The sequence below is a fragment of the Winogradskyella ursingii genome, assembly GCF_013403975.1.
Taxonomy (GTDB): domain Bacteria; phylum Bacteroidota; class Bacteroidia; order Flavobacteriales; family Flavobacteriaceae; genus Winogradskyella; species Winogradskyella ursingii.
This window is the reverse complement of record NZ_JABFDH010000002.1, coordinates 230,686-288,356: the sequence shown is the minus strand read 5'-3', so window position 1 is coordinate 288,356 and position 57,671 is coordinate 230,686. Positions and strand designations below refer to the sequence as shown.

Here is a 57,671-nt window from a genome sequence, read left to right as displayed (position 1 = left end):
AGCAATTGACAATGTCAAAAGACTAAGAAACCACGCTTCAATTGCACTTTGGTGTGGCAATAACGAAAACTCAGAAGGTTGGCATCGTTGGGGCTGGCAAGCTGGTAGAAGTGAAGCCGAAAAAGAAGAGATTTGGAACAACTATTTAAAGGTCTTTGATTCTATTCTACCAAATACGGTTTCGCAATTAACCGATACGGATTATTGGGAAAGCTCGCCTAAATACGGCAGAGGAAATCCAAAATACAAAACCGAAGGTGATGCACACGATTGGTGGATTTGGCACGATGGCTATCCTTTTGAGCATCTCGAAGAAAACGTTCCTCGTTTTATGAGCGAGTTTGGGTTTCAGTCGTTTCCGAGTTATGAAACGATACGATATATTAATCAAAGTGATTCGATTGAAATAAGTTCTGAAGGTTTTAAAAACCATCAAAAACATTCCAGAGGATTTCAAATTATAGAAGACTATATGCAACGCGATTTTCCAGTTCCTGAAAATCCTGAGGATTATGTTTACGTGAGTCAGCTGTTGCAAGCTTACGGCATCACAAAAGGTATTGAAGCGCAACGTAGAGCAAAGCCTTATAATATGGGAACACTATATTGGCAACTCAACGATTGCTGGCCAGCAGTATCATGGAGTAGTATTGATTTTTTAGGCCATTGGAAAGCGTTACATTACAAAGCTAAACGTAGTTTTGAGAATGTTTTGATTTCTTCAAAAGTTGAAAATAATACTTTGAAAACATGGATTGTAAATGATGATTTAGAATCAAAACAAGGAACACTTTCACTACAATTATTGGATTTTAATGGTAACGTGATTTGGGAAGATTCAAAAGAAGTTACGGCAAATCCCACTTCAAGCGAAATAATGTATCAACTTGATTTAAATACGGTTCAAATCAACAAAAGCGAAACGGTCTTAATTTCAAATTTCAATAATCAATCTTCCAGATTCTACTTTGTAAAACCAAAGGACTTAAAACTGAAACAAGGAGAAATTCAAAAGAAAGTCACCAAAACTGATGATGGTTTTAATATAGAATTTTCAAGTAAAACCCTTCAAAAAGATGTGTTTCTTTTCACAACAACAAATGGTCGTTTTTCGGATAATTTTTTCGACTTGTTGCCTAACCAATCAAAAGCTATTGAATTTTATACAGAAATTAAGGATTCGGTTAATTTTAGAATCAAGAGCATTAACAATTTAATAAGATAGTTTGTAGTTTCGTTCACTAAATTTGCACCTTAAATTCCATTTATGACACGCTGGATAATTTTTGCAATCGTTTATATTTTGCTTACGCTTTATGGTTTTCAAGCTATAAAAACGATAACAAAACACTCTTGGATACACTATTTTTATATAGGTGTGGCCATAATTGTTGCGGGTAATTTTATCTATCAATTTACTGGAGCATCAGAAGGACGTGTGTTGAGTCCGATTAAAAGTTATGCTTTTGGTTTTCTACTGTCGTTTATGGCACTTAATTTGGTTTTGGTTCCCATACTATTTTTAGAAGATATCATTCGAGGTGTGTTTGGTGTTTATGATAGGTTTATAGCAAAACGCGAGGTATTTTATATACCAGAAAGACGAAAATTTGTAAGTCAGATTGCTTTGGGCTTAGCCGCCATTCCGTTTACATCTTTGTTATACGGTATGTATAAAGGAAAATACAATTTTAGAGTATTAAAATATACGCTTCATTTTGAAGATCTGCCACAAGCTTTCGACGGTTACCGAATCACACAAATCAGTGATATACATTCAGGAAGTTTTGATAATAAAGCGAAAATTGAATATGCTGTTGATTTGGTGAACGAGCAACAATCCGATGTACTATTGTTTACAGGTGATATGGTAAATAATAAGGCTACGGAAATGCTACCTTGGAAGAAAACTTTTGAAAGGTTAAAAGCCAAAGACGGAAAATTTTCCGTGCTCGGTAATCACGATTATGGCGATTATGTAGATTGGCCTTCAAAAGAAGAAAAAGCTCAAAATCTTGAAGATTTAAAATTGATTCAAAAAGAAATTGGTTTCGATTTGTTGTTGAATGAAAGTCGCTATCTAGAAAAAAATGGAGAGCGCATCGCTTTGGTAGGTGTTGAAAACTGGGGAAAAGGTGGTTTCAAAAAATCAGGTGACTTAAAGAAAGCGGCAGAAAATATTGATCCTAAGGATTTTAAAATATTAATGAGCCACGACCCAAGCCATTGGGATGAGGTGGTGATACAAGATGACTATCATTACCATTTGACATTAAGCGGTCATACACACGGTATGCAATTCGGCATAGAAATTCCGGGTTGGATCAAATGGAGTCCGGTAAAATGGCGTTATAAACATTGGGCAGGTATTTATGAGGAATTGGGACAAACTATTAACGTTAACAGAGGATTTGGCTATTTAGGTTATCCTGGACGTGTGGGTATTTGGCCAGAAATTACGGTCATAGAACTCAAAAGAGGTAAAAAAGAAGCATAATTACTTACAATTGCTTATTTTTATAATGGTAGTTACAAACCAGATAGGTTTTTAATAAAAAAATTTACATGGATTTGTAAAACACGTTTGATTAAAAATACAACGTATGTCAAAATTTGGGGAATTAATAGATGTCGATATTCCTGTACTATTAGACTTCTACACGGAATCGAATGATCAATCCATAGCTATGCATCCCGTACTTAGAGATGTTGCAGCCGCCCTAGGCGATAAAGCAAAAGTTATAAAAATAGATGTAGATAAAAATAAGGATTTGGCCGAAGCACTTCGAGTGAAGGGTCTGCCAACACTAATTATCTACAAAAATGGTGAAATGAAATGGAGACATAGTGGTGAGCAGGATGCTGATACGCTTATTGACATTATTCAAGAGTATGTCTAATTCCTGCGGTAGCAGGAATCCTATAAATTGTTTTTAAAATGATGAGCATTTAAACTTTTGAACTCAAATCCTCTTTCATTATAATATTCTAAAACTTTCGGTAAAGTATATTTTAAACTTCGTGATGCTTTTAAACTATCATGAAACACAACGATACTACCCTCCTTGGCAGCTGAGGTTACGTTTTCCAGACAAGATTTTTCACTAACTGTTTTATCCCAATCGTAGGAAAGTACATCCCATAATATGATGCGATATCCCAACTCCATTATTTTTTTACTCTGGTTGCTTTTAAATTTGCCATAGGGAGGACGAAAAAGGTTTGTGATTGAAGAATTACGATTAATGAATAGGGAATTCATCAAATCTTGCGATTTAACAACATCTTCAACATAATTTTTGGTCTTATGTTTCCAACCTTTTAAATGGTTGTAGGTATGATTACCAACCGTATGTCCTTCATCTATGATTTTTTGAAAAATAGCGGGATGCTTTTCGATATTATTACCAATACAGAAAAAAGTGGCTTTAGCATTATAACTTTTTAAATTGTCTAAAACCCATTCAGTAATTTCAGGTGTTGGACCATCGTCAAAGGTCAGATATAGTTCTTTTTTATCTGTGTTGATGTTCCATACAAAGTTAGGGAAGAGTGTCTTTACAAACCCAGGTGTCTTTGCCGGAATAATTTGCATCTATGTCTATTGTTCAGGTGAAATGTTAGCACTATCATTAATAAAATCGTTGATATCCAAATCATCTGGTACTATCGTTTCCTCTGGTTCTGGCTGACCCAATAATCGATCGAACAAACTTAAATAGTCATTGAATTTTTTGGTTTCTTCTAAGGCAAATTCCTTGTCGTCATAAATCACTAATACATCAACTAGAGCACGATAGCGTTGAATGTCTAGATAAATTTCCTCAATATATTCATTCTGATTTTTCAAAGACATACTGCTGAAGTAAACCAGGTTTTCTTGATATTTCTTGGACACATCCTTAAAAAGTTGGCGACCTTTTTCAACTTTACCTATTTCATAATATGCACTGATGTATGGCTCTAATAATGTGTAATATCCAAACTTATCCACAGGCATTTTTTCCATTGCTAGGTCAGCGATTTCTTCAGCTTTATCTAATTGGTCGTTGTTAATAAGTTGCTCAATTAATCGTGCTAAATTACCTCTGTAAGTAATGCCATTGCGTCTAGTTTCAATATCGTGATAGATATCTTCATCAGTTCCGCCCCAATCCCATTCAATTACTTTTTCGTACATCAAATCTGCATCAACACGTCCCATATCGTAAGGGTTAGCTCTATCTACAGGTGTTTTTATAGGTACTAATTTATAGCACATACCGTCTAACTGTAAATAGTCTTTGAGCCAAATATAATCCTCATTTCCAAATGCTCCACCTGTGAAGTAAATTGGACGTTCCCAATTATTATTAGCAAGGATATCTAGCATTAATAAGCGGTTTTTATATATGTAATTGCTAGTAATTGTAGCATAAATGTTATCCTCAATTTTATCCGCATCCTCTGGTTTAACAATACCATTTTGTAACACTTTTTCTTTATTAACTGGAATGCTTATGTTTTTTGTAGGAAAGTAATTAGAATTTAACAGTCCACTTGGATAACCTCTTGGATCCTCTCCACTTTTTTCAACTACAAATTTAAATTTGGTGTTAGGCTTATCGCTCGTGATAAAATCCATAAACGACCCGATATCTAAGGTGTCATTGGCGATTTTCTCATTTATTTCACGATAAATAATAAAATCTCTTGTGCCATCTCTGTATTGCTCATGTGTAAGTTGAGATGGAATAGGGTCGCTCTCATAAGCTTTACGCTTCATTTGGTCAATATACCAAGCTGTTTGAAATAAGCTAGTGTTCACCACGCGGACATCGGTTCTTACACCTTCAATTTCTTGTAAATACCACAAAGGAAAAGAGTCGTTGTCTCCAATAGTAAACAATATGGCATTAGGTGCACAAGACTCTAAATATTTACGGGCCATGGCATTTGCCGTGTATTTTCCTGAACGATCGTGGTCGTCCCAATTGTTTGCTGCCAAAACACCAGGCACAATTATTATGCAGGCCAGTGTAATGGCTGGTGCTAATAATTTTGATTTTATATTAGATTTGAGAAGGTCGTAAATGGCATACACTCCAAAACCAATAAATATTGAGAATACATAAAATGAACCCACTACGGAATAGTCACGCTCACGAGGTTCAAAAGGCCTGACATTGGTGTAAAACTGAATAGCTAAACCCGTTAGTAAAAAGAAAACCACTAGTACCCAAAAGCGTTTTTTATCGGCTTTTAGTAAAAAGAAAAATCCAACAAGCCCCAATAGTAATGGCAGAAAATAATAAGTATTGCGAGCTTTGTTTTCCTTTGCGTCTGTTGGAAGGTTATCTTGGGTTACTCCTATGTGTAATTCATCTATAAAATTAATTCCTGAAATCCAATTGCCATTAAAATCGTCATACTTACCTTGGATGTCATTTTGTCTTCCGGCGAAATTCCACATAAAATAACGCCAATACATATACCCAAATTGATACTGAAACATATAGGCCAAATTGTCTATAAATGAAGGTTTTTCTACCTCAAAATATTGCTGTCCATAACGTCTCAAAAATTGGTCGTAGTCTTCGTAATCAATTTCGCCATTGGCAACACGCATTCTAAAATCAGAGATTATTTTATCGAATCTCCTTTTTTCTTGAACAGAATATTGACTGGCCTGCTCTTCAGTGAGTCCAGCGTTAAGGGCCTCTCTATAGGCATTGTTTTGAAAATTTGGATCTAGTTTAAAATCTATAAGACCAGTAAACATCATATAATTTTCGGCATGCTCAGTACTCCACATTCTAGGCAACAGGGAAGCATGCTCGTGGTTGTAATTTTGCTTACTGTTTTCCCAATCGTTTAGAATAACGTATTTCCCTAATTCTTCGTCTCTTTCGTAGTTTTTCTTATCGTCAACATAGGGATTGTCCTCGTCTTGACCCGAATAGACTTCGGTAAACTGTGGGCCGTAAAACAAATGGGTTTCTGGATATTGTTCTAAGTTGTAATAAGCCAAAAGTTCACGTGCATCAGAAGGATCATTTTCATTAATAATCACATGTGCGTTAGCTCTTATTGGCAACATCATCCATGATGAAAAACCAATAAAAATAAACATTAAACTAAGGACTAAAGTGTTGATATGTTTATAGTTCTTCTTACGTGTATAATTAAGGCCAAAATAAAACAAAGCAATTACTAACAAGCCTGCTATGATTGTTCCGGAATTAAACGGCAACCCGATGGAATTTACAAAAAACACTTCTAAATAACCAAATAGTTTTAAGGTAGATGGCAATAAAAGTTTAAATATGAAAAGTAGAATAGCAGCTGAAGCTATGTTGGCAATTATAAAGTTCTTAACCGTGATTTCTTTGTAGTTCTTAAAATAATAAATGAGACCAATTGCAGGAATTGTTAGCAGTCCCATAAAGTGAACACCAAAAGATAAACCAATAACAAAAGCAATTAAAATAAGCCATCGATTGCCTCGTGGCTTATGCATATCTTGTTCCCAACGCAACGCGAGATAGAACATAATCGCCATAATTAATGTTGCCATGGCATAAACTTCGGTTTCGACCGCATTAAACCAAAATGAGTCTGTAAATGTAAATGCTAAACAGCCAACCAACGCACTTCCTAGAATAGCGTACGCTTTATTTACATTTGAATCTTTTTTGTACTTCACCATTTTAATAAGTAGTAAGGTGATGGTCCAAAACATAAACAGAATGGTAAATGCACTGGCTACGGCACTCATCATGTTCATCATCATGCCAATATATTCCTTGTTGCCAAAAGTAAAGATTGAAAAGAAAGCACCTAACATCTGAAAAAGTGGAGCTCCAGGTGGGTGGCCAACTTGTAATTTTGAAGATGTTAGAATATATTCCCCAGCATCCCAGTAACTTACAGTTGGTTCAACTGTTAGCGCATATGTGATTAGTGCTATCACAAAAACAAACCATCCCAAGATGGTATTCCACTTCTTAAAGTTAAAATCTGCCATGAAAACCTTGTATAATAATGCTGGCGAATTTACTAATTATTACGATAACGCCTAAGTTTTTAAGTTAACGTTAAGTAATTTCAATTATTTTGCTATTTTTTTTTGTCGAAATAAAAGTTTGTTCTAAATTTGCACTCTCAATTTTTAGAGATTGGCCTATGGTGTAACTGGTAACACGTTGGTTTTTGGTACCAAAGAGTCTAGGTTCGAGACCTAGTGGGCCAACAAAAAAAATCCCTTTCATTAACTTGATTGGGATTTTTAATTTTAATATTTTGATGGTTGTGTCAATACGATCATGTTGAGCGAAGTCAACGTGATGCCTAATGCGCCAATAGAATTTGTAATCCTTGTTTTTTAAGAATGAGGATTTTTTTATGCATAGGATATAAGTTTAAATTTTAAAGGTAATAACTGGGCGGGACGCATGGTTCACAAGGTCTTCACTGATACTACTGTTAAAAAAGTGGGCAATTCCTTGTCGTCCATGTGTGCTTATACCAATTAAATCTGCATCAATTTCCGAAGAAAAATTAAGGATACCTTGCTCCACACTTAGATCGTTGTGGATGGTAATGGTATAATTTTTAAAATCCTGTCCTGAAATAAAATCGTTAATCCTCGCCATTGCATCGTAACTTGTGAGAAAGTTATTGGCAGTGTTCACCATAAGTAAGTGAATTTTTGAACCAAACATTTTAGCAAATTTCACCGCTTGCAAATAGGTTTCTTTATTATCATTTTGAAAATCCGAGGCAAATACAAATTTTGAAATATCAAAAGTCTTATGCTCATTTTTAATAACTAGAACTGGTACATCTGATGTCCGTACGACCTTTTCAGCATTAGAACCAATAAACATTTCCTTTAATCCAGAAGCACCGTGTGAGCCCATCACAATTAAATCAATATCAAATTCCTTGCAAGTTTCTTTGATCTCATTAAAAGTGATATCTGCTTTTACGGTTTCGTGAACTGTAATGCCTTCGAGAAAATCACTAGACATTAAATCCTCAAATCTTTTGTGTGCCAATTTCATAAAAAATAAAGCTTCGGGCACGTCGCTATGCGCATTTATCGGGTCTATCTGCTGCATTGGTATTTCCATCATGTGCAACAAATAGATTTCTGCATTATGCTTTTTAGCGAGCATTGCGGCAACTTTTAAGGCGTTGTCTGCTTGTTCTGAGAAATCAGTCGGGACTAAAATTTTATGCATGTTTATAGATTTTGAGATTGCCTATTAAAGTTAATAAAATAATTCCACTTTAGTAAGCTTGGGAGAATAAATTAAAATGTTGTATATTTGCACCGTTGTTTACGAAAATTAAATAGACGAGGGGACTAAAAGTCCCCTCTTTTTATACTAAAAAATGTTAAGGAATACAGTAGAGGATTTATTGCAGAAAGCACTGGATGAAAGACCAGATTTGTTTCTTATAGATTTTAGCTTTTCACCAGATAATGCTATCAAAATTATAATCGACGGAGATAAAGGAGTTTTGGTAGAAGATTGCATTTTTATAAGCAGAGCCATTGAGCATAATATCGATCGGGATGAGCATGATTTTTCTCTCGAAGTTTTGTCCTCAGGTGCCACTACACCATTGGTTTTGCCAAGGCAGTATAACAAGCACATTGGTAGAGATATGGAGGTAAAAACCAATGATGGAGAAAATTTAGAAGGAAAGCTTGGCGAGGTAACAGAAGATGGTGTTGTTTTAAAGTGGAAAACTAGAGAGCCAAAACCAGTAGGTAAGGGAAAAGTAACAGTAAATAAGGAAGTCGCAGTGGCTTTTAACAATATTAAAGAAGCAAAAGTTAAAATTAAATTTTAATTCATATCAATTATGGAAAATGTAGCGTTAATTGAGTCATTTTCGGAATTTAAAGACGATAAGTTAATAGATAGAGTCACCCTAATGGCGATTCTCGAAGATGTGTTGCGTAGTGCATTAAAGAAAAAATACGGTGATGATGATAACTTTGATATTATCATCAATCCAGATAAAGGTGATTTGGAGATTTGGAGAAACAGAATCGTTGTTGCAGACGGTGAGGTGGAAGAACCGAACCAAGAGATAGCGTTATCTGAAGCACAAAAAATTGAACCAGATTTTGAGGTAGGAGAAGACGTTGCAGAAGAAGTAAAATTGATAGATTTAGGAAGGCGTTCAATTTTAGCATTGAGACAAAACCTAATTTCTAAAATTCATGAACACGACAATACAAACATATACAAGCACTTTAAGGAATTAGAAGGCGAAATTTATACGGCCGAAGTTCATCATATTCGTCATAGAGCAATCATTCTTTTGGACGATGATGGTAATGAAATCATCCTCCCGAAGGACAGGCAAATTCCTTCAGATTTTTTCCGTAAAGGTGAAAATGTAAGAGGTATTATTGAAAGTGTAGAATTAAAAGGAAGTAAGCCGGCAATCATCATGTCCAGAACATCACCTTTATTCTTGGAAAAATTATTTGAACAGGAAATTCCCGAGGTTTTTGATGGGTTAATTACTGTTAAGAAGGTAGTGCGTATACCGGGAGAAAAAGCAAAAGTAGCAGTAGATTCTTACGATGATAGAATTGACCCTGTTGGAGCTTGTGTTGGTATGAAGGGATCGCGTATCCACGGAATAGTTCGTGAGTTAGGTAATGAAAATATTGATGTGATTAATTACACCAATAATATTCAACTATTTGTAACTAGAGCATTAAGTCCAGCACGTGTCACTTCGTTAAAATTAGATGAAGAGAATATGCGTGCAGAGGTACTGCTAAAACCAGAAGAAGTTTCAAAAGCCATTGGTAGAGGAGGTCACAATATTCGTTTGGCTGGTCAACTAACAGGTTATGAAATTGATGTCTTTAGAGAAGGTGCAGAGGAAGATGTAGAATTAAAGGAATTCTCAGATGAGATTGAAGGTTGGGTAATTGAAGAATTTAGCAAAGCTGGTCTTGACACTGCAAAAAGTATCTTGGAGCAGGATGTTGTAGATTTGGTGAAACGTACTGATTTAGAAGAAGAAACAATTTTAGATGTTATAAGAATTCTTAGAGAAGAATTTGAAGAATAATAATACCTAAATCAAATTTTCAATATGATTTTCAGTCATCATTTTGAAGTTGAATAGGTATCACATATATTTAAGTTATATTACAGGCAATTTATGGCTCAAACAAGAATAAATAAAGTATTAAGGGAATTAAATATTTCTCTCGATCGTGCAGTAGATTTTTTAGAATCCAAAGGCATAGAGATAGAGAAAAGTCCCAATACAAAAATTTCGCAAGACGTTTACGATACGCTATCTGATGAATTTCAGACAGATGCATCTAAGCGTGAAAAAGCGCAAGAAGTCAGCGAGGCGAAACTCAAGGAAAAAGAAGAACTTCGTGAGCAGCGTGAACGTGAAATTGAAGAGAAGCAAAAAAGAGACGCTAAAAGAGAAGCAGTTGTTAAGGCTAAAGCTGAATTAAGTGGACCTAAACAGGTTGGTAAAATTGAGCTTGATAAAGAAAAGCCAAAAGCTGAAGAAAAAGAAGTCACCAAGCCAGTAGTAGAAGACAAAAAAGAAGCTAAGACTGAACCTAAAGCTGAAACGCCCGTAAAAAAGAAGCCAGAAACCAAAATTGAAGAAGAAACAAAAAAGGTTGAAAGCAGAAAAGAAAAATTAGCTAAGGAAGATGACGATGGAGGGCCAGCAGAAGCAACTTTAAAAACTCAGTACAAAAAACTTTCTGGTCCAAAACCAGTTGGTGAAAAAATCGATCTTTCAAAATTTAAGAAACCTAAGAAAAAGAAAGACGAAAAAACTGACACAGATAATAAGAACAAGCGTAAAAGACGTCGTATTAGTAAAGGTGGTGCCGACGCAGGAAAATCTGGATCAGGTAACGATAATAGACGTGGTGGCGGAAATAGAGGACGAGGTCCTGCTCGAGGTCGTACAGTAAAAGAAGAACCAAGCGAGGAAGATGTTCAAAAGCAAATCCGCGAAACTTTAGAAAAGCTTCAAGGTAAATCTAATAAAGGTAAAGGCGCGAAGTATCGTAGAGAAAAGCGAGACCAACATCGTCAGCAAACAGAAATTGATCAAGAGATTGCAGCGGCAGAAAGTAAAACGCTTAAGGTTACAGAATTTGTAACAGTTAGTGAGGTGGCTACCTTAATGGATGTTGGTGTAACTCAAGTTATATCGGCATGTATGTCTTTGGGTATGATGGTAACTATGAATCAGCGTCTCGATGCAGAAACCTTAGCTATTGTTGCAGAAGAATTTGGATATGACGTGGAATTTATTAAAGCAGATATCGAAGAGTCATTCGAAGAAGCTGATGACGATCCAAAAGATTTAGAACCACGTGCTCCAATTGTAACAGTGATGGGTCACGTAGACCATGGTAAAACTTCATTACTGGATTATATTCGTGAAGAAAACGTTATTGCTGGTGAATCAGGAGGTATTACTCAGCACATTGGTGCTTATGGAGTGGAATTAGAGAACGGTCAAAAAATTGCATTCTTAGATACACCTGGTCACGAGGCCTTTACGGCAATGCGTGCACGTGGTGCGCAAGTTACGGATATTGCTATTATTGTTGTGGCCGCAGATGATGCTATAATGCCACAAACTAAGGAGGCCATATCGCATGCTCAAGCAGCAGGAGTACCTATTGTATTCGCTATTAATAAAATAGATAAGCCAGATGCCAACCCAGAAAAGGTAAAAGAGGGGCTGGCAGGCATGAACCTTTTAGTAGAAGATTGGGGAGGTAAAATTCAATCCCATGATATTTCTGCAAAAGTTGGAACTGGCATTAAAGAATTATTAGAAAAAGTATTGCTAGAAGCAGAATTATTAGAACTGAAAGCAAATCCAAATAAAGCAGCAAGCGGAACGGTTGTCGAGGCTTATTTAGATAAAGGTAGAGGTTACGTTTCTACTATTTTAGTTCAAGCAGGTACATTAAAAGTAGGTGATTACGTTTTGGCCGGGAAAAATAGCGGTAAGGTAAAAGCCATGCAAGATGAGCGAGGAAACGATGTAAAATCAGCTGGTCCAGCTACACCAGTATCTATTCTTGGTTTGGATGGTGCACCTCAAGCTGGTGATAAGTTCAATGTATTTGAAGACGAACGTGAAGCTAAACAAATTGCGACTAAACGTACACAATTACAACGTGAGCAATCGGTTAGAACGCAAAGACATATTACACTTGATGAGATTGGAAGACGTATCGCCTTAGGTGACTTCCAAGAATTGAATATTATTCTTAAAGGTGATGTGGATGGTTCTGTGGAGGCATTAACAGATTCTTTCCAGAAATTATCTACGGAAGAAATTCAAGTAAACATCATTCATAAAGGTGTTGGTGCAATTACTGAAAGCGACGTGTTATTAGCGACAGCTTCAGATGCAATTATCGTAGGATTTAATGTAAGACCAGTTGGTAATGCAAGAATGATTGCTGATAAAGAGGAAATTGATATCAGAACTTATTCAATTATCTATGCAGCTATCAACGATCTTAAAGACGCGATGGAAGGCATGTTATCTCCAGAAGTTAAGGAAGAGGTAACGGGTACAGCCGAAATCAGGGAAATATTTAAAGTTTCAAAAATCGGTAATATTGCAGGATGTATGGTAATGAGTGGTAAAATCTTTAGGAATTCGGGAATACGAATTATTAGAGACGGTGTAGTGGTGCATACAGGAGAACTTGCTGCATTAAAGCGCTTTAAAGACGATGTGAAAGAGGTTTCTAAAGGCTACGATTGTGGTATGCAAATTAAAGGTTACAATGATATCGCAATAGGTGATGTGATTGAAGCATTCCAAGAAGTTGAGGTAAAGAAAAAATTAAAATAGAAATGTTTTAAAATTATAATAGACCTGCTAGATGTTCACTGAATTCTAGCAGGTTTTTTTTGTGTTTTGATCAATAGAAAAGTGGTGTCGCAAAACCCGAAATATTTATATTATCAATCTGCCAAACGATTTGGAGAGGGGCTTCTCGATAGACGCTCTTGTCTAATGATTTTATTGGCTGAAGCAAAATTAAGCGGAAGGACTGCGGTTTTACCTAAATTTGTATTAGGTGCTCAACACAACCAAGGTAGTTTGGTAGAAAGCTACCTTATTGATGAGTATCTCAGCATCGATAATTTAAATGTCCCTTATATTTTAGAAGAAAACTTTTTTAAAATTTATAATGATGTTGATACAAATGATGTTCTAAAAATAAACGACCATCCATTCAACTACGATTCTCCCGTAAAAATAGTGATACGAATTTTAGCCACTGATAACTTCTGGAATCTTAAGAAAACTTATGATACCTTTAAGCTAGCGAAACTCTATCATGGTGTTGGGGTTAAGTTCGTCATACCTATGGTCGAAGCTCCGGTTAAAGTAAAACGCATTGGTGATGAGATATTAAATAGTTTAGAAAGGCCAACTATAGGCTTGCATTTGAGAAGGGGTGATAGGCTTAATAAGAAACTCCGAGAGAGTATGAGTCAAAGTATCATCATAAAAAAAATGAAAGATTTCGATTACAATTCTGTTTTTTACTGCACCAACGATAAAAATTATAAAATTGATCAAACAAAGTTTCATTCACACCATGAGTTTAGTCATTTACTAGAATCCATTACAGATAATTATTTACTTTTTGCTATAGAAATGTATGTGGTAGATAACTGTGATATATCAATAAGAACTTTTAATGACTCATCTCCATTTTATAATATAAAAGATACAACTGAAAAAAACTATGCCATTTCTAACTATAGCATGCATAGCTCAAGCAACAGGTTCAAAAAAATCCCTTTACGATTCGTTAAATGTTATTATGAAGATATTACAACAGATAAAAGAAAAGCATTTGTAAGACGTCGACCTTTCTTGCCGTTATTGATCAAAGTAATTAAGTGGAAACTAAAACTAATGTAGCACTTTTAATGTTACTAATTATGCGATTTAGGCTGAAAGATTATCGCATTCATATATTTCCTTTTTATTTTGGCCCAAGCTCTATCAGCTTCTAAACGTGTGGCAAAATTTCCTACCCAAACCTTATAATTCGGTGTATTCCAAACAATATCCACTGGCCACTCACTATAAGAATCCAAAAAATTCGCTTTAGCACTTTGCGCCTTATCGGGATCGATGCTTTGATAAACTTGAATTTTATAAATATCAGACGTTTTTATGTCTTTCTTAAATTCTAATAATTTATCAATATCGCTATCTTGGATAATTTTAACTTCACCTTTCTGTGCGTTTAGAGTTAAGCTGAAAAAGAAAACTACTAAGGCTAAATATGTGGTTTTTAAGGTCATGTTTCTGAGTTTAATTACAAAGGTATGTTATTCAACGATATTGTGCGAAAAATGTTATTTAGAATTGGTATAAATTAGTTATTAACAGTTCTGTAACATTTCTAAAATCGACTTTATATCTTACTTTTGCATGAGTTTTTACAAACATCTTTTTTTACATTTTTAATGAAAAAATCGTACCAAAGTTTAGAAGATAATTCAACTCATAATATGAAACAGGTGATCTACCGAAAATTAGCCTCAAATATTCTTCATTTAGGTCTTATTTTATTATTCGCGTTTTCAACCTCACTTACAGCTCAAGAAGGCGATCCAACTAACGGAAAGTCGCTTTTTAACACTAATTGTGCTTCTTGTCATAAGTTAGATAACAAAATGACTGGTCCTGCATTGCGTAATGTAGAATCTAGGCTTGCTGAAGAAGAGGGATTGGATAGAGAGTGGCTGAATTCTTGGATTAGAAATAGTGCTGCCATGATTAAATCTGGTGATGCTTATGCTAATAAAATTTACGAAGAGTACAACCAGACTGCCATGACGGCATTCCCAACGTTGACCGATCAGGATATTACTGATATTTTGGCCTACACGGCTCAGCCAAAAGCTGAACCTGTTGTTGCTGAAGGACCTGCTGTTAATGGTGGAGGTGGCACAGGTGGTGCTTCAAATAATCTAATCTTAGGCGCATTGGCACTTTTGTTTGCCTTGTTAGCTGGAGCCTTAATTTTGGTAAATCGCACATTAAATCGATTTGCGGAAGAAAAAGGTGTCGATAGACCAATTAAAGAAAAAGGAACTCCGATATGGAAAGCGTTTGTACAGAACCAATTCTTGGTTTTAGTGACTTCAATTTTCCTTTTATTGGCAAGTGCTTATTTTGTATATGGTTATTTAATGCAGGTTGGGGTCGACCAAGGTTACGAGCCTGTACAACCAATTCATTACTCACATAGAATTCATGCGGGCACAAATGCAATAGATTGTAAATACTGCCACTCATCAGCTAGAGTTAGTAAGCATTCCGGGATTCCATCACTCAATATTTGTATGAATTGCCATAAGTCAATCGGTCAAGTAGCAGATGAGGTGCAAGCAGAGGGACTTAATGAATATGGTGTAGATTACAACGCAGAGATTCAAAAATTATATAAAGCAGTGGGCTGGGATGTTGCAGAACAACAATATACTGGAAAAACACAACCAGTTGAATGGATAAGGATACACAACCTGCCTGATTTTGCATATTTCAATCATTCGCAGCATGTTTCTGTTGCAGGTGTAGAGTGTCAAACCTGTCACGGACCAGTTGAGGAAATGGAAATAATGTATCAACATTCATCTTTGACTATGGGTTGGTGTATCAATTGCCATAGGGAAACAAATGTTAAAGTACAGGATAACGAATATTATACTAAAATTCACGAAGAGCTATCCAAAAAATATGGTGTAGATCAGTTAACGGCTGCACAGATGGGTGGATTAGAATGTGGAAAATGTCATTATTAAAAATTAAAGAATTAAGATAGACGGATTGCGACAGTTTAAGGCAAACGAAATCGTAAAACGTAAATCAAAAATCATAAATTAACACTATGTCATCAAACAAGAAATACTGGAAAAGTGTTGAAGAGCTAAACGAAACTAGCTCTATTGTTGAGACGCTTCAACAGAATGAGTTTGTACAGGAAATTCCGACAGACGAATTTTTAGGAGATAAGGAGTCTTTAGAGTCTTCATCTACCACGCGTCGTGATTTCTTAAAGTACGTTGGTTTTAGTACGGCGGCTGCATCGTTGGCTGCTTGCGAAGGACCAGTGACTAAATCTATTCCTTACGTAGTTCAGCCGACAGAAATTATTCCAGGTGTTGCAAATTACTACGCAACAACTATTGCAGATGGCTATGACTTTGCAAGTGTACTTGTAAAAACACGAGAAGGACGACCGATTAAAATTGAGCATAATTCCGATTCTAAAACAAGCGGAATGGCAAATGCAAGAGTAAATGCTTCAGTTTTAGGTTTATACGACAATCTTAGAGTCAAGGGTCCAATGAAAGGCGAAGACGTCATTTCATGGGATACTTTTATGTCTGAAACCACCTCAAAATTAAATGGACTTAATGGAAAGCAGATTGTACTTCTAACGGCTTCAATGCCAAGTCCATCAACAGATCGATTAATAGCAGATTTCAAATCCAAATTTGGTAATGTACGTCACGTTGCCTACGATGCGATCTCAGAATCTGCTACTTTAGATGCCTACCAAGCCAAGTATGGTGTTAGAGGCATGGCAAACTATGATTTTTCAAAAGCCATGACCATTGTTTCCGTCGGTGCAGATTTCTTAGGAGATTGGCAAAGTGGTGGCTATGATTCAGGTTATTCAAAAAATCGTATACCGGCAAACGGAAAAATGTCCAAGCATATCCAGTTTGAATCTAATATGTCCTTAACAGGTGCTAATGCAGATCAACGTGTGCCAATGACACCTAGTCAGCAACGTTTGGCTTTGGCTAAGCTATACAGCTATGTTGTTGGTGTTGCCTTACCTGGTGATTTGCCAGAAGGATTGGACAAAATGGTTAGAGATGCGGCGAAAGCATTGAGTAAGGCGGGTAGTAATGGTGTTGTGGTATCTGGTATTCAAGACGTAAATGCACAAACTACGGTTTTAGAAATCAATGAACATTTAAAAAGTAAGGCATTTGATCCTAAAACCACTGTAAAAACAAGACAAGGTAATGATCAAGCAGTAATGCAATTAGTTGCCGATATGAAAGCTGGTCGTGTTGGTGCGCTGATAATGAATGGTGTGAACCCGATGTATACTTTGCCAAATGCTTCAGATTTTGAAGAAGGTTTAAAGAAAACAGAATTGTCAGTTGCGTTTTCGATGAAGCAAGATGAAACATCAACCAATTGCCAATATATTGCAGCAACTCCTCATAATTTAGAATCTTGGGGTGATTTCGAATTTAAGTCGGGTCATTATTCGATGATGCAACCAACTATTCGTCCGTTGTTTAATACGAAACAATTCCAGGAAGTTCTTATGGGCTGGACAGGAAATTCTGGTACATACAGAGATTATATAAAATCTACTTGGACTCAAGGTGTTTTAGGAGGAGCTTCATTCAATAAAGCCATTCAAGATGGTGTGTTTATTTCTGGAGCTGTTAATAATTCAGCATCTACGACTAACACTAGTACTACTTCAGAAAGTGAGGATAAAACTTTTGTTGGTGGAGTTATTGATGATGTGGCTCAAGGTCTAGGTTTGAAGAATGAAGAAGAAAATACTACAGACAATCTTTATGCACAACCAACAGTATTAACTGGTGGTACTGCGGCAAGAGCTTTAGGAAATTCTGCAAAGTCTGAAGGTTTAGAACTTTCTTTATATGCTAAGGTAGGTATGGGTGATGGTCAACAAGCCAACAATCCTTGGTTGCAAGAGTTTCCAGATCCAATCACAAGAACCACTTGGGACAACTACTTAACAGTGTCACAAGCTGATGCTGATAGACTTGGTTTAACAAATGAAAATGTCGCAAATGGAGGGTTAAACGGAAGTTATGCCAACGTAACAGTAAATGGTGTAACTGTTGAAAATGTACCAGTAATAATTCAGCCAGGACAAGCAAAAGGTTCAGTAGGCATGGCATTTGGTTACGGTCGCACAGCAAAGGGTATTAAAGAAGAAATGAAAACTGGGGTTAATGCATATCCATTGTATCAGAATTTCAGTACTACCCAGAATGTAAGTGTTAGTAAGGCTTCAGGTGTACATGAATTTGCTTGCGTCCAATTGCATAATACTTTGATGGGTCGTGGAGATATCATTAAAGAAACTAGTCTAGAAATTTTCAATACAAAGGATAAACATGTTTGGAATAAAGTTCCAGAAGTTTCCTTAAATCATATAGAAACACCAGTAACCTCTCCAGAGGTAGATTTATGGGATGGGTTTGACCGTTCAGTTGGTCATCATTTCAATTTATCTATTGACTTAAATGCGTGTACAGGTTGTGGTGCTTGTGTGATTGCTTGTCATGCAGAAAATAATGTTCCTGTTGTAGGTAAGTCCGAAATGAGACGAAGTAGAGATATGCACTGGTTGCGTATTGATAGATATTATTCATCCGAGGATTCGTTTGAAGGAGATAATGAAAAGAAAGAAAACATTTCTGGTTTAGGTAGCTCATTGAGCGAGTTTGGTGAGATGGAAAATCCTGCCGATAATCCTCAAGTAGCATTTCAGCCGGTGATGTGTCAACATTGTAACCATGCACCTTGTGAAACAGTTTGTCCTGTTGCTGCGACGGCACACGGTCGTCAAGGTCAAAACCACATGGCTTACAACCGTTGTGTAGGTACAAGATATTGTGCGAACAACTGTCCTTATAAAGTACGTCGTTTCAACTGGTTCTTATACAATAAGAATGATGAATTTGATTACTTTATGAATGATGATTTAGGACGAATGGTATTAAACCCAGATGTGACAGTGCGTTCTCGTGGTGTCATGGAAAAATGTTCTATGTGTATTCAAAAAACACAAAAAACAATTCTTGATGCAAAGCGTGATGGACGTTTGGTTAAGGATGGTGAATTCCAAACAGCTTGTTCTGCAGCATGTGGAAATGGTGCTATGGTATTTGGGGATATCAATGACAAAGACAGTAAAATTGCTGAATTAAAAGAAAATGATCGTATGTATCACTTATTAGAAAGCGTCGGCACAAAACCAAACGTGATCTATCAAACAAAAGTGAGAAACACATCGAAAGCATAAATTTAAATTAAAGAATTAACTAGATAATTATGGCGTCTCATTACGAAGCACCTATTAGAAGACCTTTAGTCACTGGAGAAAAATCGTATCACGATGTTACCGTCGATGTAGCAAGGCCAGTCGAGGGCAAAGCAAATAAAGCATGGTGGATTGTGTTCAGTATTGCTTTAGTAGCATTCCTTTGGGGAATAGGGTGTATTATTTATACCATATCTACAGGTATTGGAGTTTGGGGTCTTAATAAGACTGTAAACTGGGCTTGGGATATTACTAACTTCGTTTGGTGGGTTGGTATTGGTCACGCAGGAACTTTGATTTCTGCAGTACTGTTACTTTTCCGTCAAAAATGGAGAATGGCAATTAACCGTTCTGCTGAGGCGATGACCATTTTCTCGGTAGTGCAAGCAGGTTTATTCCCGATTATTCACATGGGTCGTCCGTGGTTGGCATACTGGGTATTACCAATTCCAAACCAATTTGGGTCTTTATGGGTAAACTTTAATTCACCATTACTTTGGGATGTTTTCGCGATTTCAACATATTTATCGGTTTCATTAGTATTCTGGTGGACAGGTTTATTGCCAGATTTTGCAATGATTAGAGATAGAGCAGTAAGACCATTTCAAAAGAAAATTTATTCATTAATTAGTTTTGGTTGGTCAGGTAGAGCAAAGGATTGGCAACGTTTTGAAGAGGTATCTTTAGTACTTGCAGGTTTAGCGACTCCGCTTGTATTATCTGTACATACTATTGTATCCTTTGACTTCGCAACGTCTGTTATTCCAGGTTGGCATACCACGATTTTCCCACCTTACTTTGTTGCAGGTGCGATTTTCTCGGGATTTGCAATGGTAAACACTCTTCTTATCATTATGAGAAAAGTGTGTAATTTAGAAGATTATATTACTGTACAACACATAGAATTAATGAACATTGTAATTATGATTACTGGTTCTATTGTTGGTGTAGCTTATATCACTGAGCTATTTATTGCATGGTACTCTGGTGTGGAATATGAACAATACGCATTCTTAAATAGAGCTACGGGTCCTTATTGGTGGGCATATTGGGCAATGATGACATGTAATGTGTTCTCCCCACAATTTATGTGGTTCAAAAAACTAAGAACAAGTATTATGTTTTCATTCTTTATTTCAATAGTTGTAAACATTGGAATGTGGTTTGAGCGTTTTGTAATTATTGTGACTTCTTTGCATAGAGATTATTTACCATCATCGTGGACAATGTTTTCACCAACATTTGTAGATATTGGAATTTTTATCGGAACTATCGGTTTCTTCTTTGTATTATTCTTATTGTATTCGCGTACATTCCCAGTAATAGCACAAGCAGAGGTGAAAACGATTTTGAAATCATCAGGTGAGCGTTACAAGCGTATTAGAGAAAGTGGTGAAACACTTGTAGGCACAGGTGCAGATGCAAGAACCTCTAACCTAAAATTGGTTGAAGATACTACAGAGCCAAAACCGCTTCAAGATGATCAAGAAAAATTAGGTAATTTGTTAGAAGGTATTGGAAGATTTGATCCCGAAATGCAAACACCGGATGACCTAAAAGTTATAAGTGGTATTGGACCAAAAATGGAAAAGGTACTTAATACCTTAGGTATTTACACTTACGCACAAGTGAGTAAAATGACAAAGAGAGAATATGACTTGTTAGACGAAATTACAGGTTCTTTTCCAGGAAGAGCAGAGCGTGATGATTGGTCCGGACAAGCTAAAAAATTATTAAACAATTAATATAGTCTATGGAAGCTTCAAAAGTAATTCATGCTATTTATACAGACGATGATGTATTGATGTCTGCCGTTAAAAAGGTAAAGTCAGAAAAGCATCATATCGAAGAAATATATACACCTTTTCCGGTTCATGGACTAGACAAGGCAATGGGATTAGCACCAACACGTATCGCTATTACATCATTTATGTATGGTTGTGTAGGACTAACAGTAGCCATTGTAATGATGAATTTTATAATGATTAAAGACTGGCCACAAGATATTGGTGGTAAACCAAGCTTTAGTTATATAGAAAATATGCCAGCTTTTGTGCCGATTATGTTTGAGCTGACTGTATTTTTTGCGGCTCACTTAATGGTTATTACATTTTATCTAAGAAGTAGAATGTGGCCATTTAAGAAAGCTGAAAACCCAGACCCTAGAACAACAGATGATCATTTCTTAATGGAGATTGCCATTCATGACAATCAAGCCACGTTAGAAGAATTATTAAAGGAAACAGGGGCTGTAGAAATTAATATTATCGATAAAGAAGATGCACATTAACATGAAAGCGACACTAAAAATATCAGTAGTATTAGTCATACTATTATCTCTAGTAGCCTGTAATAAAAGTTCTAGTCGAAACTACCAGTACATGCCAAATATGTACGAGTCTGTAGGTTATGAGGCTTATCAAGAAGCAAATGTACAAGTGGGAGATGTAGAAATCTTTGAGAACAATATGGAAGCTCGTCTTCCTGCAGAAGGTACAATTCCAAGAGGGAATTTTATGCCTTATGAAATTGAAGATACTAATGAGGGTTATGAGTTGGCAAAATCAACTTTAACAAACCCATTGGGACCACCAATAGATTTGGATTCACCTGAAGTAGATTCTACACATGTAGATTCTGACTTAAGCACGATAAGAATAGATTACGCCAAAGGAGGACCATTGTACTCTATATATTGTGCTATCTGTCATGGTGCCAAAGGAGATGGGCAAGGTAAGTTGGTACAAGGTGAAAAAATCTTAGGAGTTCCTAGCTATGATGATGTTGGTAGAGCAATTACCACAGGGAGTATTTACCACGTTATTTATTACGGTAAAAATACTATGGGCTCTTATGCTAACCAATTGAATGAAGAAGAGCGTTGGCAAGTAGTTGCTTATGTTGAAAAACTAAAGGCAGATTTAGAAAAGAAATAGATTTAGATAAAGATTATATAAATGGAATATAAAATTTCAAATCGATTAAAAATTGGTGCTATTGTCTTAATGGTCCTCGGAGCATTAGGTATGGGTTACGGTTTTTTAGACGCTCATCATTATGAGACTGAAGAAGATGTAAGAGAATTACTCGCTAGCGAATCTCATGGTGGAGGTCACGGATCCGACGAGCATGGAGAAGAAACTCATGGTGAATCTCACGAAGAGACTTCAACTTATACAAGTGAGAGTCATGACGATGAACACGCTGAATCTACACTACATGTTGAAGAAGTCGATGGTCATGAATTAATGAGTGAGGATGACGGGACTTTAAGTCAAGGCGCTGCACATGCAGAAGAAGGACATAAAATGAGCCATGAAGAGCACGTACTACATCAAATCCATAACAGACCTTGGTCTGCGATGTATGTTGCAGCATTTTTCTTTTTTATGATTGCATTAGGAGTTTTGGCTTTTTATGCCATTCAATATGCAGCTCAAGCAGGTTGGTCGCCAGTATTGTTTAGGGTTATGGAAGGTATAACATCTTATGTGTTGCCTGGTGGAATATTAGTTTTATTGATTGCATTTTTAGCTGATAAGCACATATTTATATGGATGGATCCTGAGGTCGTGGCTCATGATGCCTTAATACAAGGAAAATCGGGTTGGTTAAATAAAACCGGATTCATGATAAGAGGTTTTATATTTTTAGGTGGCTGGTTCGCTTACAGATATTTTTCTAGAAAATTCTCTATCGCTCAAGATAATGCTGATGTTAATGACAACAGAAACTTTAAAAAGAACTTCAGAATTTCTGCGGCATTCTTAGTATTTTATATTTATACTGAATCAATGATGTCATGGGATTGGATTATGAGTGTAGATCCACACTGGTTCAGTACCTTATTTGGTTGGTATGTATTTGCTAGTATGTTTGTAAGTGGTATCACTGTTATTGCAATGGTAACTATATTCTTAAAATCAAAAGGTTTATTGGAGTTTGTTAATGATAGCCATATTCATGATTTAGCCAAATTCATGTTCGGTATTAGTATTTTCTGGACTTACCTTTGGTTCTCACAGTTTATGCTAATTTGGTACTCGAACATTCCAGAAGAAGTTACCTATTTCGTAACACGTATTGAAGATTATAAATTACCGTTTTTTGGTATGGTAGCTATGAATTTTATATTTCCATTGTTACTATTGATGAATAGTGATTATAAGCGTATTCCATGGTTTGTTGTTATGGCTGGTATTGTCATTCTTTGTGGGCATTACATAGATGTCTTTAATATGATTATGCCTGCAACTGTTGGTGATAGATGGTTTATTGGAATTCCAGAAATAGGTTCGATATTATTTTTTGGTGGATTATTTTTGCTAGTCGTATTTACGTCACTTGGCAAATATCCGCTATTGGCAAAAGGAAATCCTTTTATTAAGGAAAGTGAACATTTCCATTATTAATTATTAAAAAAGAACAGAAACGATAATGACTGCTTTATTAACGATTATAATTGTACTCTTTGTAGCAATTGCCTTATGGCAAATGGTAAAGATTTTTGATTTGGCTCAAGCTGGATCTGGCTCATCCAACAATCAAGTTGCGACGGATAAGGACAATAAGATAAATGGATATTTGATGCTAGGGTTTTTAGTGTTTATTTACGCTATAACCATCGCTAGTTTTATGTACTTGGGTGATTTACCTTTAGTATCTAATTCAGCTTCAGAACACGGTTCAGGACTAGATAATTTAATGATCATTTCTATGATTGTGATCTTTTTCGTTCAGACTGTAACTCAATTTCTACTGCATTATTTTGCATATAAGTATAGAGGAGAAAAAGGTAAAAAGGCGCTCTTTTATGCGGATAACAATACATTAGAAGCTATCTGGACAATTATTCCGGTTATTGTATTGGCTGGTTTAATAATCTATGGTCTCTTTACTTGGAACGATATTATGAATATCGATGTTGAAGAAGACGATCCTATGATTGTTGAATTATACGCACAACAATTCAACTGGAAAGCGAGATACGGAGGTGATGATAATACCTTAGGCCAAGCTAACGTTAGATTAATTGACTTAGACAAAGCCAATATTTTAGGTTTGGATGAAGAAGATCCAAACGCACAAGATGATATTATCGTAACGGAACTGCACTTACCAGCAGGAAGACCGGTATTGTTTAAGATGCGTTCACAGGATGTACTACATTCTGCTTACATGCCACATTTTAGAGCACAGATGAACTGTGTACCAGGTATGGTAACTCAATTTGGATTTACACCTACAGTAACTACTGAAGAAATGCGTCAAAATCCAGATATTCAGCAGAAGGTCATCAATATTAACGAACTGCGAAGAGAGAGAAGTGCTGAAATAATTGAATCAGGACAGGATTTGGTTTATGAATTCGATTATCTATTGCTATGTAACAAGATTTGTGGAAAGTCACATTACAACATGCAAATGAAAATTATAGTTGAAACTCAAGAAGAGTTCGACGCTTGGATGAAAGAGCAAAAGACCTTTGCTAATACATTGATTAAGTAAAAACATTGTTTTAAGAAAAGAAAAGAGATTATGTCAGCAACAGCAGAAAACCACGTTCACGACGATCACGAAGTACACCACCACAAAGAAACCTTTGTGACCAAATATATTTTTAGTCAAGATCATAAAATGATCGCTAAACAGTACTTGTTAACTGGTGTAATTTTTATGGGTATTATAGGCATCTTAATGTCTTTAATGATTAGAATGCAAATTGCATGGCCAGAACAGCCGAATGTAATTTTTGAAGCCTTATTAGGCAAATGGGCACCTGATGGTGTCATGGATGCTGATATTTATTTAGCATTAGTAACTATACACGGTACCTTAATGGTATTCTTCGTTCTTACGGCAGGATTAAGTGGTACCTTTAGTAACTTACTTATACCTTTGCAAATTGGGGCACGAGATATGGCTTCAGGATTTCTTAATATGGTTTCATATTGGTTATTCTTTATTTCGTGTGTTATAATGATAATGTCCTTTTTTGTTGAAGCGGGTCCTGCAGCAGCAGGTTGGACTATTTATCCACCACTTTCAGCGCTGCCTATGGCCCAACCAGGTTCTGGTATGGGAATGACGCTTTGGCTTGTATCAATGGCTATATTTATTGCTTCTTCATTATTGGGTTCATTAAATTATATAGTTACTGTAATAAATTTAAGAACAAAAGGTATGTCGATGACAAGATTGCCACTAACGATTTGGGCATTCTTTGTAACCGCTGTAATTGGTGTAATCTCTTTCCCTGTATTATTATCAGCTGCATTGCTTTTAATAATGGATAGAAGTTTTGGTACCTCTTTCTTCTTATCGGATATATTCATTCAAGGTGAAGTATTGCATTATCAAGGTGGTTCTCCTGTTTTATTTGAGCATTTATTTTGGTTCTTAGGACACCCTGAAGTATATATTGTATTACTGCCAGCGTTGGGTATTACCTCAGAAATTATTGCAACCAATTCGCGTAAACCAATCTTTGGTTACAGAGCAATGGTAGCTTCGATTTTAGCGATTGCATTTTTATCTACAATTGTTTGGGGACACCACATGTTTATTTCTGGTATGAATCCGTTCCTTGGCTCAGTGTTTACATTTACAACATTATTGATTGCAATACCATCTGCGGTAAAAGCCTTCAACTATATTACGACGCTTTGGAAGGGTAATCTGCAATTAAATCCAGCGATGCTATTTTCAATTGGTTTGGTTTCGACATTTATAACTGGTGGTTTAACAGGAATTATTCTTGGAGATAGCGCTTTAGATATCAACGTACACGATACATATTTCGTAGTGGCACACTTCCATTTAGTAATGGGTATATCGGCACTTTACGGAGTATTTGCTGGAATTTACCATTGGTTCCCAAGAATGTTTGGACGAATGATGAACAAAAATCTCGGTTATTTACATTTCTGGGTTACGGCAATTTGCGCCTACGGAGTATTTTTCCCAATGCACTTTATAGGTATGGCAGGTTTACCAAGACGTTATTACACCAATTCTAATTTTCCATTATTTGATGATACAACTAATGCACAAATGGTAATAACCATATTTGCTTTGGTTGGTGGACTTGTACAACTTGTCTTTTTATACAATTTCTTAAGTAGTATTTTCTACGGAAAAAAAGCAGAACAGAACCCATGGAAATCAAACACTTTAGAATGGACAGCACCTGTAAAACATATTCACGGTAACTGGCCAGGCCCTTTACCAACTGTTTACAGATGGCCATATGATTATAGTAAACCAGGACACGAAGAAGATTTTGTACCTCAAAACGTACCTTTATACGAAGGTGAAGAGGAACTACAGCATTAATACATTCCTACACACGTAAGAATCTAGTAATAATTTTATTAAAAGACCTTTGGAAGCCTTAATTCTTCTAAGGGTCTTTTTCTTTATATTTGCTTTAAACGGTACTTGTTTTAGTTTCCATTTTATAAGGTGTACATAAACTTGAGGTTTAAATAATAACAAAATACTTCCGCTTTTGCAGGAAATAAACATGAACGAAAACCTAGACCCAACAAACGAAAATTTTAGTCCTGAGGAACTAGATGTTGAAAGGAAGTTAAGGCCTCTCACTTTTGATGACTTTACAGGCCAAGACCAAGTCTTAGAAAATCTATTAGTATTTGTTCAGGCAGCCAATTTAAGAGAGGAAGCTCTGGATCATACTTTATTTCATGGCCCACCAGGATTAGGTAAGACAACATTGGCACATATTTTAGCAAATGAATTGGATGTTGGTATTAAAGTCACTTCAGGACCTGTATTGGACAAACCAGGTGATTTAGCTGGTTTACTTACCAACCTTGAAGATAGAGATGTCTTATTTATTGATGAAATCCATCGGTTAAGTCCAATTGTTGAAGAGTATCTATATTCAGCAATGGAAGACTATAAAATCGATATCATGATTGAGTCGGGACCCAATGCAAGAACGGTTCAAATCAATCTAAATCCGTTTACGCTAGTTGGTGCAACAACACGTTCAGGATTATTGACAGCACCCATGCGTGCGCGATTTGGTATCAGTAGTCGACTTCAATATTATAAAACCGATTTGTTAACAACGATTGTTCAACGTAGCTCTTCAATATTAAACGTACCGATTTCTATGGAAGCTGCTATAGAAATTGCAGGACGAAGTAGAGGTACACCGCGTATCGCTAATGCTCTCCTACGACGAGTACGTGATTTCGCCCAAATTAAAGGCGATGGTAACATTGATATTAAAATTGCAAAATTCGCGCTTGAAGCGCTAAATGTAGACGCTCACGGTTTGGACGAAATGGATAATAAAATACTATCTACAATCATAGATAAATTTAAAGGAGGACCGGTAGGTTTAACCACATTGGCAACTGCAGTTAGCGAAAGTTCAGAAACGATTGAAGAGGTGTACGAACCCTTTTTAATACAGCAAGGTTTTATAATGCGTACACCACGAGGTCGCGAAGTTACTGAACAGGCTTATAGACACTTAGGTAAGATTAAAGGCTCTACTCAAGGTGGGCTTTTTTAGATTTTAACTTTTTTTTAGGTATTTGGTCTAATTCTCAGCACTTTGTTTATGAAGATTTCTAAATTTGAATCCCAAGCAAAGCTTTTAAATCATGAAATTCCTACCAAAAACTGCAGTATTTTTTATTGCGATATTGTGTTGCACCTCTTGTAATACTGATAGAGACAACTATTCTGATATTTCTAACCAAATAGAACTCGAGAATCGATTGATTGAATTATACGGTTCAAAAACCGAATTGATTCAACCAGCTTCAGATGATTATTTTTCAATTCCCAACGATCTCAATAATCCTATTACGTCTGCAAAAGTAGACTTAGGTAAATTTTTATATCACGAAACGAGTCTTGGTTCAAATGCCCGGATGGATGAAGGTATGTATACCTATTCTTGCGCAAGTTGTCATCACGCAGATGCTGGTTTTCAGAGTGGAATTTTACAAGGAATAGGTGAAGGCGGTTTAGGCTTTGGAATTCATGGAGAAGGCAGGATTAAAAATAGTAATTATGCCGAAGCTGATTTAGATGTGCAACCTATTAGAAGTCCGAGCGTTTTAAATGTTGCGTATCAAGATGTGATGTTATGGAATGGCCAGTTTGGAGCAACAGGAACCAATCAAGGTACGGAATCTCAATGGACCGTTGGGACACCTAAGGAAGTGAATAATCTTGGTTTTGAAGGCGTTGAAATACAAGCCATTGCCGGTTTGGATGTTCACAGGCTAATTATTGATACGGATGAAATTATCAATTCAGATTACAAAGTACTTTTCGATGCAGCATTTCCAGAGGTAAATGAAGCAGAACGTTATACTAAAGTAACAGCAGGATTGGCTATTGCAGCTTATGAGCGTACGTTATTACCAAACCAAGCACCGTTTCAAAACTGGTTAAGAGGTGATGATAATGCAATGAGCGATAATGAAATAGAAGGAGCCAAAATTTTCTTTGATAAGGGAAAATGTTACACCTGCCATTCTGGTCCTGGACTCAACGGTATGGATTTTCATGCACTGGGAATGAACGATTTGGCTGGTGCAGAAGTGCTGACCATCGTAGACGAAGCCACTAAAAAAGGTCGAGGTGGATTTACAGGAAATGCTGAAGATGACTATAAATTTAAAACACCACAATTATATAATTTAAAGGATGTTGGTTTTTTTGGTCACGGTGGAAGTTTCAACACAATCAAAGATATTGTTGAATATAAAAATGAAGCCATTGCTGAAAATGGAACTGTACCACAGGATAAATTGTCCACTCAATTTTTACCACTCAATTTAACGGAAACGGAAATAAACCAATTGGTAGCATTTTTAGAAACATCTCTGTACGATAATAATTTGCAAAGATATGTACCAGAATCCTTGCCTTCTGGTTACTGTTTTCCAAACGCTGATAGTATGTCTTCTTCAGATTTGGGATGTAATTAAAAACAAAATTGTAGTTTAGTTCTTTTAAACTACAATTGAATACAGCAAAACATACACAACTTATAAAAGCCGAAGCCAAACGCCTTGGCTTTTTATCGTGTGGTATCAGCAAGGCTGAATTTTTGGAGGATGAGGCACCTCGCCTCGAAAGGTGGCTAGAAAAAAATATGCATGGAGAAATGCGTTACATGGAAAACCATTTTGATAAGCGCTTGGACCCAACTTTACTTGTCGAAGGCTCCAAAAGTGTTGTGTCGTTATTACTGAATTATTTCCCTTCAGAAACTCAAAATGAGGATTCTTATAAACTATCCAAATATGCTTACGGCACCGACTATCACTTCGTAATTAAGGACAAGCTAAAATCGCTTTTACATTTTATTCAAGACGAAATCGGTGAGGTTCATGGACGTGCATTTGTAGATTCTGCGCCAGTATTGGACAAAGCATGGGCAGCAAAATCTGGCTTAGGTTGGATAGGGAAACATTCCAACTTATTAACACAACAAGTAGGTTCATTCTACTTTATTGCTGAATTGATTATAGATTTAGAATTGGACTGCGACACACCAGTTACAGACCATTGCGGTACTTGCACAGCTTGTATAGATGCCTGCCCAACTGATGCAATCACCGAGCCTTATGTGGTTGATGGCAGCAAATGTATCTCATATTTTACTATAGAACTTAAAGAGAATATTCCAACGGAATTCAAAGGCCAATTTAACGACTGGATGTTTGGATGCGATATTTGCCAGGACGTTTGTCCATGGAACCGGTTTAGTAAACCACATTCCGAACCTCTTTTCAATCCACATCCTGAAGTTTTGAACATGTCTAAAAAGGACTGGGTGGAAATCACAGAAGACACCTTTAAAAAAGTGTTTAAAAACTCTGCAGTCAAGCGTACTAAGTACAAAGGATTAAAAAGAAATATCAAATTCTTAAAAGATTAAGATATTTTAATAATATTCAAACTGTTATTAACATTAGATTAACTCACTGTTATTGTTAAGGTTAATATATTTTTCTTTTCCGAACATACTTCCCGTTTAAATTTTTCATCTTACTAGTATAAATAAAAACTATGATGAAAACTAAAATATTATTAATGGTCATAGCCATTACCCTTTTGGCGTGTGGCCCAAAAGTCACTACTGAAAAAATGGGAATGACTGACTTAAGCAACTATCAAACATTTGCGTATTTACCTAATAGCAACTTTGATGATTTTGAGAAATTTGAAAATGACAACAGCGTTGGCATGTCGGTCATTGAAAGCGTTAATCAGAACATGAAAAATCAAGGTTATAATATAGATCGGGACAATCCAGATTTATTGGTTCTGTTGACTACAATGACAAATGTAGAAAAGGAGGTCACTCAAGAACCTGTTTATGCAACCTATCCAAGATATTATAACAGAAGATATGCCGTAAGTCCATACTACCAAAATTATTATTATAATAACTATTATGATTACAATCAATTTGTGGGTTACGAGACTGATGTCAATAGATATAAAGAAGGTATGTTAATTCTTAGACTCGTTGATACGGATACTAAGAAACTGGTTTGGGAAGGCAAGGCGTCTGACCTGATTTTTCAGCAAAATGAATCTAGAGCCATTTCGGAATTTGTAGACGATATGTTTGAAGAATTTCCTAAAACTAAATAAATAGAAAATAATTATAAAAACAATTAATAACCATAAAAACAAATATTATGAAAACAAATATGATTAAAACAATTACACTAGCTCTAACTTTATTCTTTGTAGGTAACATTGGCTATAGCCAAACGAATATGCAAGAGCCGTTAGCAGGAGTAAAAAACTCAATGCAGTACAAAACAGTTGACTTGATATATATGGATAAGGACTTATCCACATTCGCTAACTTATTAATGCTTTCTGGTTTAGATGCGTCTTTGTCTATGACTGATAAGTCGCACACCTTGTTTATTCCAACAAACGAAGCATTCAGAGAAATGAGTATAGAAGATTTTGCCGAATTAACTAATCCGACAAACAGGGCAAAATTAGTGGATTTCGTAAATCGCCATTTTAAAGGATCAAAAATCATGAGTAATCAACTCACCGAATCTAAAGTTTTAGATGCGGAAAATGGAGATGCCATTGAAATTACCAACTATGCAGGTCAAGTTGCGGTTGGTGGGGCAAGAGTTATAGCTGCAGATATTGAAACAGCAAACGGTATTGTGCACGTCGTAAACGATATTATTAAATATAATTAATAACTAGATAAAAATAAACTTGAAAAACCATCTTAATAAGAATTTATTAAGATGGTTTTTTGTTTTGAGGGTTTTTGAATTGGGTTTAATTTGCTGTATATATTTCAACATTTTTTTTAAAATTTAAGTTCTCTCATACCAAGTTTCATTACTTATCTTTGCAACTTAATCCAATCTAAAATGAGCAAACAAAGCAAACGTATAGAAGCCTTAGTATATCACGCAAAACCAATACCAGGCAAAATTAGGGTCGTACCTTCAAAAAAGCATGCTTCACAGCGCGATTTGTCTTTAGCTTATTCTCCGGGTGTTGCAGAGCCGTGTTTAGAAATTGAAAAGGACATTAATAATGTCTATAAATATACGGCCAAAGGAAACTTGGTTGCCGTTATTTCTAACGGTACAGCTGTTTTGGGTTTAGGTAATATTGGCCCTGAAGCCTCTAAACCTGTAATGGAAGGCAAAGGGTTGCTATTTAAAATATTCGCGGATATTGATGTGTTTGATATTGAAGTAGGTACTGAAAATGTCGAAGAGTTCATTCAAACCGTGAAGATGATTGCTCCAACATTTGGAGGTATAAATCTTGAAGATATTAAGGCTCCAGAAGCGTTTGAGATAGAACGTCGTCTTAAAGAAGAACTGGATATTCCGGTAATGCACGACGACCAGCACGGAACTGCCATTATATCTGCTGCTGCTTTGTTAAATGCACTTGAACTTGCAAATAAAAAAATAGATGAAGTAAGCATTGTAGTAAGTGGCGCTGGTGCAGCTGCCATATCATGCACAAGACTATATCAAGCATTTGGCGCTAGTAGAGAAAATATAGTTATGTTGGATAGTAAAGGTGTCATCAGAAAAGACAGAGAAAACCTTTCTACTGAAAAAGCTGAATTCGCAACACACAGGAAAATAGACACCTTAGATGAAGCTATGAAAGACGCAGATGTTTTTATTGGCCTGTCTATGGCAGATATTGTCTCCCCGTCTATGCTAAAATCAATGGCATCAAATCCAATTGTTTTTGCAATGGCCAATCCAAATCCAGAAATCGATTACCAATTGGCACTGGATACAAGAGACGATATTATAATGGCAACTGGTCGAAGTGACCATCCTAACCAAGTGAATAACGTACTTGGGTTTCCATTTATATTTAGAGGAGCACTCGATGTAAGAGCTACAAAAATTAATGAAGCTATGAAGATGGCTGCTGTTAAGGCACTCTCGAGATTGGCCAAAGAACCAGTTCCTGAACAGGTAAATCTGGCTTACAATGAAACTCGACTCACCTTTGGTAGAGATTATATTATTCCAAAGCCATTTGATCCTCGCTTAATTGCCGAAGTGCCTCCAGCAGTTGCAAAAGCAGCTATAGAAAGTGGTGTAGCTAAAGAACCAATAGAAGACTGGGAAAAATATAAAAACTCATTATTAGAGCGATTAGGTTCTGATAATAAGTTAGTGAGGTTACTTTTAGGAAGAGCACGCACCAATCCAAAACGTGTGGTATTTGCAGAAGCTGACCAATTAGATGTTCTAAAAGCAGCTCAAATTGCCTATGACGAAGGTATAGCTATGCCAATACTTCTGGGAAGACGAAAAACAATTCTTGATTTAATGGAAGAGATTGAGTTTGATGCGAATGTGTTAATCATCGATCCAAAATCTGACGAAGAACTAGACCGAAAAAACAAATATGCGGATGCTTATTGGAAGCTCAAAAAACGGAAAGGGATTACACTTTATGCGGCGCAAAAAGTAATGAGAGAACGCAACTATTTTGCAGCTATGATGGTTAACGAAGGTGATGCAGATGCTGTGATATCTGGCTACTCTACGAGTTACCCGCAAGTTGTAAAGCCAATGTTAGAGCTAATTGGAATGGCAAAAGGTGTAACCAGAGTTGCAACCACGAACATAATGATGACTCAAAGAGGACCAATGTTTCTAAGTGATACAGCTATCAATATTAATCCAACGGCAGAAGATTTGGCACGTATTGCATATATGACTTCGAAAGTAGCTAAGATGTTCGGGATTGAGCCTGTTATCGCTATGACATCCTATTCAAATTTCGGATCCTCAGAAAATCCAAATGCTAAAAAAGTAAGGGATGCCGTAAACTTTTTGCATGAGACCTATCCGGAAATGGTTGTGGATGGCGAGGTGCAATTAGACTTTGCCCTAAATTCTAAAATGCTTCAGGATATTTTTCCTTTTTCAAAATTAGCAGGTCGCAAGGTGAATACTTTAATATTTCCTAATCTTGATTCAGCAAATATTACTTATAAATTATTGAAAGAATTGAATAAGGCAGAGTCCATTGGTCCTATCATGATCGGTATGGCAAAACCAGTTCATATTCTTCAGTTAGGAGCAAGTGTAGACGAAATAGTTAATATGGTGACCGTTGCTGTTGTAGATGCGCAAGAACGCGAAAAACGACTTCAGAAAAAATGATTTTTTTTACTTCTTTTCAACCTTAGATAATCCACCGAGACAGTCTTTATATACAAGCGCAAAATGTAAATAATTTTATTACATTTGGCTTTTAACTTTTTCATAACATAAATGATTACACACTTAGAGGGGAAATTGGTTGAGAAAAACCCGACTGATGTTGTTTTAGATTGTAACGGTGTCGGCTACTTTGTTAATATTTCGCTTCATACGTTTTCTCAAATTCCCGATCAGGAAAATTTAAAACTTTATACTTTTTTACAGGTTAGAGAAGATGCTCATACGCTATATGGCTTTGCGTCCAAAACGGAGCGCGAAATATTTAAGTTACTAATTTCTGTTAGTGGAATTGGTGCCAATACCGCGCGTACAATGCTGTCATCATTAACACCACAACAGGTCAAGGAAGGTATTGCGAGCGAAGATGTGGCTTTAATACAAAGCGTTAAGGGAATCGGATTAAAAACAGCCCAACGAGTTATTATAGATTTAAAGGATAAAGTGTTAAAAGTTTACGGTATAGATGAAGTTTCTCTAATAGCAAACAATACGAGTAAGGATGAAGCGTTATCTGCTTTAGAAGTTTTAGGCTTTAACAAAAAATTGGCAGAAAAAGCCATTGATAGAATTGTAAAAACACAACCTGATGCACAAGTTGAGCAAATAATAAAAGAGGCTCTCAAAAACTTATAATACAATTGAATAACAGTAACTATAACCTATTACAATCTATTAATTTTAAGTGCATATTGGCGTTTGTAATGCTAATAAGTGTTACCGTTACTGCACAGGATAACGAACCAGAACAAGACTCTACTAAAACTTCTTTTGCCCTTGGGAAAATTAAAATGCCAAATCCCAATAGTATCGTTTCAAAATACACTTACGATCCTATTTTAGACCGTTACATTTATACTGAGAAAATAGGTAATTTTAATATTAATTACCCATTAATTCTCACGCCAGAAGAATTTCAGCGTCTGGTACTTCAGGAACAACTTAAGGAATATTATAAGAGAATGGCAGATGCTGCTGCCGGCCAAAAAGAAGGAACCGAAGAAGACCAAAAGAACTTATTACCAGAATTTTATGTCAATTCAGGACTTTTTGAAACGATTTTTGGTGGTAATACCATTAATATTATACCTCAAGGATCAGTTGATGTAGATTTAGGAGTATTATTTTCAAAACAAGATAACCCTTCATTTTCTCCTAGAAACCGAACTAATTTCACTTTTGATTTTGATCAGAGAATAAGTCTTAGTTTGCTGGGTAAAGTAGGTACAAGACTTCAAGTTACAGCAAATTACGATACAGAAGCAACACTTGATTTTCAAAATTTAGTAAAATTAGAATACACTCCAACGGAAGACGATATCGTTAGAAAAATTGAGGTTGGTAATGTAAATATGCCGATAAACAGCTCTCTGATCACTGGAGCGCAAAGTTTATTTGGTGTAAAGACCGAGCTACAATTTGGTAAAACGAGAGTTACAGCAGTATTTTCGGAACAACAATCAGAATCCAATTCTGTGGTGGCCGAAGGTGGAGGCACCTTAGAGGAATTTGAATTCTTTGCAAGAGACTATGATGAAAATAGACACTTCTTTTTAGCTCAATATTTTAGGGATACTTATAACCAATCATTATTACAATACCCGTTTATAGATAATCAAGGTCTGCAGATCACAAGAGTAGAAGTATGGGTTACCAATAGAAGCAATAGAACGGAAAATGTGCGTAATGTTGTGGCATTTCAGGATTTAGGAGAATCGGAGCCTGAGGATATTGGGTTAAATCCGTTACCTCCAGGTTTTATTAATGATCCTGGTGCACGACCAAAAAACAGTAATAATGATTTTGACCCAACCAATATTGGTAATCCAGGTTCGCAGCTCAATGATTTGGTTAGGGATATCACCCAAGTTGAAAACGGGGTTAACATTCCTGTTAATGAGGGTTTCGATTACGGAAAGCTAGAAGCGGCCAGAAAATTAGAAGAAGGGCGTGATTATTTTTTACAATCAGAATTAGGTTACATCTCATTAAATCAGCGATTATTAAATGATGAAGTTTTGGCCGTTGCATTTCAATATACTATTAATGGCGAAGTATTTCAAGTTGGTGAATTTGCTAATGATGGTGTGGACGCTACAGATGTTGATACGGCAGATAACGGCAATCAAATTATCAACAACCAAAGTTTAATTCTTAAAATGTTAAAGAGTGCGGTTACAGCAGTTGAGCAACCTGTTTGGGACCTTATGATGAAGAACATCTACGATACTGGAGCATTTCAATTAGATCGAGAAGATTTTAGATTAAACATTTTTTATACAGAAGCTTCACCGTTAAATTATATAAGGCCTGTTGAGGGTACAACCTTTCCGCCATTTGATAATAATACTCCGTTTACAGGTGATGATACGGAAATTCAGGAAACACCTTTAATTAGATTGTTTCATTTAGATCGTCTAAACTTTAATAATGATCCACAAGAACGAGGCGATGGTTTTTTTGATTATGTGCCTGGAATCACCGTAATAACACAAAACGGTAAAATAATTTTTACTAAAACAGAACCTTTTGGACGATATCTATTTGATGTTTTAGATGATGATGGAAACCCAAATAATAACGATTCGGATTACGAACAGGACGTTTATACCAATCCAAACCAAGAAAAGTACGTTTACGATTTACTCTACCAATCCACTAAAACTGCGGCAAGAGATGAAGCAGAAAAAAATAAATTTCAAATAAAAGGAAGGTTTAAAAGCAGTGGTGGAGGCGGTATCCCAATCCCGTTTAATGCAGCAAGAGGATCTATTCGTGTAACTGCTAATGGACAGGTTTTGGTAGAAGGAATCGATTATACCGTGAATTACGCTGCGGGAAGAGTTGAGATTTTAGATGAAGCATTGCTGGCATCAAACACACCAATTAATGTATCTTCTGAAAATAATGCATTGTTTGGTCAGCAAACAAGACGTTTTACTGGTATTAATGTAGAGCATCAATTTAATGAAAATTTTGTTTTAGGAGGAACATTGTTAAACCTAAACGAAAGACCGATAACACAAAAAGCCAACTTCGATTCTGAGCCTATTAATAATACGATTTTTGGATTTAACGGTAACTATTCTACCGAAGTTCCGTTTTTAACACGACTTGCGAATAAATTACCGAATATTGATACGGACGTGCCTTCTAACCTCTCGGTAAGAGGTGAATTTGCTTACCTTTTGCCAGGTGCACCAAAAGGCACGGATTTTAATGGCGAAGCAACAGCATATATTGATGATTTTGAAGGAACTCAAGGTTCTATTGAATTATTGAATCCTTTAGCCTGGTCACTTTCAAGTAGGCCCAGAGAATTGCCACCTAGCATTCCAGGAAACGATGACACAGGTATAGAAAATGGTTATGGTAGGGCATTACTAAACTGGTATACCATTGACCCTATTTTTTATAGTAATCAAAGACCAGATGGTATATCTGACGATGATGTTTCAAACCTGTATACGAGACGGGTTTTTATAGATGAAATTTTTCCACAATTTGATATAGCCCAAGGGCAAACTTCAGTAATCAATACCTTAGATTTGAGTTACTACCCTTCTGAAAGAGGACCATATAATTTTGATCCAAATGCGACAGACGACACATTAAATCCTGGCAACAGTTGGGCTGGTATAACAAGACAAATTACATCTACCGACTTTGAACAGGCTAATGTAGAGTACATAGAATTTTGGGTGCAAGATCCATTTTTGGATAATCCCACAAATCCTGGTGGAACCTTGACCATTAATCTAGGTAATATTTCAGAGGATGTACTTAAGGATGGTAAAAAACAATACGAAAATGGACTGCCAGAAGATGGTGATATTTCATCATTGAATCCAACTGTTTTTGGCGGTGTAGTTCCTCAAAGCCAATCTTTAATTTACACGTTTGCTACGACTGGTGAAGAGAGAGCTAATCAAGACGTGGGATTTGACGGTTATGATGATTTGGATGAACAAATGCAATTTCCAAGTGGTTTTTCAGGATTTGAAGATCCAGCTAAAGATAATTACACTTACTATTTAAATACAGACGGAAATATATTTGAGCGATATAAAAAATATAATGGTCAAGAAGGCAACACACCAGATGTATTTACAGACACCAATAGAGGTTCAACAACACAGCCAGATGTAGAGGATATTAACCGAGATAACACAATGAATACCATTGATAGTTATTTTGAGTACGAAGTACAGATTACACCAAGTAACTTAAACATAAATAATCCCCAAATTAATGATATAAAACCCAAAACGGTGACTTTGCCAAACGGTGACGAACGTGATGTGGTTTGGTACCAATTCAGGTTGCCGATTAACGAACCAACCAATGCAATTGGCGGTATATCGGATATTCGTTCTGTACGTTTTGCGAGAATGTATCTTCAGGATTTTACACAAAATACGACTTTGCGTTTTGCGACTTTAGATTTAGTTAGAAGTGATTGGAGACGCTTCACTCAAGATTTAGATAGTGATGCAACTAACAACAGTGCAGATGCAGAATTCAATGTGGCTATCGTGGGAGTACAAGAAAATGATGGTAATTATGAAATACCACCAGGTGTAAGACGTGAAGAGCTTAACAATAATAATAATATTATTAGACAGAATGAGCAATCATTGGTGTTACAGGTTTGTGATCTAGATCCAACAGATTCCAGAGGTGTGTTTAAGTATGTGAGTGTAGATATGCGTCAGTACAAAAACTTACGTATGTTTTTACATGCCGAAGCTCAAGATGGCGAAACTTTAGATGATGGTGAGTTAATAGGATTTATAAGAATGGGGAATGATTTCACTGATAACTTTTACGAAATTCAAATCCCGTTAAAAGAGTCTATTGCTAATTCTACTTCCACGCCAAGAGAAGTTTGGCCATTAGAAAATGAAATAGAAATTCCACTGGAATATCTTCAGCAAATTAAATCAAGAGGTATTGCCGATGGATCGTTAACAGGATTAGACCCAACTTATTATAATGTGATTGGTGGTGAGTTAATAGACGTTCCGCTAACTGACCCAGATACCCCTTTTGCAGATATAAATACAAGTCCTAGGCAACAACGTATTGGTATTAAAGGTAATCCGAATTTTGGTGAAATAAGGGTGTTAATGGTTGGTGTAAAGAATTCTGGTTCATCTGCTATGAACAGAACCGCTTGTGGTGAAGTCTGGTTTAACGAATTACGAATGTCTGAGTTAGATAATGAAGGTGGTTGGGCGGCCATTTTAAGTATGGATACTAACATTGCGGATTTTGCGGATGTCAGTGCTTCTGGTCAACAAAGCACTATTGGTTTTGGTGGCATTGAGCAATCACCAAACCAAAGAAGTCGTGAAGACTTAAAAGCTTATGATGTAGTTACTAATGTGCAATTGGGACAGTTGTTACCGAAAAAATGGGGCATTCAGCTACCGTTTAATTATTCTCAGAGTGAAGAAGTTATTACACCTCAATTCGACGAGTTTTATCGTGATATAGAATTAGAGACCCAGTTAGAAAATACCACTAACAGAGATTCTATTCTTAAGGTAAATGAAAATTATACCAAACGAAAAAGTATCAATTTTATTGGGGTAAAAAAACAAAGAACCGGTGAAGCTGAAAAACGATTCTACGATGTAGAAAATTTAACTTTTAACTATTCTTATAATAAAGTAGAACATCGCGATTTTGAAATTGAAAATGCATTAGATCAAAGAATAAGGGCTGGTGTTAATTACAATTATGCTTTTAATCCTATTCGTATTGAGCCTTTTAAGGAAAACGATTCATTGTTTACAGGAAAGTATGCAAAAATTTTGAAGGATTTCAATTTGAATCTCTTGCCAACTAGCTTCTCTGTAAATACGGATATCAATAGGCAATTCAGTAAACAGAAATTTAGAGAAGTAGAATTGGGTGGTAATAATATAGGAATAGAGGAACTGTTTAGAAGAAATTATACTTTTGATTTTCAATATGTTATAAATTACAATATTACTGATGCCTTAAGTCTCAACTTTACCGCGGCTAACACTAATATTGTCCGTAACTATTTTGTGGACGACCGTATAAATGGCAGGCAAGATCCAGATCTAGATGTTTGGGATGGTTTTTTTGATTTTGGTGATCCAAATTTTCAGACACAACAGATCCAGGTGAATTATGAATTACCATTGTATAAAATTCCTGCTCTTAATTTTTTAAGAACAACTTATGCATACAATGGGATGTTTCAATGGCAAAAAGGTTCGGATTTAAATGATGGTTTATTGTTGGAGGATCCAAACAATCCAGGAACTTTTAATTCTTTCAATTTAGGTAACGCGATTCAAAATTCAAACACACATAATATTAACACAACCCTTAATATGGAAACCTTTTACAAATCGATAGGTTTGACCAGAAAAGGAGACCAGAGAAACAGCAGGAGAAATACAACCAGAAGAGCTCCAACACCAAATACTCCGAGCACAGATAATGGACAGCAAAACGACCCTAACAAATCAAGTACAGGCAAAAAAGCATATAATACGGTTGTAGATATTGTTACTATGGTTAAGAGAATACAATTTGGTTATACTGAAACCAATGGTACGTACTTGCCAGGATATTTGCCTACACCTGGTTTTGTTGGTACGTTGAGGCCAACTTTGGGTTATACGTTTGGTAGCCAAAGAGATATTAGGGAATTGACAGCAGAAAATGGCTGGCTTACAACGTTCCAGAACTTTAATCAACAGTACACAAATAATACTAATACCACATTGGATTATTCGGCAGAGGTCGAACCAATGCAAGATTTAAAAATTAATTTAATCGGTAATAGAACTTACTCAGAAACGACCTCAGAAACATTTAGAGCCAACGATTTAGATGGTGATGGATTAAGTGATGAGTATGAAGATTTAATCACCAATTCTTTCGGCAACTTTAATATTTCAACAGCTCTCATAAAAACAGCTTTTTCTCAGAGTAATGAAAACGAGTCGGCAACATTTGATGATTTTAGAGCCAATAGATTGGTCATAGCAAATAGATTGGCAAGGGATTATTATGGCAACCTTCCGTTTGATAGAGATGAGGATGGTTACCCAGAAGGATTTAGCAGAAATAGTCAACGTGTGCTTTTACCAGCGTTCTTATCGGCTTATCAAGGATCAAATCCAGATAAGGTAAGTACAGGCGCATTTAGAGATGTTCCAATTCCTAATTGGACCATAAAATATACAGGGTTAATGAAAATTCCTTGGTTCAAGAAAACCTTTAGGCGTTTCTCTGTTCAACATGGTTATAGATCGCGATACACCATTAACCAGTTTAGAACTAACTTAGATTTTGTTGAAGGTGATCCAACGGATGATTATGATTCAGCTCAAAATGCAGATGCCTTAAATCAGGCAGGCGATTTTAAAAGTAGAACATTGTTCAGTAATATAAACTTAGAAGAGCAATTTAGCCCATTGGTTAAGTTAGAATTTGAATTAAAAAATTCGCTAAAAGTACTCGCAGAAATTAAGAAGGATCGATTACTCTCTTTAAGTTTTGACAACAATTTGATGACGGAGATAAAAGGGGAAGAATACACCCTTGGTTTAGGTTATCGTTTTAAGGACGTTAGAATTCGATCCCAATTAGCAGGTGCTAGACAAATTATTAAAAGTGATCTAAACATGCGATTGGATGTGTCAGTTAGGGATAACGAAACTATAATAAGATATTTGGACCTAGAGAATAATCAAGTTACAGCGGGCCAAACAATTTGGGGACTTAAATATGGTGCGGATTATGCATTTAGTAAAAATCTTACAGCCATTTTTTATTTTGATTATACCTTCTCTGATTTTGCTATTTCTACGTCCTTCCCACAAACCTCATTAAGATCGGGAATTACTTTGAGGTATAATTTTGGTAATTAATTTTGAAAACCAAAAATTAAAAAATTACATTTGTTTTCTAATTATTTACAACGTTTAAGATGAACATACCATCAGAATTAAAGTACACCAAAGACCACGAATGGATTAAGATCGATGGCGATACTGCAACAGTAGGCATCACAGATTTTGCACAAGGCGAATTAGGTGATATTGTTTACGTAGAAGTAGAAACAGTAGATGAAACTTTAGATATTGAAGAAGTTTTTGGTACAGTTGAAGCCGTTAAGACAGTGTCAGATCTATACTTGCCTCTATCTGGAGAAATCATTGAGTTTAATGAAGCTCTTGAAGACGAACCAGAGAAGGTGAATTCCGATCCATATGGCGAGGGTTGGATGATAAAACTCAAATTTTCCGACAGTTCTCAAGTTGATGATTTACTTACAGCCGAAGATTACAAAGCTTTAATCAGTGGTTAAAAAAGCATTATTACTAGTCTCAATAGTATACACTATTGCACTAGTAATAGTTAGTTTCATCAATCTATATAATCTACCAAATTTTGGATCTGATTTTGATGATAAAATATATCACATCGTTGCTTATTTAGGGTTGGCATTTTTATGGATTACTTATTTTAAAGATTCCAAAAAAACTCGTGAATTGCTTATAGTTTTTATAACTATAGTCATTTTTGGTTTTATCATAGAAACTCTACAGCATGTGCTCAATCCTAATAGAACATATGATGTATATGATATAGTGGCAAATTGCATTGGCGCAATACTTGGCACACTAATTGCATTTAGATTAAATGTATTTAAGTTAAAATAAATCAAAGCCTTGCATTTTATACATATTATTAGTTAAATTAGCAATGTTATAATAAATTAAGAACTATGGAACCTAAAAAGAATCCAAATTCAGACGTAAGCCGTAACAGCTCTATCTATTTTGCTGTTGGTCTGGCCTTAATGTTGGCGATTACGTATATGTCTATTAATTATAAGACATATGATAAAAGTGATATAGCGCTTGATTCTCTAAACTTAGATGATGAGTTAGATGAAGAAGTGCCAATTACTGAACAAATTATAACCCCTCCGCCACCACCGCCACCGCCACCACCAGCTCCGGAAATTATCGAAGTTGTTGAGGACGAAGTGGAAGTTGAGGAAACTGTTATTGAATCGACAGAAACCGAGATGGAAACAGAAATTGTTGAAGTTGAAGAGGTTGAGGTTGAAGAGGTAGAAGAAGATATAGAGGTTCCATTCTCAGTAATTGAAAACGTACCTGTTTTCCCAGGTTGTGAAAATGAAAAAGGCAATAACGCTAAGAAAAAGTGTATGTCTGATAAAGTTTCACAGTTCGTAAACAGAAAATTCAACACAGAATTAGCAAGTGATTTAGGTTTACCAGCAGGAAGACAACGTATTTTCGTTTCTTTTAAAATTGATAAAACCGGAAATATTGTTGGTGTAGGTGCACGTGGACCACATCCTGGCTTAGAAAAGGAAGCAAAACGAGTTATCGGATTGTTGCCTAAAATGAAACCTGGAAAGCAAAGAGGTAAGTCAGTAATTGTACCTTATTCTTTACCAATAGTGTTTGCAGTACAAGACTAAATAAAGTAAGTTTTACTACATATAAAAATCCCGTTCAAAATTAATTGGACGGGATTTTCGTTTTGGTATGCTTATTGTGATTTTATCATAATATTAACATTTAAACAATAAGTATTATGAAAAATTCTAAAAAGAATTTCGGTATTGCTGGTCAGAGCACTCCCGAAGTAAAAAAATCACAAAAGCATGATGCAAATTTACAAAAAAACTCCAGCCTGTATTTTCAGATCGGTTTAATTCTTTGTTTATTGGGAACCTATGCGCTATTTGAAATGCAGTTTAAAGAGCACAAACTAAGTCTCGCTCAATCAGAGCCCATTGATAATGTGATTAAGGTAGATTATGTTAAACCTTTTGCGGTTGAAGTAAAACAACCAGAAAAACAAGAGTCAAAAAACGAAAGGAGTCAAGAGGTTCTTGATGATTTGAAGGTTGTTGATGATACTAGAGAACCAATTGAAACAGCGCTTGTAACTCCAGAGGAAAAGCAACCCGAATTTAAATCGATTGGAATTGATGATATCCCGGTAGAGCCCAACGATGTGGATCCTATGGATTTAGTTCCTTTTGAAAGAATAGAGAAAGTACCAGTCTACCCTGGGTGCGAAAAGTACACAACCAATAGTGACCGTATGCAGTGCATGTCTGATAAAATCGCAAAACTTGTGGGCAATAAGTTTAATGGCAACTTAGCAGCGGATTACGGCTTGACAGGAAAACAACGTATTTCTACACAATTCACGATTGATAAAACAGGAAATGTTATAGATATAAAAATAAGGGCTCCTCATCCAGCATTAAAAAGGGAAGCTGATCGAGTGATTAATAAAATTCCAAGAATGGAACCTGGATTACAGCGTAATGTACCGGTAGGAGTAGTTTATACTCTGCCTATTGTTTTTCAAGTGAATAATTAAACAAGTAGAGTCATTAAAAGACTATATCAAAACTAAAACCGTTATTACTGCAATAGCGGTTTTTTTGTGTTTAGTGGTCACAAAAAAATAAGTATCTTTCAACCATAAAATTTAGTTTTTGATGACACGTATTTTGGTTCTGCTTTTTCTTCTTATAGTTTTAAAGATAGATGCACAAACCATTTCTACATACGAAAAACCGCCTGTATTCGAAGCTTGTGAATCAAAACCTCTAGAGCAGCTTAAATCATGCTTCAATTTTAGACTAAATAATTTTATTTCCGAAAATTTTCAAATACCTGATAATGTAAAAGAGGAGTCTTATAGTGGAGATATTCAAGTATTGTTTGAAGTAAATAGTGAAGGTGAATTTAATGTCATTTACGTTGATGCCATTTATGAAGAATTAAAGGAAGAAACCAAAAGAATATTTACTCAGCTTCCAAAAGTGCAACCAGCCACCTACAATGGAAAACCAACATTCGTTCAATATAGTATCAACATAGCAATTCCTTTAAAGCAACCAAAATTGGAATCAGCGAAGCAGCAAGAAAAGCAATTATCTGAGACAGACATTTTAAACGCTACCTTATCTAATGAATTTGATAAGATCAATGATGAGCTTCAACCTTACCAAAAATTAGAATATACGAGTCAGTTAAATGTACCGTTTACTCATTCTTATTACGCGCGGTTTGATTACGAAATGAATGTGCTTGGAACCAATAGTCATACCGCGGCAAAGCCCTTTATATATAGTGATGTTTCTAAATATTACGATATAAAAGGAGAACATGAGAGTTTAAAAAAAGAAACCGATTCTTGGATAGGTAGAAAACTCTATAACGAAAGACTTTTTGAGGTTCAAGGAAAGGACTATTGGTTTACTGTAGATCCTATTTTTGATTTGCAGGTTGGTAAGGACACTGAAGCCGATTTTAGCACAACCTTTAATAATACAAGAGGTGTTTTTATACAAGCAGGTTTAGGAAAACGTTTTAATTTAACCACTTCCATTTATGAAAGTCAAGGGCGTTTTGCAGATTATTTTAATCGATATGCTGAAAGTTTAAAAGCCTTTGGACCAGATCCAGCGGTAATTCCAGGAAGAGGTATAGGGAAGCGTTTTAAGGAAGATGCTTACGATTATCCTGTGGCAGAGGCTTATTTATCTTATACACCAGCAGATTTTTTAAATATTCAGTTTGGTCATGGCAAAAATTTTATCGGAGATGGTTACCGCTCACTATTGCAGAGCGATGTTTCAAGTCCGTATCCTTTTTTAAAACTAAACACCAGTTTCTGGAAAATAAAATATACCAGTACATGGATGTGGCTTAAAGATGTAAGGCCAGAATTTGTAGAAGATAAAGCTTTTTTTACCAAATATATGGCCAACCATTATTTGAGTTGGAATGTGTCTAAACGCCTTAATATTGGTTTTTTTGAAGCCGTGATGTGGTCCAACACAAATGATAGGGGTTTTGATGTTAACTACCTCAACCCTATTATATTTTTTAGAGCCATAGAATTTAATACAGGTCAAGGTTCAGGCAATGCTATTATTGGTTTGTCTTCTAAGTACAAATGGAACAATAATGTGAATATCTACGGACAATTTTTAATAGATGAATTTTCTCTTGGCGATATTACAGGTGGGGAAAAAAGTTGGAAAAATAAATTAGGTTTTCAATTAGGTGCAAAGTATTTCAACGCCTTTAAAGTTGATAATTTATTACTACAGGCAGAGTACAACCAAGTGCGTCCTTACACCTATTCACACAATACCGAAGTCTTAAATTACGCTCATTTTAATCAACCAATGGCACACCTGTGGGGAGCTAATTTCCGAGAATTAGTATTGATTGGTCGCTATAATTATAAGCGATGGTTTGCAGATGCAAAAATGATTGTGGGACAGCGTGGTTTTGATTTTAACACGGCTGAAGATAATTTCGCTTATGGAGGTGATATCTATTCTAATGAAAATAATCGTGTAGCAGATACAGGTATTGTCATTGGACAAGGTAACAAAACAAATAGTTTTATGACCGAATTACAGGCAGGCTACATCGTTAATCCAGCAACTAATCTTAGATTGTTCACCAATATAATTTACAGAGACTTTAATCCTGAAGCTGTCACACCAACAACAGTGAGATCTAATACGTTTTGGTTTAGTGTCGGATTGAGAACTGATTTATTCAACTGGTATAATGATTTTTAAGTTTGAATTATTTTTCCCTTAAACTATTATAAAAAGTTGAGCGGATTCTTTCGCTATTAATAAATCCACTTCCATAGTCCATATCGTCGTAAGTTTTGGTTAAGCTTCTATCTGCTTTGATTTCTTCTTCAGTTTTCCCTGCATCAATCGCAGCTTGAATATTATTCCTTAATGTTACCAACATGGTCAAAAAGTTTTTATATTCCTCCCTATTGGATAATTTTCCATGTCCAGGAATGATTTTTGTTTCATCATCAATCACCATTAAGCCATGTTTTACAGCTTCAATATAACCATCCACACTTCCGCCTGAATTTAAATCAATGTAGGGATAGCGTCCATTAAAATATGTATCTCCGGTGTGCAACACATTACTCTCGGTAAAATATAAAAGTGAGTCTCCATCGGTATGGGCATTAGCAACGTGGAAAACTGCGACATCTTCACCGTTGATAGATATGTTTAATTTATCGTTAAAAGTTATAACAGGCATTGCTGCTTTAGGTGTCGAAATTCCATCTCGTTGAGGTTCTTTAAGTCGTTTTGCAACATTGTTATGTGCAATAATAGTGGCTCCTTCATTAGCCATATTTTCGTTCCCACCAGTATGGTCGCCATGAAAATGCGTGTTGACCAAAAATTTAAGTGGTTTATCGCTAAGTCCCTCAATCGCCGATAAGATTAAATTTGAAAGTGGTGCAAACTGATTATCAATCACAAACACGCCGTCATCTCCAACAGAAACACCAATATTGCCTCCAGCACCTTCTAACATATAAGTATGGTCGGTCAGTTTTGTGATTTCAATTTGCACATCGTTAAAACGACCTTGGGCATCGATAGTTAGTGTTAGTAGAAAAAATAAAACTGAGAGCTTAAAAATAGATTTCATATTTCAATAAATTAGGAATGTATTGTCATATAAAAATAAGGAAACTTACCTGAAGATTTTGGTTTAAGTTAAAACTATGATTTTACGTTGCTCGTAATCAAATTTCAAGTTATCTTTGCACTCGCTAAGAAAAGAACTAAAAGCAGCACTTTTGAGTACTACAAAATCTTCGATATCAACACATTCTGCAGTCTCGGATTTTAAAGAAATCACTAAAATGGGATTGTCCATTAGTGTTGTGTTTTCTTCCATTGCTGGATATGTCCTTGGTGCTGAGACAATCGACTTTTTTACGCTTTTTTTACTGACCATTGGTGGTTATTTTATGGTAGGGGCTTCTAACGCCTACAATCAGATTATTGAACGCGATTTGGATGCGTTGATGGATAGAACCAAAAACAGACCAATACCTGCGGGTAGAATGTCCGTGAATACAGCTTTTGTTATAGCAACTCTATTTACGATTTTGGGTTTAATAACGTTATATATCATCAACCCGAGAACTGCCATGTATGGCGCGATATCAATCTTTTTATATACTTGTGTTTACACACCTTTAAAAACAAAAACACCATTGGCAGTTTTTGTGGGTGCGTTGCCAGGAGCAATTCCTTTTATGCTGGGTTGGGTGGCTGCGCGTAATGATTTTGGGATTGAGCCAGGCACCTTGTTTGCCATTCAGTTTTTTTGGCAGTTTCCTCATTTTTGGTCTATAGGCTGGTTTTTGCACGAGGATTATAAAAAAGGAGGTTTCTTTATGTTGCCAACAGGAAAGCCAGATAAAGGAACGGCAGTACAGATTATTATGTATACGGTATGGACAATTATTGCCTCAATAATTCCTGTCTTTGGATTTACGGGAGATTTAAAATTGTCCATTTTTGGTGCAATTTTGGTTTTTCTTTTAGGATTGGTAATGCTTTTTTACGCTTTTAAATTGTTTACCAAACGCACAGTGGAAGTTGCAAAGCAATTGATGCTTTCGAGCGTATTTTATATTACCATGCTTCAAATAATATATGTTGCAGATAAATTTTTAAGATAAAATGGATTTAACACAAGGAACACCAGAAGAAAAAAGAGCCAGGTCCAAAAAGATGATGCTTTGGTTCGGGATCATTTCTTTAATTATGTCTTTCGCGGCATGGACGAGTGCATTTATTGTGAGTAGTACGCGTGAAGACTGGTTAACAAATTTTGATTTACCTAATGCGTTCTTTATCAGCGTAGGTGTTATTTTGTTGAGTAGTGTAACCTTAATTTTGGCAAAGCGCGCACTAAAACAGAACAATAGAAAAGTGGTTACGACTATGTTGCTTGTCACTTTTGGGTTGGGAATAGCTTTTATTTATAACCAGTTTATTGGTTTTGATGAAATCATTTCAGCAGGGTACAATTTTACCGGACCAACCAGCAATATTACTATGTCTTATGTTTTTTTAATAGCAGCTGTACATATTGCTCACGTTGTTGTAGGACTCGTTTGTCTTTTGGTGGTAATTTATAACCATTTTAAACAAAAGTATAATGCAACAAACATGCTTGGTTTTGAATTGGCAGCCAATTTCTGGCATTTCGTTGATATACTGTGGATTTACCTGTTTTTCTTCCTTTACTTTTTTAAGTAAAACAAGATGATTTTTCAATGTGTTAAAACGTTTCGAAGCTCACGTGATTAATGAGTTTCAAAATTTAAAGATTGATGTTTCTTTAGATAAATAAAATGATTATTTTTGTCCAATCTTACAATTCTAAATAAATTCTATGGATTCTACAGTAGTTAGTACTGGTACAGAAGGAAAAACTTGGGGTGGAGGCAATAGGCCTTTAGGTTCAAGTTATGGTAAATTGATGATGTGGTTTTTCATTGTATCGGATGCATTGACATTTTCAGGTTTCTTGGCGGCTTATGGTTTTTCGAGATTTAAATTTATAAACGAGTGGCCAATTGCAGATGAAGTGTTTACGCACGTTCCGTTTTTGCACGGTCAAGAATTACCAATGATCTATGTGGCATTCATGACTTTTATTCTTATCATGTCGTCTGTAACTATGGTTTTGGCGGTAGATGCTGGTCACCACATGAATAAAGCTAAAGTTACATTTTATATGTTCTTGACCATTATCGGTGGTGCTATTTTTGTGGGTTCACAAGCTTGGGAATGGGCTACGTTTATACAGGGAGATTATGGAGCAGTACAAACCAAAGGTGGAAACATCCTTCAATTTGGTGAATATGTAACTGTTGATGGCCAAGAGAAATTTAAGCGAATTTCAATCGATGATTTTGCGGTCTCAATCCCAGATGCTCGAGTAGAACACGAACGTAAAAATGGATTATGGTTTAGAGAAGAGGGCACTCTTCCAGATTATACAGTAAATGAAATTTACCAAGGATTGGCTGCTAATGAAAATATCCTTGTGCGGTCGCAAATTATCAATGAGGAAGGTCAGAAAACAGTACTCTCTAGAGAAGAATCTTTAAGACAGATTGAGAAAAATGGTCAATTGGTGGTTAAAGGTGCCAACCTTCAGGTTAACGAATACGGTACATCACTTTTTGCAGATTTCTTTTTCTTTATTACAGGTTTCCATGGTTTTCACGTATTATCAGGCGTAATAATTAATATTATTATATTTTTCAATGTGATTCTAGGAACCTACGAGAGAAGGGGTAGCTACGAAATGGTGGAAAAAGTTGGACTTTACTGGCACTTTGTAGATTTGGTTTGGGTATTTGTATTTACATTCTTCTACCTAGTTTAAAACGATATTAAGATTACATTATGGCACACGAACATAAATTAGAAATTTTTAGAGGGACGGTAAAATTTAAATCCAATACACAGAAAATTTGGGGTGTATTGATTTTTTTGACTATTGTCACAGCGATTGAAGTTGTATTGGGTATCTACAAACCAGAAAGTTTAATGACACCATTAATGACGCCTTTTGAAGGTGGTTTTTTTGCAACATTGGGCAATATTCTGTTTTCACCAGTGATTTACATGAAGAGCTTAAACCTCATCTTTATCCTTTTAACCATCGTAAAAGCATACTACATCACATGGGACTTTATGCACATGCGAGATGAAAAAGCAAGTTTAAGACGTATGGTGGTATGGACGGCAGTATTTTTAATTTGTTATTTGATCTTTATCCTGCTACAGGAAGGTGGTTATGTGTTTGAAGTTTACAATGGTGAAGACGCACTTATTAAAAAAGATTTTTAAACTTGAATTTTAAGTTAAATGATAATAAAAGGTGGTTTTTCTAAACCACCTTTTTTATTTTTGCATTATGCAACAAAACAAGAAAAAACGAAACATAGTACTGGGTATTTTATTCTTTCTGCCAGTCGCTTTTTTGTTGATGCTCTATCCTGCAAAACATAATTACGAGCCCTTAAATATTGTCTACGAAGATGTTTTAGATATTAAGGAATTTGATTCGGAAGATGAAGAAGACATTATGTTTAAGGATCACATCACTGTATTAGGGTTTTTGGGTAAGAACCCACTGCAAAATGTTATTGCGGCATCCAATCTCAAGGAATTGGTCTATGATAAGTTTAAGGGTTTTAAGAAATTTCAAATTGTAATTGTTATTCCTAAAGGGACAGAAGAAGAAGTGAAAAAATTAAAATCAGAAGTCAATACATACGAAGATTTAAAATTTTGGCATTATGTCTATGGCAGTGAAGAACAGATAGTAGAACTTTATGCTAGCTTGAAGTCCCAACAACAACTAAACAGTAATTTAGCTTCAGAAAATGTGTTTATAATCGACAAAGATTTAAACCAAAGAGGTAGAATTGACGGTAGAGAGAAAAAGGAGGTTGAAGCGAATAAACCAGCGTTCGGTTTATATTCATACAACACCATACAGGTAGATGACATTAAAAATAAAATGAGCGACGATATGCGTATTTTGTTCACCGAATACCGTCAAAAACGTAAAGGTAAATTTGACGATTCCAACACAAGACGCGCTAATGATTTAAAAGAAAGTAATGAGTAAAAAGACAAATTATTCTTATATAGGCATTGCAACGGTGATTTTAGTTTTTGGAATCATATTTATTCCAAAAATCATTGATCGCGTCAGTGACAATGATATTACAAGAGATCACGAAAGTAGAAGTGGTGATATTACAATAGAAGGAAGCGTAACTGAGAACGCTTCTTCAAAAAGCGACTTAGCTTATTTAGAAATTAACGGAAAACCAAAGCAGGTTCCTAACTTCAGTTTTACAAACCAGAATGGTAAAACCATCACCAATGAAGATTATTTAGGCAAAGTGTACGTTGTAGAATTCTTTTTTACTACATGTCCGACTATTTGTCCCATAATGAATAGAAATTTAGTCGAGGTACAAAATGAATTTAAAAATTTTGAAGACTTTGGTGTGGCGTCATTCACTATTAACCCAAAAGTAGATACACCAGAAGTTCTAAAAACTTATGCGGAGAATTATAAAGTAACTAACCCTAACTGGAATTTTTTAACAGGAGATGAAGAAGCGATCTATAAATTGGCAAATGAAGGATTTAATCTTTACACCGCACAAGACCCAAGTGTGGAAGGAGGGTTTGAGCATTCGGGTAACTTTGCCTTAATTGACAAAAAGGGTTATATCAGGTCACGTACCGACAAATTTGGTAACCCATTAATTTTTTATAACGGACTTATAGCAGAGGCAGATGGTGCTGATGAGGATGGAATTCCACAAGAAATAACAATTTTGAAAGAAGATATTGCCAAGCTATTAAAGGAATAAATATGAATTCAACCAACATTGATAAAGAAAAGAAATACAACAAATGGATTGTGGTATTATCTGTTGTCATTCCATTAGCTGTAGCAGCACTTTTTGGTGTCAATTTACGAAAGCTTGGCTTTGATGTTGAGCCCTTATCATTTTTGCCACCAATCTACGCCTCTATAAATGGATTAACAGCAGTAGTTTTAATTGCAGCGTTTTTAGCAATTAAAAATAAAAACAGAAAACTTCACGAGCGTTTAATGAAATTCGCCATAATGCTTTCTGTGGCATTTTTAGTGATGTACGTTGCTTATCATATGACAAGTGATTCGACAAAATACGGAGGAGAAGGTTCAATAAGATATGTGTATTTTTTCATATTAATCACTCACATATTGTTATCTATCGTCATTATCCCATTTGTGCTTGTTACCTATGTGCGAGCAATAACCAATAATTTTGAACGTCATAAGAAAATAGCGAGATACACGTTTCCGATGTGGTTGTATGTTGCTATTACCGGAGTCATTGTGTACCTGATGATTTCGCCATATTATGCATAGCAGTTCTGACTTTGCAGGTTTTCAAAACCTAGCAAGTCTAATAATATTGAAATGAAACACAAAATCATTTTTTTACTTTTTTCTATCTTGTTCACATGGAGTACAAGTGCCCAATGTGCCATGTGCCGTGCTGTTTTAGAAAGTGAAGAAGGCCAATCTACTGCAGAGGGTATTAACGATGGAATTGTCTACCTAATGGCCATTCCCTACATTTTAGTGTTTGCGATTGGTTTTTTTATCTACAAAAAATACAGCAAAACCCTAAAACAAAATAAAACAGAATAATCACTGTAACAATTCTAGTTTTTGGAAGTCTAATGAATATGTTTTTGCAAAACAAGTCTTAACACTTTGTTGGCAGAATAAACATAGGGTTTTTAGTAAAATTGCAAGACTAAGCAAACGGCATTATGATTCAGATTAAGGATTTGCACAAATCTTACCATATGGGAAGCAATTCGCTTCACGTTCTTAAGGGTATAAATTTTGATGTAAAAGAAGGAGAACTAGTTTCAATCATGGGTTCTTCAGGTTCTGGAAAGTCGACATTACTCAACATTCTTGGTATGTTGGATGAAGCTGATACGGGACAATATATTCTTGATAATGTTCCAATAAAAAATCTTAACGAAAAAATTGCAGCACGATACAGAAATGAATTTTTGGGATTCATTTTTCAATCTTTCAATCTTATCAATTATAAATCCGCAGCAGATAACGTTGCACTACCATTATATTACAAAGGTATTCCTCGAAAAGAACGTACCGAAAAAGCAGAGCACTATCTAGAAAAGGTAGGGTTAAAAGAGTGGTCGCATCATTTGCCTAGTGAACTTTCCGGAGGACAGAAACAACGAGTCGCTATAGCAAGAGCTTTGGCAAGTGAGCCAAAGGTACTATTGGCAGATGAACCCACAGGTGCATTGGACACTAAAACCTCATATGAGGTTATGGAACTTATACAAGGCATTAATGATGAAGGAAAAACCATTTTGGTGGTAACGCATGAAGAGGACATAGCTCATATGACCAAGCGTATCGTAAATCTTAAGGACGGTATTATCATTGACGATAGTAGAGTGGAACAGGTAAGGGCAGATCAACATGTTTAATTTAGAGCGTTGGCAAGAAATATTTGAAACTTTAAGTAAGAACAAGTTGAGAACCTTCTTAACTGGTCTTTCTGTGGCTTCGGGTATTTTTATTTTGGTAATCCTGCTCGGTTTTAGTTCAGGTATCGAAAATGGGGTGACTTCAGAATTCCAGCAAGATGCCACCAATGAAATTAGTGTTAGAACAAGGCGAACTACAAAAGGTTACAAAGGTTTAAATCCGGGAAGATACATTCAACTTAAGGATGCCGATTTCTATAATGTCAATTCCAATTACGACGAATTTTTAGAATATAGGTCTGCAAGCTACAGTATTTGGGGAGGACAAGTAGCCTATAAAAATGAGACAGGAAATTATCGTGTTCAAGGGGTGATGCCAGACAATCAGTTTATTGAAAATGCAGACATAGGAACTGGTAGGTATTTAAACAATTCAGATCTTGAAGAAGGTAAAAAAGTTGCGGTTATAGGCAATAAAGTTAAATCCGATTTATTTAAAGGCGAAAATCCAATAGGAGAAAGTATTTCTATTTTTGGTATAAATTTTAAGGTTGTAGGAGTGTATTTTGATCCAGGAGGAGAGCGCGAAGAAAGCGGTATTTTTCTCCCAATTACAACCGTTCAAAATGCGTTTAACGGTGGTGATGATATAAGGGATATGTCCTTCACAGTAAAAATGTCCGAGAATTTTGATGAAGCTGTGGCTCTGTCTCAAAACCTTTCATTGGCCATAGAGAATGACTTAAAACAAAAACATATTGTGGCACCAGATGATACTGCTGCAATAAGAGTAAATAATACACTCGAAGAAGCGAAAAAAATATACTCACTTATAGATACCATCAAAGCCGTTTTTTGGTTTATTGGTATAGGGACCATTATCGCTGGTGTGGTTGGAGTAGGGAACATAATGATAATTATAGTAAAAGAGCGTACCAAAGAAATAGGCATTCGGAAAGCCTTAGGTGCAGAACCATTATCTATTATTGGAATGATTTTACAAGAAGCTGTATTTGTTACGATGCTTTCTGGGTTAATTGGCTTAATTGCAGGATTGGGGCTATTGGAGTTGGTAGGTCCACAAGTAGATAGCGCTTTTATTAAACATCCTCAAGTTAATTTTAATACCGCTATAACCACAGTCTTTATTTTAGTTGCTGCAGGTGCTTTAGCAGGATTTCTTCCAGCGTATAGAGCGGCAAAGATAAAACCAATTGTAGCATTAAGAGACGAATAATATGTTTAGTAAAGACCGTTGGGGCGAAATAATCGAAGCACTTAATGCTAATAAAATTAGAACTTTATTGACAGCATTTGGTGTATTCTGGGGCATAACAATTTTGGTTTTATTATTAGCACTTACCAACGGACTAAGAAATGGCGTCACATCAGGTTTTGGAAACTTTGCAACTAACTCTATGTTTATGTGGACGCAAGGTACGTCGATGCCATACAAAGGCTTACCGAAATCCAGACGTTTCAATTATAAAATTGATGATGTAGCTGCGCTAAAATCACAATTTCCAGAATTGAAATATGTATCACCTAGAAATCAGTTAGGAGGTTACAATGGTGCCAACAATGTGATACGCGGCACAAAAACAGGAGCATTTCAGATTTATGGTGATTATCCAGAATTTATAAAACAGAAACCCATGGATATTCTTCAGGGACGTTTTATAAGTTATTCGGATATAAATGCAAAAAGAAAAATCTGTGTCATTGGTCCTGATGTCGTAAAAGGCCTTTACAATAAAGACGAAGATATTATTGGCTCATTTATTAAAATAAACGGAGTTAATTTTATGGTTGTCGGAACATTTAAGATTACTAACAGTCAAGGTGATTCTGAGGAAGAGGCCAACACTATTTTTGTTCCGTTTACAACATTCGGTCAAGCCTTTAACTTTGGAAATAACGTAAGTTGGATGGCAATTACCGCAAATGACAATACCAGTATTACGGATGTCAAAGAAAGTGTCTTTTCCCTAATGCGCGAGCGTCACACTATACATCCAATGGACGAAAGAGCCATTGGTCATTTTGATTTGGCGAAGGAGTTTGGTAAAATTAATGGACTATTTAGCATCCTCGCTATAGTCGGTTATTTTGTAGGAGCACTTGTATTAATGTCTGGGATTATTGGTATAAGTAATATCATGCTCATTGTGGTAAAGGAACGTACCAAAGAAATCGGAGTAAGAAGAGCGCTTGGTGCTACACCATGGACCATTAAATCCCAAATTTTACAAGAAAGCTTAATTCTAACAATACTTTCTGGTATGGTCGGGATTTCCTTTGCGGCATTTGTAATTTGGGTTATGAATACCATCCTTGATAATGTAGGTCCAGTAGAGAATTTTGCTAATCCAAGCGTGAGTATGACAGTTGTTTTTACTGCTCTAATTATATTAGTAGTATCAGGTGTATTAGCAGGATTAATCCCTGCAAATAGCGCTACAAAAATGAAACCTGTAGATGCCTTAAGAATAGAATAAAAAAATTATAACAATCAACAAATGAAAAGAACTAGAACCGTAATCTTATTAATATTAATCGTCGTCATATTTGGCGGCTCGTTATATTATTTATGGATGAAAAACCAAGAGGATCCAATCACTTACACAACGGATTCGCCAACAGAACAAACCATTGTGGTCAAAACTGTTGCAACAGGTAGTATTGTACCAAAAGAAGAGGTTTTAATTAAACCCAATATATCAGGTGTTATCGAAGAAGTTTTTATCGAAGCTGGTGAATATGTTAAGCAAGGAGATCTCATTGCGCAAATTAAAGTAATACCCAATGCTTCGACTTTAACGAGTTCAAAAAATAGTATTGCATCCAATAGAAATGCTTTAGAAACGGCCGAAATAAACTTTAAAACACAGAAAACCATTTACGACCGTCAAAAGGCATTGTTTGACAAAGGTGTGATTGCAGCCAATGAATTCGATCAAGTAAACAATACCTATTTACAAGCAAAACAACGTGTAGAACAATCAAGAATTGACCTCACACAATCACGCCAGAATTATGATATCATAAAAACAGGAACAACGAGCGGGCTTGGAGCCAGCGCTCAAACACAGGTAAGGGCAACTGTGGCAGGTATGGTATTGGATGTTCCAGTAAAAGCAGGTAATCAAGTAATTGAAGCGAATAATTTTAATGAGGGTACTTCAATAGCGTCATTGGCAGATGTAAAGAAAATGATTTTCGAAGGTAAAGTTGATGAAAGTGAAGTCGGAAAGATAAAAGAAGGACTTCCGTTAGAAATTACCGTTGGAGCAATTGAAAATGAAAAATTTGACGCTGTACTGGATTATATTGCACCAAAGGGTGTAGCAGAAAATGGGGCAATTCAATTTGAAATTAAAGGAACACTTAAAAAAATAGATTCTACTTTTATCAGAGCCGGTTTAAGTGCTAATGCGTCAATTATTTTAGAGAAAGCTGAAAATGTTTTGGCCATAAAAGAAGCCCTCGTTCAATATGATAAAGAAACAAAGAAACCATATGTCGAGGTTGCTATAGGAGATCAGCAATTTGAGCGTAAAGAAGTAGAACTAGGTATTAGTGATGGTATCTTCGTAGAAGTAAAAAGCGGAATCAACAAAGCCGATAAAATCAAGGTTTGGAATCAGATTCAGGGCGTTCCTCAATATGCCCAACAATAATTTTAAAATTTTAGTGTAACACTTTCACATTTACATAGACATATAGTTTATTATGAAAAAAATAGTTAGTCTTT

46 protein-coding genes and 1 tRNA gene (2 of these 47 only partly in view) are annotated in these 57,671 nt (G+C 35.7%); 42 read left to right on the top strand and 5 right to left on the bottom strand.

From position 1 onward, the window contains the following. From HM983_RS05025 to HM983_RS05015, 3 genes are all read left to right on the top strand, one after another. A protein-coding gene (locus tag HM983_RS05025; protein WP_179344305.1) for a beta-mannosidase crosses the window boundary here: on the top strand, window positions 1-1,225 show its final stretch. It extends 1,250 nt beyond the left edge of the window; only the last 1,225 of its 2,475 coding nucleotides appear in the window; the start codon falls outside the window, past its left edge; it ends in the stop codon at window positions 1,223-1,225. A gap of 42 nt (window positions 1,226-1,267) precedes the next feature. Then, window positions 1,268-2,497, top strand: coding sequence for a metallophosphoesterase (locus tag HM983_RS05020; RefSeq protein WP_179344304.1), 1,230 nt, complete (start codon window positions 1,268-1,270; stop codon window positions 2,495-2,497). A gap of 106 nt (window positions 2,498-2,603) precedes the next feature. Further along, on the top strand, window positions 2,604-2,900 hold the full coding sequence (locus HM983_RS05015) for a thioredoxin family protein (RefSeq protein ID WP_179344303.1): 297 nt from the start codon (window positions 2,604-2,606) through the stop codon (window positions 2,898-2,900). A 20-nt stretch (window positions 2,901-2,920) separates the two neighbouring features. Here HM983_RS05015 and HM983_RS05010 read toward each other — a convergent pair whose 3' ends face one another. Together HM983_RS05010 and HM983_RS05005 are read right to left on the bottom strand one after the other, a co-directional pair. Further along, on the bottom strand, window positions 2,921-3,595 hold the full coding sequence (locus HM983_RS05010) for a polysaccharide deacetylase family protein (RefSeq protein ID WP_179344302.1): 675 nt from the start codon (window positions 3,593-3,595) through the stop codon (window positions 2,921-2,923). Between the two features lie 6 nt (window positions 3,596-3,601). After that, window positions 3,602-7,006, bottom strand: a complete 3,405-nt coding sequence (locus tag HM983_RS05005; protein WP_179344301.1) for a glycosyltransferase family 117 protein — start codon at window positions 7,004-7,006, stop codon at window positions 3,602-3,604. 152 nt (window positions 7,007-7,158) lie between these two features. Here HM983_RS05005 and HM983_RS05000 point away from each other — a divergent pair. After that, window positions 7,159-7,231, top strand: a tRNA-Gln gene (locus HM983_RS05000). Between the two features lie 169 nt (window positions 7,232-7,400). On the opposite strand, the gene HM983_RS04995 is transcribed toward HM983_RS05000, so the two are convergent. Continuing rightward, complete coding sequence (locus HM983_RS04995; RefSeq protein WP_179344300.1) at window positions 7,401-8,225, bottom strand: universal stress protein; 825 nt, start codon at window positions 8,223-8,225, stop codon at window positions 7,401-7,403. Between the two features lie 154 nt (window positions 8,226-8,379). Between HM983_RS04995 and rimP the strand changes: the two genes are divergently transcribed. The 4 genes from rimP (at window position 8,380) to HM983_RS04975 (ending at window position 13,971) form a co-directional block, all read left to right on the top strand. Then, on the top strand, window positions 8,380-8,844 hold the full coding sequence (gene rimP, locus HM983_RS04990; protein WP_179344299.1) for a ribosome assembly cofactor RimP: 465 nt from the start codon (window positions 8,380-8,382) through the stop codon (window positions 8,842-8,844). A gap of 12 nt (window positions 8,845-8,856) precedes the next feature. Next, on the top strand, window positions 8,857-10,089 hold the full coding sequence (nusA, locus tag HM983_RS04985) for a transcription termination factor NusA (RefSeq protein ID WP_179344298.1): 1,233 nt from the start codon (window positions 8,857-8,859) through the stop codon (window positions 10,087-10,089). A gap of 93 nt (window positions 10,090-10,182) precedes the next feature. Further along, window positions 10,183-12,885, top strand: a complete 2,703-nt coding sequence (gene infB, locus HM983_RS04980) for a translation initiation factor IF-2 (protein ID WP_179344297.1) — start codon at window positions 10,183-10,185, stop codon at window positions 12,883-12,885. An 84-nt stretch (window positions 12,886-12,969) separates the two neighbouring features. Next, window positions 12,970-13,971, top strand: coding sequence for an O-fucosyltransferase family protein (locus HM983_RS04975; RefSeq protein WP_179344296.1), 1,002 nt, complete (start codon window positions 12,970-12,972; stop codon window positions 13,969-13,971). Window positions 13,972-13,985: 14 nt separating this feature from the next. Here HM983_RS04975 and HM983_RS04970 read toward each other — a convergent pair whose 3' ends face one another. Then, a complete protein-coding gene (locus HM983_RS04970) occupies window positions 13,986-14,360 on the bottom strand; it encodes an SPOR domain-containing protein (RefSeq protein ID WP_179344295.1) in 375 nt (124 codons plus the stop codon). A gap of 210 nt (window positions 14,361-14,570) precedes the next feature. On the opposite strand from HM983_RS04970, the gene HM983_RS04965 reads away from it, so the two are divergent. From HM983_RS04965 to HM983_RS04865, 21 genes are all read left to right on the top strand, one after another. Further along, entirely contained in the window at window positions 14,571-15,866 is a 1,296-nt protein-coding gene (locus HM983_RS04965; protein ID WP_179344752.1) for a c-type cytochrome, read from the top strand. A gap of 86 nt (window positions 15,867-15,952) precedes the next feature. Beyond that, window positions 15,953-19,156 carry a TAT-variant-translocated molybdopterin oxidoreductase gene (locus HM983_RS04960; protein WP_179344294.1) on the top strand — a complete coding sequence of 1,068 codons (3,204 nt, stop codon included), beginning with the start codon at window positions 15,953-15,955 and terminating at the stop codon, window positions 19,154-19,156. A 29-nt stretch (window positions 19,157-19,185) separates the two neighbouring features. Continuing rightward, on the top strand, window positions 19,186-20,919 hold the full coding sequence (gene nrfD / locus HM983_RS04955) for an NrfD/PsrC family molybdoenzyme membrane anchor subunit (RefSeq protein ID WP_179344293.1): 1,734 nt from the start codon (window positions 19,186-19,188) through the stop codon (window positions 20,917-20,919). 8 nt (window positions 20,920-20,927) lie between these two features. Continuing rightward, window positions 20,928-21,464: a DUF3341 domain-containing protein gene (locus tag HM983_RS04950; RefSeq protein WP_179344292.1), complete on the top strand. Its 537-nt coding sequence runs from the start codon at window positions 20,928-20,930 to the stop codon at window positions 21,462-21,464. A 1-nt stretch (window position 21,465) separates the two neighbouring features. Next, window positions 21,466-22,110 (top strand): c-type cytochrome, encoded by a 645-nt coding sequence (locus tag HM983_RS04945; RefSeq protein ID WP_179344291.1) that lies wholly within the window; start codon window positions 21,466-21,468, stop codon window positions 22,108-22,110. Window positions 22,111-22,131: 21 nt separating this feature from the next. Then, complete coding sequence (locus HM983_RS04940; protein ID WP_179344290.1) at window positions 22,132-23,586, top strand: quinol:cytochrome C oxidoreductase; 1,455 nt, start codon at window positions 22,132-22,134, stop codon at window positions 23,584-23,586. 25 nt (window positions 23,587-23,611) lie between these two features. Next, window positions 23,612-24,682: a cytochrome c oxidase subunit II gene (locus tag HM983_RS04935; RefSeq protein WP_179344289.1), complete on the top strand. Its 1,071-nt coding sequence runs from the start codon at window positions 23,612-23,614 to the stop codon at window positions 24,680-24,682. 30 nt (window positions 24,683-24,712) lie between these two features. Continuing rightward, the gene (locus HM983_RS04930) at window positions 24,713-26,509 is read left to right on the top strand and encodes a cytochrome c oxidase subunit I (RefSeq protein WP_179344288.1); all 1,797 of its coding nucleotides are present in this window, start codon (window positions 24,713-24,715) and stop codon (window positions 26,507-26,509) included. A 190-nt stretch (window positions 26,510-26,699) separates the two neighbouring features. Then, window positions 26,700-27,722: a Holliday junction branch migration DNA helicase RuvB gene (gene ruvB, locus HM983_RS04925; RefSeq protein ID WP_179344287.1), complete on the top strand. Its 1,023-nt coding sequence runs from the start codon at window positions 26,700-26,702 to the stop codon at window positions 27,720-27,722. A 91-nt stretch (window positions 27,723-27,813) separates the two neighbouring features. Continuing rightward, window positions 27,814-29,154 (top strand): cytochrome-c peroxidase, encoded by a 1,341-nt coding sequence (locus HM983_RS04920; RefSeq protein WP_179344286.1) that lies wholly within the window; start codon window positions 27,814-27,816, stop codon window positions 29,152-29,154. Between the two features lie 35 nt (window positions 29,155-29,189). Then, window positions 29,190-30,110, top strand: coding sequence for a tRNA epoxyqueuosine(34) reductase QueG (queG, locus tag HM983_RS04915; protein WP_179344285.1), 921 nt, complete (start codon window positions 29,190-29,192; stop codon window positions 30,108-30,110). A 131-nt stretch (window positions 30,111-30,241) separates the two neighbouring features. After that, on the top strand, window positions 30,242-30,832 hold the full coding sequence (locus tag HM983_RS04910; RefSeq protein WP_179344284.1) for a DUF4136 domain-containing protein: 591 nt from the start codon (window positions 30,242-30,244) through the stop codon (window positions 30,830-30,832). Window positions 30,833-30,879: 47 nt separating this feature from the next. Then, complete coding sequence (locus tag HM983_RS04905) at window positions 30,880-31,410, top strand: fasciclin domain-containing protein (protein ID WP_179344283.1); 531 nt, start codon at window positions 30,880-30,882, stop codon at window positions 31,408-31,410. A 180-nt stretch (window positions 31,411-31,590) separates the two neighbouring features. Then, window positions 31,591-33,876, top strand: a complete 2,286-nt coding sequence (locus HM983_RS04900; protein WP_179344282.1) for an NADP-dependent malic enzyme — start codon at window positions 31,591-31,593, stop codon at window positions 33,874-33,876. A gap of 111 nt (window positions 33,877-33,987) precedes the next feature. Beyond that, complete coding sequence (gene ruvA / locus HM983_RS04895) at window positions 33,988-34,569, top strand: Holliday junction branch migration protein RuvA (RefSeq protein WP_179344281.1); 582 nt, start codon at window positions 33,988-33,990, stop codon at window positions 34,567-34,569. 5 nt (window positions 34,570-34,574) lie between these two features. Further along, window positions 34,575-41,852, top strand: a complete 7,278-nt coding sequence (gene sov, locus HM983_RS04890) for a T9SS outer membrane translocon Sov/SprA (RefSeq protein WP_218841819.1) — start codon at window positions 34,575-34,577, stop codon at window positions 41,850-41,852. Window positions 41,853-41,911: 59 nt separating this feature from the next. Continuing rightward, window positions 41,912-42,292: a glycine cleavage system protein GcvH gene (gcvH, locus tag HM983_RS04885; RefSeq protein ID WP_179344280.1), complete on the top strand. Its 381-nt coding sequence runs from the start codon at window positions 41,912-41,914 to the stop codon at window positions 42,290-42,292. Next, window positions 42,285-42,647: a VanZ family protein gene (locus HM983_RS16025; protein WP_179344279.1), complete on the top strand. Its 363-nt coding sequence runs from the start codon at window positions 42,285-42,287 to the stop codon at window positions 42,645-42,647. Before gcvH ends, HM983_RS16025 begins: the two co-directional genes overlap by 8 nt. Before the next feature lie 65 nt (window positions 42,648-42,712). After that, window positions 42,713-43,441, top strand: a complete 729-nt coding sequence (locus tag HM983_RS04875; RefSeq protein WP_179344278.1) for an energy transducer TonB — start codon at window positions 42,713-42,715, stop codon at window positions 43,439-43,441. Between the two features lie 116 nt (window positions 43,442-43,557). Next, window positions 43,558-44,358, top strand: coding sequence for an energy transducer TonB (locus HM983_RS04870; RefSeq protein WP_179344277.1), 801 nt, complete (start codon window positions 43,558-43,560; stop codon window positions 44,356-44,358). Between the two features lie 121 nt (window positions 44,359-44,479). Then, on the top strand, window positions 44,480-46,585 hold the full coding sequence (locus tag HM983_RS04865; RefSeq protein ID WP_179344276.1) for an energy transducer TonB: 2,106 nt from the start codon (window positions 44,480-44,482) through the stop codon (window positions 46,583-46,585). 7 nt (window positions 46,586-46,592) lie between these two features. On the opposite strand, the gene HM983_RS04860 is transcribed toward HM983_RS04865, so the two are convergent. Continuing rightward, a complete protein-coding gene (locus tag HM983_RS04860) occupies window positions 46,593-47,477 on the bottom strand; it encodes an MBL fold metallo-hydrolase (RefSeq protein WP_179344275.1) in 885 nt (294 codons plus the stop codon). A 151-nt stretch (window positions 47,478-47,628) separates the two neighbouring features. On the opposite strand from HM983_RS04860, the gene cyoE reads away from it, so the two are divergent. From cyoE to HM983_RS04795, 13 genes are all read left to right on the top strand, one after another. Next, window positions 47,629-48,522 carry a heme o synthase gene (cyoE, locus tag HM983_RS04855; protein ID WP_179344274.1) on the top strand — a complete coding sequence of 298 codons (894 nt, stop codon included), beginning with the start codon at window positions 47,629-47,631 and terminating at the stop codon, window positions 48,520-48,522. A gap of 1 nt (window position 48,523) precedes the next feature. After that, a complete protein-coding gene (locus HM983_RS04850) occupies window positions 48,524-49,105 on the top strand; it encodes a cytochrome c oxidase subunit 3 (RefSeq protein ID WP_179344273.1) in 582 nt (193 codons plus the stop codon). A gap of 136 nt (window positions 49,106-49,241) precedes the next feature. Next, window positions 49,242-50,243, top strand: a complete 1,002-nt coding sequence (locus HM983_RS04845) for a cytochrome c oxidase subunit 3 (RefSeq protein WP_179344272.1) — start codon at window positions 49,242-49,244, stop codon at window positions 50,241-50,243. 20 nt (window positions 50,244-50,263) lie between these two features. After that, a complete protein-coding gene (locus HM983_RS04840) occupies window positions 50,264-50,710 on the top strand; it encodes a cytochrome C oxidase subunit IV family protein (protein WP_179344271.1) in 447 nt (148 codons plus the stop codon). Window positions 50,711-50,777: 67 nt separating this feature from the next. Next, entirely contained in the window at window positions 50,778-51,497 is a 720-nt protein-coding gene (locus HM983_RS04835) for a hypothetical protein (RefSeq protein WP_179344270.1), read from the top strand. After that, window positions 51,490-52,257, top strand: coding sequence for an SCO family protein (locus HM983_RS04830; RefSeq protein WP_179344269.1), 768 nt, complete (start codon window positions 51,490-51,492; stop codon window positions 52,255-52,257). Before HM983_RS04835 ends, HM983_RS04830 begins: the two co-directional genes overlap by 8 nt. A 2-nt stretch (window positions 52,258-52,259) precedes the next feature. After that, window positions 52,260-52,805: a DUF420 domain-containing protein gene (locus HM983_RS04825; protein ID WP_179344268.1), complete on the top strand. Its 546-nt coding sequence runs from the start codon at window positions 52,260-52,262 to the stop codon at window positions 52,803-52,805. A gap of 51 nt (window positions 52,806-52,856) precedes the next feature. Beyond that, the gene (locus HM983_RS04820; protein ID WP_179344267.1) at window positions 52,857-53,090 is read left to right on the top strand and encodes a hypothetical protein; all 234 of its coding nucleotides are present in this window, start codon (window positions 52,857-52,859) and stop codon (window positions 53,088-53,090) included. Between the two features lie 125 nt (window positions 53,091-53,215). After that, window positions 53,216-53,917: an ABC transporter ATP-binding protein gene (locus HM983_RS04815; protein WP_179344266.1), complete on the top strand. Its 702-nt coding sequence runs from the start codon at window positions 53,216-53,218 to the stop codon at window positions 53,915-53,917. Next, window positions 53,910-55,154, top strand: coding sequence for an ABC transporter permease (locus tag HM983_RS04810; RefSeq protein WP_179344265.1), 1,245 nt, complete (start codon window positions 53,910-53,912; stop codon window positions 55,152-55,154). The genes HM983_RS04815 and HM983_RS04810 overlap by 8 nt, the downstream gene beginning before the upstream one ends. Before the next feature lies 1 nt (window position 55,155). Beyond that, on the top strand, window positions 55,156-56,415 hold the full coding sequence (locus HM983_RS04805; protein ID WP_179344264.1) for an ABC transporter permease: 1,260 nt from the start codon (window positions 55,156-55,158) through the stop codon (window positions 56,413-56,415). Between the two features lie 21 nt (window positions 56,416-56,436). Next, entirely contained in the window at window positions 56,437-57,597 is a 1,161-nt protein-coding gene (locus HM983_RS04800; protein ID WP_179344263.1) for an efflux RND transporter periplasmic adaptor subunit, read from the top strand. A 52-nt stretch (window positions 57,598-57,649) separates the two neighbouring features. Beyond that, a protein-coding gene (locus HM983_RS04795; RefSeq protein WP_179344262.1) for a TolC family protein crosses the window boundary here: on the top strand, window positions 57,650-57,671 show its 5' end (the start). The gene runs 1,421 nt beyond the window's last position; only the first 22 of its 1,443 coding nucleotides appear in the window; the start codon lies at window positions 57,650-57,652; its stop codon lies beyond the right edge, outside the window.

Bases quoted from the DNA above. Each gene is read 5' to 3' on its own strand.
- HM983_RS05020 (WP_179344304.1), top strand. From the start codon at position 1,268: ATGACACGCTGGATAATTTTTGCAATCGTTTATATTTTGCTTACGCTT.
- HM983_RS05015 (WP_179344303.1), top strand. From the start codon at position 2,604: ATGTCAAAATTTGGGGAATTAATAGATGTCGATATTCCTGTACTATTA.
- HM983_RS05010 (WP_179344302.1), bottom strand. From the start codon at position 3,595: ATGCAAATTATTCCGGCAAAGACACCTGGGTTTGTAAAGACACTCTTC.
- HM983_RS05005 (WP_179344301.1), bottom strand. From the start codon at position 7,006: ATGGCAGATTTTAACTTTAAGAAGTGGAATACCATCTTGGGATGGTTT.
- HM983_RS04995 (WP_179344300.1), bottom strand. From the start codon at position 8,225: ATGCATAAAATTTTAGTCCCGACTGATTTCTCAGAACAAGCAGACAAC.
- rimP (WP_179344299.1), top strand. From the start codon at position 8,380: ATGTTAAGGAATACAGTAGAGGATTTATTGCAGAAAGCACTGGATGAA.
- nusA (WP_179344298.1), top strand. From the start codon at position 8,857: ATGGAAAATGTAGCGTTAATTGAGTCATTTTCGGAATTTAAAGACGAT.
- infB (WP_179344297.1), top strand. From the start codon at position 10,183: ATGGCTCAAACAAGAATAAATAAAGTATTAAGGGAATTAAATATTTCT.
- HM983_RS04970 (WP_179344295.1), bottom strand. From the start codon at position 14,360: ATGACCTTAAAAACCACATATTTAGCCTTAGTAGTTTTCTTTTTCAGC.
- HM983_RS04965 (WP_179344752.1), top strand. From the start codon at position 14,571: ATGAAACAGGTGATCTACCGAAAATTAGCCTCAAATATTCTTCATTTA.
- HM983_RS04960 (WP_179344294.1), top strand. From the start codon at position 15,953: ATGTCATCAAACAAGAAATACTGGAAAAGTGTTGAAGAGCTAAACGAA.
- nrfD (WP_179344293.1), top strand. From the start codon at position 19,186: ATGGCGTCTCATTACGAAGCACCTATTAGAAGACCTTTAGTCACTGGA.
- HM983_RS04950 (WP_179344292.1), top strand. From the start codon at position 20,928: ATGGAAGCTTCAAAAGTAATTCATGCTATTTATACAGACGATGATGTA.
- HM983_RS04945 (WP_179344291.1), top strand. From the start codon at position 21,466: ATGAAAGCGACACTAAAAATATCAGTAGTATTAGTCATACTATTATCT.
- HM983_RS04940 (WP_179344290.1), top strand. From the start codon at position 22,132: ATGGAATATAAAATTTCAAATCGATTAAAAATTGGTGCTATTGTCTTA.
- HM983_RS04935 (WP_179344289.1), top strand. From the start codon at position 23,612: ATGACTGCTTTATTAACGATTATAATTGTACTCTTTGTAGCAATTGCC.
- HM983_RS04930 (WP_179344288.1), top strand. From the start codon at position 24,713: ATGTCAGCAACAGCAGAAAACCACGTTCACGACGATCACGAAGTACAC.
- ruvB (WP_179344287.1), top strand. From the start codon at position 26,700: ATGAACGAAAACCTAGACCCAACAAACGAAAATTTTAGTCCTGAGGAA.
- HM983_RS04920 (WP_179344286.1), top strand. From the start codon at position 27,814: ATGAAATTCCTACCAAAAACTGCAGTATTTTTTATTGCGATATTGTGT.
- HM983_RS04910 (WP_179344284.1), top strand. From the start codon at position 30,242: ATGATGAAAACTAAAATATTATTAATGGTCATAGCCATTACCCTTTTG.
- HM983_RS04905 (WP_179344283.1), top strand. From the start codon at position 30,880: ATGAAAACAAATATGATTAAAACAATTACACTAGCTCTAACTTTATTC.
- HM983_RS04900 (WP_179344282.1), top strand. From the start codon at position 31,591: ATGAGCAAACAAAGCAAACGTATAGAAGCCTTAGTATATCACGCAAAA.
- ruvA (WP_179344281.1), top strand. From the start codon at position 33,988: ATGATTACACACTTAGAGGGGAAATTGGTTGAGAAAAACCCGACTGAT.
- gcvH (WP_179344280.1), top strand. From the start codon at position 41,912: ATGAACATACCATCAGAATTAAAGTACACCAAAGACCACGAATGGATT.
- HM983_RS04875 (WP_179344278.1), top strand. From the start codon at position 42,713: ATGGAACCTAAAAAGAATCCAAATTCAGACGTAAGCCGTAACAGCTCT.
- HM983_RS04870 (WP_179344277.1), top strand. From the start codon at position 43,558: ATGAAAAATTCTAAAAAGAATTTCGGTATTGCTGGTCAGAGCACTCCC.
- HM983_RS04865 (WP_179344276.1), top strand. From the start codon at position 44,480: ATGACACGTATTTTGGTTCTGCTTTTTCTTCTTATAGTTTTAAAGATA.
- HM983_RS04860 (WP_179344275.1), bottom strand. From the start codon at position 47,477: ATGAAATCTATTTTTAAGCTCTCAGTTTTATTTTTTCTACTAACACTA.
- HM983_RS04850 (WP_179344273.1), top strand. From the start codon at position 48,524: ATGGATTTAACACAAGGAACACCAGAAGAAAAAAGAGCCAGGTCCAAA.
- HM983_RS04845 (WP_179344272.1), top strand. From the start codon at position 49,242: ATGGATTCTACAGTAGTTAGTACTGGTACAGAAGGAAAAACTTGGGGT.
- HM983_RS04840 (WP_179344271.1), top strand. From the start codon at position 50,264: ATGGCACACGAACATAAATTAGAAATTTTTAGAGGGACGGTAAAATTT.
- HM983_RS04835 (WP_179344270.1), top strand. From the start codon at position 50,778: ATGCAACAAAACAAGAAAAAACGAAACATAGTACTGGGTATTTTATTC.
- HM983_RS04830 (WP_179344269.1), top strand. From the start codon at position 51,490: ATGAGTAAAAAGACAAATTATTCTTATATAGGCATTGCAACGGTGATT.
- HM983_RS04825 (WP_179344268.1), top strand. From the start codon at position 52,260: ATGAATTCAACCAACATTGATAAAGAAAAGAAATACAACAAATGGATT.
- HM983_RS04820 (WP_179344267.1), top strand. From the start codon at position 52,857: ATGAAACACAAAATCATTTTTTTACTTTTTTCTATCTTGTTCACATGG.
- HM983_RS04815 (WP_179344266.1), top strand. From the start codon at position 53,216: ATGATTCAGATTAAGGATTTGCACAAATCTTACCATATGGGAAGCAAT.
- HM983_RS04810 (WP_179344265.1), top strand. From the start codon at position 53,910: ATGTTTAATTTAGAGCGTTGGCAAGAAATATTTGAAACTTTAAGTAAG.
- HM983_RS04805 (WP_179344264.1), top strand. From the start codon at position 55,156: ATGTTTAGTAAAGACCGTTGGGGCGAAATAATCGAAGCACTTAATGCT.
- HM983_RS04800 (WP_179344263.1), top strand. From the start codon at position 56,437: ATGAAAAGAACTAGAACCGTAATCTTATTAATATTAATCGTCGTCATA.